Annotated in this window: 49 protein-coding genes, 2 tRNA genes and 1 pseudogene (1 of these 52 cut by a window edge); 30 read left to right on the plus strand and 22 right to left on the minus strand. The window is 63.4% G+C overall.

What is annotated here, in order from left to right:
* A pseudogene (locus F6S12_RS10640) lies at nucleotides 1-140 on the minus strand (SAM-dependent methyltransferase); the annotation flags it as partial.
* Nucleotides 141-412: 272 nt separating this feature from the next.
* Between F6S12_RS10640 and F6S12_RS10645 the strand changes: the two are divergent.
* Nucleotides 413-841, plus strand: a complete 429-nt coding sequence (locus F6S12_RS10645) for an SMI1/KNR4 family protein (protein WP_015634504.1) — start codon at nucleotides 413-415, stop codon at nucleotides 839-841.
* Nucleotides 842-947: 106 nt separating this feature from the next.
* Here F6S12_RS10645 and F6S12_RS10650 read toward each other — a convergent pair.
* The 5 genes from F6S12_RS10650 to F6S12_RS10670 form a co-directional block, all read right to left on the minus strand.
* Nucleotides 948-1,021, minus strand: a tRNA-Gly gene (locus F6S12_RS10650).
* A gap of 155 nt (nucleotides 1,022-1,176) precedes the next feature.
* The gene (locus F6S12_RS10655) at nucleotides 1,177-2,061 is read right to left on the minus strand and encodes an alpha/beta fold hydrolase (protein WP_015634505.1); all 885 of its coding nucleotides are present in this window, start codon (nucleotides 2,059-2,061) and stop codon (nucleotides 1,177-1,179) included.
* 325 nt (nucleotides 2,062-2,386) lie between these two features.
* On the minus strand, nucleotides 2,387-3,079 hold the full coding sequence (locus F6S12_RS10660) for a pseudouridine synthase (protein ID WP_011059770.1): 693 nt from the start codon (nucleotides 3,077-3,079) through the stop codon (nucleotides 2,387-2,389).
* A gap of 29 nt (nucleotides 3,080-3,108) precedes the next feature.
* Nucleotides 3,109-3,327, minus strand: coding sequence for a cysteine-rich CWC family protein (locus tag F6S12_RS10665; RefSeq protein WP_011059771.1), 219 nt, complete (start codon nucleotides 3,325-3,327; stop codon nucleotides 3,109-3,111).
* Nucleotides 3,320-4,807 (minus strand): sensor domain-containing diguanylate cyclase, encoded by a 1,488-nt coding sequence (locus tag F6S12_RS10670; RefSeq protein ID WP_011059772.1) that lies wholly within the window; start codon nucleotides 4,805-4,807, stop codon nucleotides 3,320-3,322. Before F6S12_RS10670 ends, F6S12_RS10665 begins: the two co-directional genes overlap by 8 nt.
* A 312-nt stretch (nucleotides 4,808-5,119) precedes the next feature.
* On the opposite strand from F6S12_RS10670, the gene F6S12_RS10675 reads away from it, so the two are divergent.
* Together F6S12_RS10675 and F6S12_RS10680 are read left to right on the plus strand one after the other, a co-directional pair.
* The gene (locus F6S12_RS10675) at nucleotides 5,120-5,356 is read left to right on the plus strand and encodes a hypothetical protein (RefSeq protein WP_015634507.1); all 237 of its coding nucleotides are present in this window, start codon (nucleotides 5,120-5,122) and stop codon (nucleotides 5,354-5,356) included.
* Nucleotides 5,357-5,630: 274 nt separating this feature from the next.
* Nucleotides 5,631-6,026 carry a hypothetical protein gene (locus tag F6S12_RS10680; protein ID WP_065364737.1) on the plus strand — a complete coding sequence of 132 codons (396 nt, stop codon included), beginning with the start codon at nucleotides 5,631-5,633 and terminating at the stop codon, nucleotides 6,024-6,026.
* A gap of 115 nt (nucleotides 6,027-6,141) precedes the next feature.
* Here F6S12_RS10680 and F6S12_RS10685 read toward each other — a convergent pair whose 3' ends face one another.
* Complete coding sequence (locus F6S12_RS10685; RefSeq protein WP_041116463.1) at nucleotides 6,142-7,254, minus strand: enoyl-CoA hydratase/isomerase family protein; 1,113 nt, start codon at nucleotides 7,252-7,254, stop codon at nucleotides 6,142-6,144.
* A gap of 132 nt (nucleotides 7,255-7,386) precedes the next feature.
* On the opposite strand from F6S12_RS10685, the gene ung reads away from it, so the two are divergent.
* The gene (ung, locus tag F6S12_RS10690; RefSeq protein ID WP_011059775.1) at nucleotides 7,387-8,079 is read left to right on the plus strand and encodes a uracil-DNA glycosylase; all 693 of its coding nucleotides are present in this window, start codon (nucleotides 7,387-7,389) and stop codon (nucleotides 8,077-8,079) included.
* A gap of 154 nt (nucleotides 8,080-8,233) precedes the next feature.
* Here ung and F6S12_RS10695 read toward each other — a convergent pair whose 3' ends face one another.
* From F6S12_RS10695 to F6S12_RS10715, 5 genes are all read right to left on the minus strand, one after another.
* Entirely contained in the window at nucleotides 8,234-9,265 is a 1,032-nt protein-coding gene (locus tag F6S12_RS10695; RefSeq protein WP_053149547.1) for an AbrB family transcriptional regulator, read from the minus strand.
* Nucleotides 9,258-10,772: a tripartite tricarboxylate transporter permease gene (locus tag F6S12_RS10700; protein ID WP_011059777.1), complete on the minus strand. Its 1,515-nt coding sequence runs from the start codon at nucleotides 10,770-10,772 to the stop codon at nucleotides 9,258-9,260. Before F6S12_RS10700 ends, F6S12_RS10695 begins: the two co-directional genes overlap by 8 nt.
* A 1-nt stretch (nucleotide 10,773) precedes the next feature.
* Complete coding sequence (locus F6S12_RS10705) at nucleotides 10,774-11,232, minus strand: tripartite tricarboxylate transporter TctB family protein (protein ID WP_011059778.1); 459 nt, start codon at nucleotides 11,230-11,232, stop codon at nucleotides 10,774-10,776.
* 58 nt (nucleotides 11,233-11,290) lie between these two features.
* Nucleotides 11,291-12,277: a Bug family tripartite tricarboxylate transporter substrate binding protein gene (locus F6S12_RS10710; protein ID WP_011059779.1), complete on the minus strand. Its 987-nt coding sequence runs from the start codon at nucleotides 12,275-12,277 to the stop codon at nucleotides 11,291-11,293.
* Between the two features lie 79 nt (nucleotides 12,278-12,356).
* Nucleotides 12,357-13,649, minus strand: a complete 1,293-nt coding sequence (locus tag F6S12_RS10715) for an OprD family porin (protein ID WP_015634513.1) — start codon at nucleotides 13,647-13,649, stop codon at nucleotides 12,357-12,359.
* Nucleotides 13,650-13,885: 236 nt separating this feature from the next.
* On the opposite strand from F6S12_RS10715, the gene F6S12_RS10720 reads away from it, so the two are divergent.
* Entirely contained in the window at nucleotides 13,886-14,557 is a 672-nt protein-coding gene (locus F6S12_RS10720) for a response regulator (RefSeq protein WP_011059781.1), read from the plus strand.
* Nucleotides 14,550-15,935: a sensor histidine kinase gene (locus F6S12_RS10725; RefSeq protein ID WP_315868893.1), complete on the plus strand. Its 1,386-nt coding sequence runs from the start codon at nucleotides 14,550-14,552 to the stop codon at nucleotides 15,933-15,935. The genes F6S12_RS10720 and F6S12_RS10725 overlap by 8 nt, the downstream gene beginning before the upstream one ends.
* 7 nt (nucleotides 15,936-15,942) lie before the next feature.
* Here F6S12_RS10725 and F6S12_RS10730 read toward each other — a convergent pair whose 3' ends face one another.
* Together F6S12_RS10730 and F6S12_RS10735 are read right to left on the minus strand one after the other, a co-directional pair.
* Nucleotides 15,943-16,764, minus strand: coding sequence for an HDOD domain-containing protein (locus F6S12_RS10730; RefSeq protein ID WP_015634515.1), 822 nt, complete (start codon nucleotides 16,762-16,764; stop codon nucleotides 15,943-15,945).
* A gap of 37 nt (nucleotides 16,765-16,801) precedes the next feature.
* Nucleotides 16,802-17,743 carry a YgfZ/GcvT domain-containing protein gene (locus tag F6S12_RS10735; RefSeq protein ID WP_125062243.1) on the minus strand — a complete coding sequence of 314 codons (942 nt, stop codon included), beginning with the start codon at nucleotides 17,741-17,743 and terminating at the stop codon, nucleotides 16,802-16,804.
* A 149-nt stretch (nucleotides 17,744-17,892) separates the two neighbouring features.
* Between F6S12_RS10735 and F6S12_RS10740 the strand changes: the two genes are divergently transcribed.
* Together F6S12_RS10740 and F6S12_RS10745 are read left to right on the plus strand one after the other, a co-directional pair.
* Entirely contained in the window at nucleotides 17,893-18,147 is a 255-nt protein-coding gene (locus F6S12_RS10740) for a succinate dehydrogenase assembly factor 2 (protein ID WP_011059785.1), read from the plus strand.
* A complete protein-coding gene (locus F6S12_RS10745) occupies nucleotides 18,131-18,583 on the plus strand; it encodes a protein YgfX (protein ID WP_015634517.1) in 453 nt (150 codons plus the stop codon). The genes F6S12_RS10740 and F6S12_RS10745 overlap by 17 nt, the downstream gene beginning before the upstream one ends.
* Here the strand turns inward: F6S12_RS10745 and nadB are convergent.
* Nucleotides 18,552-20,168: an L-aspartate oxidase gene (gene nadB, locus F6S12_RS10750; protein ID WP_161466757.1), complete on the minus strand. Its 1,617-nt coding sequence runs from the start codon at nucleotides 20,166-20,168 to the stop codon at nucleotides 18,552-18,554. The two genes, F6S12_RS10745 and nadB, sit on opposite strands and share 32 nt — an antisense overlap.
* Nucleotides 20,169-20,726: 558 nt before the next feature.
* Between nadB and rpoE the strand changes: the two genes are divergently transcribed.
* From rpoE to F6S12_RS10770, 4 genes are all read left to right on the plus strand, one after another.
* Nucleotides 20,727-21,308: an RNA polymerase sigma factor RpoE gene (gene rpoE, locus F6S12_RS10755; protein ID WP_007930230.1), complete on the plus strand. Its 582-nt coding sequence runs from the start codon at nucleotides 20,727-20,729 to the stop codon at nucleotides 21,306-21,308.
* 31 nt (nucleotides 21,309-21,339) lie between these two features.
* Nucleotides 21,340-21,927 carry a sigma-E factor negative regulatory protein gene (locus tag F6S12_RS10760; protein WP_315868894.1) on the plus strand — a complete coding sequence of 196 codons (588 nt, stop codon included), beginning with the start codon at nucleotides 21,340-21,342 and terminating at the stop codon, nucleotides 21,925-21,927.
* Between the two features lie 8 nt (nucleotides 21,928-21,935).
* The gene (locus F6S12_RS10765; RefSeq protein ID WP_041116484.1) at nucleotides 21,936-22,892 is read left to right on the plus strand and encodes a MucB/RseB C-terminal domain-containing protein; all 957 of its coding nucleotides are present in this window, start codon (nucleotides 21,936-21,938) and stop codon (nucleotides 22,890-22,892) included.
* A 224-nt stretch (nucleotides 22,893-23,116) separates the two neighbouring features.
* Complete coding sequence (locus F6S12_RS10770) at nucleotides 23,117-24,547, plus strand: DegQ family serine endoprotease (protein WP_011059790.1); 1,431 nt, start codon at nucleotides 23,117-23,119, stop codon at nucleotides 24,545-24,547.
* Between the two features lie 75 nt (nucleotides 24,548-24,622).
* Here the strand turns inward: F6S12_RS10770 and F6S12_RS10775 are convergent, their stop codons facing one another.
* Entirely contained in the window at nucleotides 24,623-26,056 is a 1,434-nt protein-coding gene (locus F6S12_RS10775; RefSeq protein WP_011059791.1) for a M48 family metalloprotease, read from the minus strand.
* A 232-nt stretch (nucleotides 26,057-26,288) separates the two neighbouring features.
* Between F6S12_RS10775 and F6S12_RS10780 the strand changes: the two genes are divergently transcribed.
* Both F6S12_RS10780 and F6S12_RS10785 read left to right on the plus strand, forming a co-directional pair.
* Nucleotides 26,289-26,528 carry a sulfurtransferase TusA family protein gene (locus tag F6S12_RS10780; RefSeq protein ID WP_011059792.1) on the plus strand — a complete coding sequence of 80 codons (240 nt, stop codon included), beginning with the start codon at nucleotides 26,289-26,291 and terminating at the stop codon, nucleotides 26,526-26,528.
* A gap of 40 nt (nucleotides 26,529-26,568) precedes the next feature.
* On the plus strand, nucleotides 26,569-27,639 hold the full coding sequence (locus tag F6S12_RS10785; protein WP_011059793.1) for an AI-2E family transporter: 1,071 nt from the start codon (nucleotides 26,569-26,571) through the stop codon (nucleotides 27,637-27,639).
* Nucleotides 27,640-27,675: 36 nt separating this feature from the next.
* On the opposite strand, the gene F6S12_RS10790 is transcribed toward F6S12_RS10785, so the two are convergent.
* The gene (locus F6S12_RS10790; protein WP_011059794.1) at nucleotides 27,676-28,149 is read right to left on the minus strand and encodes a peroxiredoxin; all 474 of its coding nucleotides are present in this window, start codon (nucleotides 28,147-28,149) and stop codon (nucleotides 27,676-27,678) included.
* A gap of 9 nt (nucleotides 28,150-28,158) precedes the next feature.
* Complete coding sequence (locus F6S12_RS10795; RefSeq protein ID WP_011059795.1) at nucleotides 28,159-28,719, minus strand: glycine cleavage system protein R; 561 nt, start codon at nucleotides 28,717-28,719, stop codon at nucleotides 28,159-28,161.
* Nucleotides 28,720-29,045: 326 nt separating this feature from the next.
* Between F6S12_RS10795 and dapA the strand changes: the two genes are divergently transcribed.
* The 13 genes from dapA (at nucleotide 29,046) to F6S12_RS10860 (ending at nucleotide 47,498) form a co-directional block, all read left to right on the plus strand.
* Complete coding sequence (gene dapA / locus F6S12_RS10800) at nucleotides 29,046-29,924, plus strand: 4-hydroxy-tetrahydrodipicolinate synthase (protein ID WP_011059796.1); 879 nt, start codon at nucleotides 29,046-29,048, stop codon at nucleotides 29,922-29,924.
* Between the two features lie 17 nt (nucleotides 29,925-29,941).
* Nucleotides 29,942-31,057: an outer membrane protein assembly factor BamC gene (gene bamC / locus F6S12_RS10805; protein ID WP_011059797.1), complete on the plus strand. Its 1,116-nt coding sequence runs from the start codon at nucleotides 29,942-29,944 to the stop codon at nucleotides 31,055-31,057.
* Nucleotides 31,058-31,061: 4 nt separating this feature from the next.
* Nucleotides 31,062-31,820, plus strand: a complete 759-nt coding sequence (locus F6S12_RS10810) for an MBL fold metallo-hydrolase (RefSeq protein ID WP_011059798.1) — start codon at nucleotides 31,062-31,064, stop codon at nucleotides 31,818-31,820.
* Between the two features lie 28 nt (nucleotides 31,821-31,848).
* On the plus strand, nucleotides 31,849-32,562 hold the full coding sequence (gene purC, locus F6S12_RS10815) for a phosphoribosylaminoimidazolesuccinocarboxamide synthase (protein ID WP_058433542.1): 714 nt from the start codon (nucleotides 31,849-31,851) through the stop codon (nucleotides 32,560-32,562).
* Between the two features lie 84 nt (nucleotides 32,563-32,646).
* Nucleotides 32,647-32,736: transfer RNA gene (locus tag F6S12_RS10820), tRNA-Ser, on the plus strand.
* 568 nt (nucleotides 32,737-33,304) lie between these two features.
* On the plus strand, nucleotides 33,305-33,871 hold the full coding sequence (locus F6S12_RS10825; protein WP_011059800.1) for a fimbrial protein: 567 nt from the start codon (nucleotides 33,305-33,307) through the stop codon (nucleotides 33,869-33,871).
* A gap of 27 nt (nucleotides 33,872-33,898) precedes the next feature.
* Nucleotides 33,899-34,642 carry a molecular chaperone gene (locus F6S12_RS10830; protein ID WP_315868895.1) on the plus strand — a complete coding sequence of 248 codons (744 nt, stop codon included), beginning with the start codon at nucleotides 33,899-33,901 and terminating at the stop codon, nucleotides 34,640-34,642.
* A 175-nt stretch (nucleotides 34,643-34,817) separates the two neighbouring features.
* Nucleotides 34,818-37,400 carry a fimbria/pilus outer membrane usher protein gene (locus tag F6S12_RS10835; protein WP_315868896.1) on the plus strand — a complete coding sequence of 861 codons (2,583 nt, stop codon included), beginning with the start codon at nucleotides 34,818-34,820 and terminating at the stop codon, nucleotides 37,398-37,400.
* The gene (locus F6S12_RS10840) at nucleotides 37,400-38,158 is read left to right on the plus strand and encodes a fimbria/pilus periplasmic chaperone (protein WP_077933533.1); all 759 of its coding nucleotides are present in this window, start codon (nucleotides 37,400-37,402) and stop codon (nucleotides 38,156-38,158) included. Before F6S12_RS10835 ends, F6S12_RS10840 begins: the two co-directional genes overlap by 1 nt.
* Nucleotides 38,159-38,252: 94 nt before the next feature.
* The gene (locus F6S12_RS10845; RefSeq protein WP_202602883.1) at nucleotides 38,253-39,884 is read left to right on the plus strand and encodes a ShlB/FhaC/HecB family hemolysin secretion/activation protein; all 1,632 of its coding nucleotides are present in this window, start codon (nucleotides 38,253-38,255) and stop codon (nucleotides 39,882-39,884) included.
* A 75-nt stretch (nucleotides 39,885-39,959) separates the two neighbouring features.
* Nucleotides 39,960-42,995 (plus strand): GLUG motif-containing protein, encoded by a 3,036-nt coding sequence (locus tag F6S12_RS10850; RefSeq protein WP_315868897.1) that lies wholly within the window; start codon nucleotides 39,960-39,962, stop codon nucleotides 42,993-42,995.
* A 220-nt stretch (nucleotides 42,996-43,215) separates the two neighbouring features.
* Nucleotides 43,216-44,358, plus strand: coding sequence for a fimbrial protein (locus tag F6S12_RS10855; RefSeq protein ID WP_262214182.1), 1,143 nt, complete (start codon nucleotides 43,216-43,218; stop codon nucleotides 44,356-44,358).
* Nucleotides 44,359-44,501: 143 nt separating this feature from the next.
* Nucleotides 44,502-47,498 carry a GLUG motif-containing protein gene (locus tag F6S12_RS10860; protein WP_315868898.1) on the plus strand — a complete coding sequence of 999 codons (2,997 nt, stop codon included), beginning with the start codon at nucleotides 44,502-44,504 and terminating at the stop codon, nucleotides 47,496-47,498.
* A 197-nt stretch (nucleotides 47,499-47,695) separates the two neighbouring features.
* Here F6S12_RS10860 and F6S12_RS10865 read toward each other — a convergent pair whose 3' ends face one another.
* Complete coding sequence (locus F6S12_RS10865) at nucleotides 47,696-48,484, minus strand: IclR family transcriptional regulator (RefSeq protein ID WP_015634531.1); 789 nt, start codon at nucleotides 48,482-48,484, stop codon at nucleotides 47,696-47,698.
* Between the two features lie 158 nt (nucleotides 48,485-48,642).
* Nucleotides 48,643-49,092 carry a PaaI family thioesterase gene (locus F6S12_RS10870; RefSeq protein WP_019093300.1) on the minus strand — a complete coding sequence of 150 codons (450 nt, stop codon included), beginning with the start codon at nucleotides 49,090-49,092 and terminating at the stop codon, nucleotides 48,643-48,645.
* A 322-nt stretch (nucleotides 49,093-49,414) separates the two neighbouring features.
* Here F6S12_RS10870 and F6S12_RS10875 point away from each other — a divergent pair, with 322 nt between their 5' ends.
* Genes F6S12_RS10875 through F6S12_RS10885 form a run of 3 tightly spaced genes read left to right on the plus strand, consistent with a single transcriptional unit; the run spans nucleotide 49,415 to nucleotide 53,522 of the window.
* Nucleotides 49,415-51,118: a long-chain fatty acid--CoA ligase gene (locus F6S12_RS10875; RefSeq protein ID WP_315868899.1), complete on the plus strand. Its 1,704-nt coding sequence runs from the start codon at nucleotides 49,415-49,417 to the stop codon at nucleotides 51,116-51,118.
* Nucleotides 51,119-51,166: 48 nt separating this feature from the next.
* On the plus strand, nucleotides 51,167-52,522 hold the full coding sequence (locus tag F6S12_RS10880; RefSeq protein ID WP_236202943.1) for an MFS transporter: 1,356 nt from the start codon (nucleotides 51,167-51,169) through the stop codon (nucleotides 52,520-52,522).
* A 31-nt stretch (nucleotides 52,523-52,553) separates the two neighbouring features.
* Entirely contained in the window at nucleotides 52,554-53,522 is a 969-nt protein-coding gene (locus F6S12_RS10885; RefSeq protein ID WP_315868900.1) for a nitronate monooxygenase family protein, read from the plus strand.
* A gap of 312 nt (nucleotides 53,523-53,834) precedes the next feature.
* Here the strand turns inward: F6S12_RS10885 and F6S12_RS10890 are convergent, their stop codons facing one another.
* The gene (locus F6S12_RS10890; RefSeq protein ID WP_315868901.1) at nucleotides 53,835-54,968 is read right to left on the minus strand and encodes an acyl-CoA dehydrogenase family protein; all 1,134 of its coding nucleotides are present in this window, start codon (nucleotides 54,966-54,968) and stop codon (nucleotides 53,835-53,837) included.
* A 10-nt stretch (nucleotides 54,969-54,978) separates the two neighbouring features.
* Nucleotides 54,979-55,642 carry the 3' portion of an acyl-CoA dehydrogenase family protein gene (locus F6S12_RS10895; RefSeq protein ID WP_041116513.1) on the minus strand. 524 nt of this gene lie beyond the right edge of the window, so the window shows 664 of its 1,188 coding nt (coding positions 525-1,188); the start codon falls outside the window, past its right edge; it ends in the stop codon at nucleotides 54,979-54,981.

Genomic DNA, 55,642 nt, shown 5'->3' on the forward strand with positions numbered 1-55,642 from the left:
AGCACCCGCAGGCCGTTCATCGGTGGCAGCAGGGCTTGCAGGGCCGGCCATTCCGGCGCGGCGTCGAGGCCGCCGAGGGAGCGGCCCATCTGGCTGTAGGCCTGGAAAAAAATCGGGTCGTCGTAGATGTTCTGAGTCATGTCGGGAGGCTCTATCAGGTTCGTGTGCAGCCCTGGTGGGCAGGGAATGTCATGCAGTTGAAACAGCTGAGGGGCTTCTCCCTCGCAGGGCGCGACGCAGGTATCGTCGATGGCCGGGCAGGCGGTGCAGCAAAACAGGTCGGATATCTTAGCCAGTTTTGCGGGCCGGGCCATCGCCGGATGCTTTGCACGCCAGGATCTTCATCGGCACAATCGCCGGCCGGGAACACCGAGTGTCCCCGGCCCCGAATTCGTACCCCAAGAGAGGCATCATGGGCAAAGCGAGAGTGACAGGCACGACGATCGAGGCGATCCGCGCGGCAGAGATGGCATTGGGGCGTACATTGCCCTGCTCGTTCGCGCGCTGGTTGCTGGAGCACAACGGCAAGGCACTGGGGGCGCTGGAGGTGTTTCCGGTCTTCGATGCCCGGGATCCGCGCAAGACCTGGGAGTCGATAGTCCGCCATTTCGAAGGCGGCTGGCGGGCCTGGCAGGACAACGTCTGCGCTGACCCGGCGGGTTTCTCCAACCTGCTGCCGTTCGCCCAGTTCGGCACGGGCGACTACTACTGCTTCGATTACGCCGTACTGGGGGAGGCCGGTGAGCCGGTGGTGGTGCTCTGGTCCCATGAGACTGGCGCCACGTCCGTGGTTGCCGATGGCTATGCAGCTTTTCTGGCCAGCACCGATCGGCCCGGGTAGGCACAAGGCTTGGGCTTGAATGGTCAGGTCTGGAGGGAGAGATCGTTGCGGTTCAACGACTGGGAAACTGCTTGGAGCTTCTGCGTGGGCACGCAGATTGGGGAAGTGGAGCGGGTGAAGGGAATCGAACCCTCGTTATCAGCTTGGGAAGCTGGAGTAATGCCATTATACGACACCCGCTCGAACGGCTGACTTTGTACCAGATGTGGCCGTGGATTTGAAGTTTTTCTTTAGCTGACTTGCGCTTGCGCGCCGCTGACCTTCATCGCAAGCCCGCCCCATACCGTGAAAACCGGGGTTGTCACGGTGTGCAGGCGGCCTGCGAGGAGGGCTTTTCAGAGGGCTCGTACATGCTGCTCCTGGACATGCGGGGCACGCGAACGGTTGTCGTACTGGCCCGGTTTGAGGAACCCCATCAGGGCCTGGCGGGTGTCGCGGCAGGCGGCCTTGTGCTCCATGTCGAGAAAGTGCCCGGTGGCCTGGATGGTACTGAAGCTCGACTGCTGCACATGGTTGGCGAACAGCCGGGCATCGTTGGCCGAGGTGTATTCGTCCCATTCGCCGTTGATGAACAGCACCGGGACCTGGATGTTGCGTGCGGCCCTGAGGTAGCACTGGCGATCACCATGGAGCACATGGCTGATGTGGAAGTGCATCTGCCCGTACTCATGTTCCGCCAGGCTGCTGACGTGGCGATAATTGAAACGCTTGAACAGCGACGGCAGGTGCTTGCCGATGGTGTTGTTGACCAGGTCGCCGACGCGATGGCCATCGCGGCTGCCGAGGTAGTCGACACCGCGTTCCAGGTAGTCGCGCATCGGCTCGTTGATCACCGGCGAGAACGAGCTGATCACCGCCTTCTCGATGCGTCGCGGGCGCTGGGAGAGCGCTTGCAGGGCGGCGGCGCCGCCCCAGGAAAACGACAGCACATGTTCGGCGGCGAAGTGCTCGATCAACTCCAGCAGGATCTGCCCCTCTACTTCCTTGGTGAGCATCCGTTCGTGCCTGTTGTGGGCCTTGGAGCGACCCGCGTAGGGCTGGTCGTAGAGCACCACATTGAACTGCGGGTGGAGGTTCTTCACGGTCTGGGCAAAGGACGCAGTGGTGGCCAGTGAGCCGTTGACCAGAATGATGGTCTTGTCTGCGGCATCTGCGCGATAGAACTCCGTGTAAACCCGATACTGACCCTGTATATCCAGCACAGCGATTTCTGGCCTCATGTCATAAGACTCCTGGCAAGCGGGTATGCGCGCAACGTGAGTGTGCACGGGCAATGTGACAGGTAGGCATACGCCTGGAATCGGAGCCCATGTCGATCCGGTAAGGCAGGTCGACGGGTGTTGTTATAGGCGGGCGATTTGCCGGGGGGAAGGCAGAGCAGGCAGGGCTCAGGCCGGCAAAGGGTTTCTTAGATGTGTGATTGTGACTCATCGGTCACAATTCGGCCGACGGACAGATTCAAGCAGGGCAACCGGGAACCTGCAAGGTCATTGGGCAAATTGTTCGACAGCTTCTGCCCGGCGGTCGTGTGGCGCGGCGCAACGCTCAGATCAGGCGTATTTCGGCGTCGCTCAGAGCACGGTATTCACCGGGGGCCAGGCGTTCGTCCAGCAGCAGCGGGCCCATGCGTTCGCGGTGCAGGCGCAGCACCTTGTTGTTGAAGTGGCCGAACATGCGCTTGACCTGGTGATAGCGCCCTTCGACGATGCTCAGCCGGGCGCTGCGGGGGCCGAGGATCTGCAGTTGAGCGGGCAGGGTGGTCAGGTCCTCGAAGGCGAAGTACAGGCCATGGGCGAAAGTCTCGACGTACTCGGGGCCGATCTCCTGCTCGGTTTCCACGTAATAGAGCTTGGGCAGTTTGGTCTGGGGCTGGGTCAGGCGCCGCGACCAGTTGCCATCGTTGGTGATCAGCATCAGCCCGGTGGTGTTGTAGTCCAGGCGCCCGGCGATATGCAGATCCTGCGGGTCCGGCTCATGGATCAGTTCGAGCACGGTCTTGTGCTCGGGGTCGCGGGTGGCGCTGACGCAGCCCATGGGCTTGTGCAGCATGAAGTAGCGCGCCGGCTTGCCGGCCTGCAGCACTTCGTCGTCCAGCTCCACCCGGCTGAACTCGCGGACCTCGGCCTTGGGGTCGCTGACCGGCTGCCCATCGATGCGAATGCGTCGTTGCACCAGCAGCACGCGCACTTGCTGGCGGTTGAAACGGGGCAGGTTGCTGAGAAAACGGTCAATGCGCATGGTGATCGGTGGCTATCGGCTGGAGGGGCTCAGGGACGGGGCAGGGTGGCGGCGCGCAGCTGCGCGTCGACCCCGGCACAGCGCGGGCACAGGCAGGCCTGGTTGCGCAGCTCCGGCGCCAGGGCTTCGATGATCGCCGGGTCGATGTCCACGCTGTAGCACCAGCAGGCCTGGCCGGCGCGGCGCGGGTCAGCCAGGGTGCAGTCGTTGCGGGCACCGCAGGCGGGGCAGAGTTCAGGTTCATTCATGGCTGGAGTGAGGCATTTCCACGCAGGTTCGATTGCGTCCGGTGTGCTTGGCACGGTACATCGCGTGGTCGGCACGGGACAGCAGGCTGTGCAGGGTGTCCTGGGCTTGCAGGCTGGTCAAGCCGATGCTGACGGTCAGTTGCAGCGGTTGCCCTTCATAGTGATAGCGCTGCTGTTCGGTGAGCAGGCGGATCTTCTCGGCGATGCCCAGGGCCACGCTGCTGTCGGTGTCCTTGAGCAGGACGATGAATTCTTCGCCGCCCCAGCGGCAGACGATGTCGGACTGGCGCAGGCAGCCCTGCAGGTCCCGGGCGAAGCCACTGAGCACCTGGTCCCCGGCCAGGTGGCCGTAGGTGTCGTTGAGGCGCTTGAAGTGGTCCAGGTCCAGCAGCACGGCGCACAGCGGCGTCAGGTCGCGCCAGGCCTCTTGCAGGGCCTGGGCCGCCAGCAGGTCGAACCCGCGGCGGTTGGGCAGACGGGTAAGGCTGTCGAGGGTGGCCTGGGCTTCGATCTTGCGCTGATAGCGGCGCACCACGGCGCTGAGCAGGACCAGCACGATGGCGGTGATCACCAGGCAGATCAGCAGGTTCAGGTACAGCGACTGGCGGATGCTGTTGAGGGCGCCGTCTTCGCGTTTGTCGACGAACAGGTACCAGTTCAGCTCGGGAATGAAGCGCACATTGAGAAAGTGCCCCTGGCCCTGGGAATTGTATTCATAGCTGCCGCTGTGGGGCTTGGGCAATTGGCTCAGCAGCTCCTTGAGGCTGCCCAGTTCATGCAGCGACTGGCCGCTGCGGGCGCCCTGGGGGCCACCGTCTGCACCGGTGAGGACGATGCGGCCGAAGGCGTCGACGAAGTACACGCTGCGCTGGTAACGCTGCTGGTACTTGTCGATCAGCTTGATCACCGCATCCACGGTCAGGCCGACCCCGGCGGCGCCGATGAAGCGGTCCTGGTAGTCGTAGACCTTGTAGTTGATGAAGAAGGTCAGCTTGTCCTGGTTGGCCAGGTCCGGGTCGACGTTGATCTCGTAGGGCGTGCTCATGTCGCGTACGCGAAAGTACCAGGCGTCCCGGGGCTCATCGGCCTTGACCTTCTTCAGCACGCCCTTGGCCTGGTAGTAGGTGAGGCTGGTGTTGGAGACGAAGAACGCGGTGTAGGCGTCGTAGTGGGTCATGACCTCGTTGAGGTAGCGGGTCATCTGGCTCGGGTCGCGCTCGCCGGCCACCACCCAGTCGCGCATGAAGGTATCGCGGGCCATCATCGAGGAGATCAGCACCGGCCGCACCAGGTCCTTCTGGATTTCCGAGTACACGGTATCGGAGGTCAGGGGCAGTTCGGTATTGACGATGCTGTCGCGGATCGAATCCCGCGAGGCGTAGTAGCTGAGCAGCGAGGTGGCGAGAAAACCGCTGCCCAGCAGGGCGATCAGGACCAGAACCAGCGAGCGCTGGGAATACAGGGGAGAGCGGCGCGGCATGGTGATTCCGTGATAGTGGCCCGATGACGCATTCTAGTGGCACGGCGCGCAAATAACTCGTTCATCACGCGCCTGAATTGTCTCGACTTCGATACGTTTGCCAGGCGCTGGAAGGCCCGCGGGGGGCTCGTTGCAACTGGAGCCTGCAAGGCCGCCGAGCAGGCCCCGCCACTGGTCGGTGAAGCCATCGGGGCACTGCTGCGCGGCGCACCACAAAGGCTTTTTGCGGTCCTATGCAATGCCAGTCATGCCGTTTCGATTGGCGTCGTCCAGCGTCGCTGGTACGGCTTGCACGCGGTCCGGGAGGCCGCCATGTTCCGTCGAATCTTGCTCGGTGTTGTGCTTGGTTTGAGTCTGTCCGCCTGTGTGCCCTATTACGTCGAGCCGGGCTACTACCGTACTGACGTGTATGCGGTTCCAGGCCCCTATTACTACGGTGGCTACCCCTACTATGGAGGCGGCTACAGGCCTCACTACTATTACCGGCCCTACTATCACGGGGGCTACGGGCCGCACTACTACGGCGGCTACCGACGCTGGCACCACTAGCCGGCACCAAGGCCCGTACAACAGGCCACCGCCTCGGATGACAAGAGGCCAAGGGCCGAGAGTCGTTGCCCACAGCGCTGCCTTTGCCTGAGGCAGCGCTTTTTCGTGGGCGTGGAAAACCGCGGGAAAGGACGTCAGCAGCACTTGTTTCAAAGTGTTGCGCAAATCGCACCACAAGCGCTTTTCGCGGTCAGATATTGCGTCAGTCAGCCTGTTGCTGATTGCCGCCTGCCAGCGTCGCTGGCGAGGCTTCTTCGCGGTCCAGGAGGCCGCCATGTATCGTCGACTTCTACTGATTGCCTTACTGGGTTCGAGCCTTGCTGCGTGTGCCCCTTATTACGGTGGAGGCTCCGGCTACTACAGCTCGGAGGTCTACAGCGCTCCCGCGCCGGCCTATTACTACGGTGGCGGGTCTTCCTACTATTCCACGGGGCGCAGTTACTACCCACCGCGCTACTACCAGCCGGCGCCGCGCTATTACCAACCGGCCCCGCGTTACTACCAGCCACCGCGCGCGGTATACCGGCCTTATCCGAACCAGGGTTGGGGTGGGCATGGCCGGCCGAACAACTGGAGCAACCAGGACTGGGGCGGCCACGGCGGGCGTGACAATGGCGGGCGCGGCGATCACGGGCGCGGCGACCATGGCCACGGTGGCCGCGGTCATTGAGCCGGTACTGGGCTGAACCCTGTAGCTGCTGCCGCAGGCTGCGACAAGGTCCGCAGGACCTTCGGCGAGTCCACTGTCGCCGGGTCCTTTCGGGCAGTGCGCAGCCTGTGACGATCTAGTAATCCGTCAGGTCCGCCAGGGGATGGCGACCTTCCCAGGCCTTGTGGAAATGCGCCTCCACCACGGCCTCGGGCACGCTGTTGATATCCGCCCAGTGCCAGTGCGGCTGATGATCCTTGTCGATCAGCCGCGCGCGCACGCCTTCGGCAAATTCCGGATGCCGGCAGCAGTTCAGGCTCAGGGTGTACTCCATCTGGAACACCTCGGCCAGGGACAGGTAGCGGGCGCGGCGGATCTGTTCCCACACCAGGTGTGCAGTCAGCGGGCAGCCTTCGACTAGGGTCTTGGCCGCACGGCTGTAGAGGGCATCGCTGTGGTTGTGCAACTGGCTGATCGCCCGCCAGGCACAGGCCACGTCACTGACATCCAGCCAGCTGTCGATCTGTTGCCGGCGCGGCAGCCACTGAGCGTCGGGCATCTGCTCCAGGGCTTCCTGTTGCAGGGCCTTGAGCAGGCTGTTGAGCTGCCTTGGGGTCTGTTCCTGCCAGTTCAGTTGCAGCAGGCCCTCGATCAGCGCTTCCTGTTGCTCATCGAGCAGGAAACGGTCGGCAAGGTTCAGGTCCAGAGCGTCGCGGCCGTTCATATGGGCGCCGGTAAGGCCCAGGAATAGCCCGAGCTTGCCGGGCATGCGCGACAGGAACCAACTGGCGCCCACATCCGGGTACAGGCCAATGCTGATTTCCGGCATCGCCAGGCGGCTGCTGGGGGTGACGATACGAATGCCAGCACCTTGCAGCAGCCCCATGCCGCCACCGAGGACATAACCGTGGCCCCAGCAGATCAGTGGTTTGGGGTAGGTGTGCAAGCGATAGTCGAGGCGGTATTCCGCGGCGAAGAAGTGCCCGGCCAGCGGCGGCACTTCGCCGGGATGGGCCAGGCAGGCCTGGGCCAGGCTGCGCACTTCGCCGCCGGCGCAGAAAGCCTTGGCGCCGTTGCCCCGCAACAGCACGCACACTACCTGCGGGTCCTTGGCCCAGGTGTCGAGGTGTTCGCTCAACTGCTGGATCATGGGCAGGGACAGGGCGTTCAGGGATTTTTCCGCGTCCAGGGTGGCAATGGCGATGCGTGCACCATCGGTGCCGGTGAGTTCTTCGACGTGCAGGTTCATCGTGACCTCGATGGGAAATTTAAGCGGTCAGTATGATCGCTGTAAGGGAAAGTGCCGGTTCTGTGTCAGATCAATTGACAAGCGAAGTGGGCTTTCCTAGGGTGCGGCCATTGTTTTTTCACGGGCATGGCCATGACTGCTGACGATCGTATCAAACTCGAACCGAGCTGGAAGGAGGCCCTGCGTGCCGAATTCGACCAGCCCTACATGAGCGAACTGCGGGAGTTCCTGCGCCAGGAACATGCCGCCGGCAAGGAAATCTACCCGCCGGGGCCGATGATCTTCAACGCCTTGAACTCCACGCCGCTGGACAAGGTCAAGGTGGTGATCCTCGGCCAGGACCCCTACCACGGGCCGGGTCAGGCCCATGGGTTGTGCTTCTCGGTGCAGCCCGGGGTGCCCGCGCCACCGTCGCTGGTGAATATCTATAAAGAGCTCAAGCGCGACCTGAACATCGACATCCCCAACCATGGCTACCTGCAGAGCTGGGCCGAACAGGGCGTGCTGATGCTCAACACCACCATGACCGTGGAGCGGGCGAACGCCGCTTCCCATGCGGGCAAGGGCTGGCAGTTCTTCACCGACCGGATCATCGAAGTGGTCAGCGAGCATCAGCCGCACCTGGTGTTCCTGCTGTGGGGCGCCCATGCCCAGAGCAAGCAGAAGCTGATCGACGCCACCAAGCACCTGGTGCTGACCTCGGTGCACCCTTCGCCCTTGTCGGCCTATCGCGGCTTTCTTGGTTGCGGGCACTTCAGCCGCACCAACAAATACCTCGAGCAGAACGGCGAGACGCCGATCGAGTGGCGCCTGCCGCCGTTGTAACCAGTGCTCGATGGGGAGGCTGCTTGGCGGCCACCCCGCTCGCGACTTGAACCAAGGCATATCTGTAGCCGCTGCCGCAGGCTGCGAACGGCCCGTGGGGACGCAGCGGTGGTTCGGCCACTGAAGGTCCTGCGGACCTTGTCGCAGCCTGCGGCTACAGGGGGCCTTTGTTCCAGTGGCGGAACAGGGGCTCGGCGAGAAACAGCACGAACAGCAACCTCATGACCTGCATCGCCGTTACCAATGGCACCGACAGTTGCAGGACCTCGGCCGTCAGGCTCATTTCCGCAATGCCGCCGGGCATCATGCCCAGGGTCAGCGAACGCAGGTCCAGGCGGGTCAGGGCGCTCAGGCCTAGGGCTGCGAGGCCGGCGATCAGCATGGTCAGGGCGGTGCCGATCAGGGTGCGGCCCATGAACGAAGGGGCCCGGCGAAAGAACTGGCGGTTGAAGTGGCAGCCCAGGCCGCTGCCAATCAGCCACTGGCCCATCTGGCTAGCGCCGTCGGGCAGGCCGATGTGCAGGTCCCAGGCGATGCTCAGTGTCGCGCTGAGCAGCAGGGGGCCGAACAGCCAGGGGTTGGGCTGGCGCAGGCGCTGCCAGAGCCAGGCCAGCATGGCACCGGCCGGAAACAGCAGGGCCAGCCAGCGCCAGTCCACCGTAGCGGCATGCAGGGCGGGCGTGCCTTCCCCCAGCAGGTACTTGAACGCCGCCGGCACACAGAGCACCACCGTCAGTACCCGCAGGCTCTGCCCGGCCGCTACCCGGCTGAGCACCGCGCCGTTGCGCGCGCCGAGGTTGACCATCTCCCCGGAGCCGCCGGGCATGCTGGAGAAGAACGCGGTGGCCCGGTCCTCGCCGGTGCGCCGCAAGAGCCAGACCCCGACCACGCTGGACAGGCTGGTGACCAGGGCACCGAAGAAGATCAGGCCGAAATGGCTCAGCACCTGCTCCATCACCTGCGGGGTGAAGTGCAGGCCGATGCCGATGCCTACCACCCATTGCCCGCATTTGCGCCCGCCGGGGATTTCCGCCAGTTGCCAGGGCGTCAGGCAGCGCACCAGGATGATCGCCAGCAACGAGCCGACCATCCACGGCAGCGGCCAGCCGATCTGGCTGGCGAGGTAGCCGCCAGCCAGGCCCACCAGGGGCGTGCCCCACCACTGTTTCCAAGTGGATTCAGACATCGGCCACGGCACGTTGCTGGGCCGCGCGCTTGCGCCAGATACGCAGCAGCGGCATCAGCAGCATGATCACGGTCAGCACCCAGACCCCGACGGTGATCGGGCTCGACCAGAGGATCTCCATGGCGCCGTTGGAAATCGACAGCGCCCGGCGCAGGTTCTGCTCCATCAGGCCACCGAGGATGAAGCCCAGCAGCACTGGCGACAGCGGGAAGTCCAGCTTGCGCAGGATGTAGCCGAAGATGCCGATGCCCACCATCAGGAACAGGTCGAAGGTGGTGGCGTGTACCGCATAGACGCCGATCCCGGTAATGATGGCGATCACCGGCACCAGGGCCCAGTTCGGCACCGCAAGGATGCGGGTGAAGATGCGGATCATCGGAATGTTGAGGATCACCAGCATGATGTTGGCGATGAACAGCGAGGCGATCAGGCCCCAGACGATATCCGGCTGTTGCTGGAACAGCAGCGGGCCGGGGGTGATGTTGTACAGCGACAGGGCGCCGATCATCACCGCGGTGGTGCCGGAACCGGGCACGCCGAGGGTCAGCATTGGTACCAGGGCGCCACAGGCCGAGGCGCCGATGGCGGTTTCCGGTGCTGCCAGGCCGCGCTTGTCGCCCTGGCCAAAGGTGCCGCTGGCACCGGCGATGCGTTTCTCGGTCATGTAGGCCACGGCGCTGGCCAGGGTCGCGCCGGCTCCGGGCAGCACGCCCATGATGAAGCCCAGCAGGCCGCAGCGGATGTTCACCACGAACACCGAGGCCGCTTCCTTGAAGTTGAACATCATGCGCCCGGTGGCCTTCACCGCTTCCTGGCCGCGATGGGTCTTTTCCAGCAGCAGGAGAATCTCGCTGATGGAGAACAGGCCCAGCACCAGCACCACGAACTGGATACCGTCGGTGAGGTGGATGTTGTCCCCGGTGAAGCGGTACACGCCGCTGTTGGCGTCGATGCCCACGGCCGACAGGAACAGCCCGATCAGCGCGGCAATGAAGGTCTTCAACGGTCGGTCGCCGGCCATGCCGCCCAGGCAGACGATGGCGAACACCATCAGCACGAAGTACTCCGCCGGGCCGAAGGCGATCGCCCACTTGGCCAGCAGCGGGGCGAACAGCACCATGCCGCAGGTGGCGATGAAGGCACCGATGAACGAGCTCCAGGCCGACAACGACAGGGCTACGCCCGCCAGGCCCTTGCGTGCCATGGGGTAACCGTCGAGGGTGGTCATCACGGTGGAGGCTTCGCCGGGAATGTTCAGCAGGATCGAGCTGATCCGGCCGCCGTATTCGCAGCCCAGGTACACCGCTGCCAAGAGGATCAGCGCCGATTCCGGCGGCAGGCCCAGGGCGAAGGCGATGGGGATCAGCAGCGCCACGCCGTTGATCGGGCCCAGGCCCGGCAGCAGCCCGACCACGGTGCCGATCAGGGTGCCGGACAGGGCGGTGACCAGGTTGTAGGGGGTCAGTGCAACGCCGAAGCCCTGGCCCAGATAGCTGAGGGTATCCATATCAATTCTCCAGAACGTCGAGCAGGCCGAGGGGCAGGGGGACGTCCATGACCCGGTCGAACAGCCAGTAGAGGCCGACACTGAGCAGGCAGATGATCACCAGGCTGGGCAGCCAGCGGCCGCCGTACAGGCGGGCCATGGGCACGCCGATGAGAATGCTGGCGACGATGAAGCCCAAGGGCTCGAAGGCCCCGGCGAAGACCAGCAGCAAGGCCACGCAGAGGGCGATCTTGGTCAGGGTCTGCCGGTCCAGGGGCGGTTCTTCTTCGCTGTGCTTGATCGGTGCCGGGCGAAACAGCATGTACAGCAGGGCCAGGCCCATCAGCCCGAGCATCAGCAGGGGGAAGGCCCGCGGGCCCACCGGTTCGTAGGAAAAGGCCGCCTGGTAGGGCCAGGCCATCAGTGCCAGGCCGGCACAGGCCAGCAGCAACACCGCGGCGAAGAGACGTTGAACGAGCATGGCTAACTCCCGGGCCCGGCCCCCGATGCGCGAGGGCCGGGCCGTCAGAAAGGGACGGTCACTGGATCAGGCCGAACTCTTTGGCCAGGGTCTTGTAGTCGGCTACCTGCTTCTTCACGTAGGTATCCAGTTCCGGGCCGGTCATGGCGAAGGGGAACAGCTCGCGCTGGTCGCGCAGCTTGGCGAACTCTTCGGAGGCCAGCAGCTTGTCGAAGGCCTCTTTCCACCAGGCGTACTCCGCATCGCTGACCTTAGGCCCGAGGTAGAAGCCGCGTACCACCGGCCAGACGATGTCGTAGCCCTGCTCCTTGGCGGTGGGGATGTCTTTCATTTCCGGCTCGTCCAGGCGCTGCTCGGAGAACACCGCCAGCAGGCGCATGTCGCCGGCCAGGATATGCGGCATGGAGTCGGAGATGTCGGTACTGCCGACCTGGATATGCCCGCCCAGCAGGGCAGTGGCGATCTCGCCGCCGCCTTCCAGGGCGACATAGCGCAGGTCCCGCGGGTTGATCCCGGCGGCCTTGGCGATCAGCGCGGTCTGCATCCAGTCCTGGCTGCCGACGGTGCCACCGGAGCCGATCACCACTTTGCTCGGGTCTTTCTTCAGGGCCTGGACCAGATCGTCGAGGTTCTTGTAGGGCGAATCGCTTTTCACCGCGATGGCGCCGTAGCTGGTGCCCACCGCCGCCAGCCAGCGCACCGCGCTTTCATCGAAGCGGCCGAACTTGCCCTGGGCCAGGTTCAGCAGCGAACCACTGGACCAGGCCACCAGGGTCCCAGCATCGGCCGGACGCTGGGCCACCACCGCGTTGTAGGCCACGGCCCCGACACCGCCGGGCATGTAGGTCACGCGCATCGGCTTGGAGAGGAGTTTCTCGTTGACCAGGGCGCTTTGCGCCAGTTTGCAGGTCAGGTCGAAACCGCCGCCAGGGGAGGCCGGGGCGATGCATTCCGGGCGCTTGGGCTCGGCGGAGGCTGCCAGCAACTGGCCGGCGAACAGCATGCAGCCGGCGGCGAGGGCGAGTTTGCGCAGTGAAAGGTCCATGAGCGTCTCCACAGGAGTTGTTGTAGGTATGTCCGGGTCATCCCCGACCCGTTTTTCGTAGGAGCGTGATAGGGGGGGCTTACCACAGCGCTACGCTGTAGCTCACCAGCAGGCGTACTTCATCCGCATCGCGTGCCGAATAGTTGGAACGGTAGGTGGCGTTGCGCAGGCGCACGGCGACGTCCTTGAAGGTGCCGCTTTGCACTACGTATTTGACCTCGGTGTTACGTTCCCACTCTTTGCCGGTGTCGCCGTTCTTCAGGGCAATGTTGTCGCCGCTGAGGTAGCGGGTCATGAAGCTCAGGCCGGGCACTCCCAGCTTGGCGAAGTCGAAGTCGTAACGGGCTTGCCAGGAGCGCTCCTCGGCCCCGGCGAAGTCGTTGATCTGCACGAAGTTCACCAGGTATGGGTCGCTGCCATCGACGTAGGGGAAAGCGCTGTCGCCGGACATGTGCTGGTAGCCGGCGCTGAGTTTATGCCCGTTGAGGGCGTAGCTCACCAGGCCGTTGAGGGATTTGTTGTCGATCTTGCCGCCCCGGGCCTGGCCCTGGTCGTCGCTGATGGCCAGGCGCAGGTCGGTGCCGAAGGTGCCCGGGCCCATGGGCTGGGAGGCTACCAGGCCGAGAAAGTGCTGGTTGTAGACATCGTCCAGTTGGGCGAAGTGGTAGCTGCCGGTGATCTTGTCGGTGAACTTGTAGTCCAGGCCGCCGAAATTGAAGTGCTTGCCGGCCACGGTGCCGGCGAAGCGGCTGTTCTTGTTGTTGAGGCGGATATCCTCGTAGTTGCTGTCATCGCGGTCCTTGGCCTTGTCCAGGCGACCACCGGTGAAGGTCAGGTTCTTGATCTCCCTGGAGGTCAGCAAGCCGCCCTCGAAGGTCTGCGGCAGGATGCGCCCGTCGTTGGGCTTGAGGATCGGCAGTTCCGGAATCAGGCTGCCGATTTTCAGTTCGGTGGCGGAAATCTTCACCTTGCCGGTCAGGCCGAGCTTGGAGTACTCGTTGGCCGCGCGCCCGTCATCGTGGGTCGGCAGCAGGCCGGTGCCGGTGCGGTCGGGGCTGGAGTCGAGCTTGACCCCGAGCATGCCCAGGGCGTCCAGGCCGAAGCCCACGGTACCTTCGGTGTAGCCCGACTGCAGGTTGAGCATGAACCCCTGGGCCCATTCGTCGCGCTTGGACTGCTGGGCGCTGGTGCCGTCGCGAAAGTCGCGGTTGAAATACATGTTGCGGGTTTCGAAGGTGGCGCTGCTGTCTTCGATAAAGGCGGCCTGGCTCAAGGGCGCGAAACCGGCAAGGGTGGCGGCGCTGGCAAGAGCAGTCGGGGTCAGACGGGAAAAACGCGCGGGCTGGACAGCCTGAGGGTGCGTGGATGGCATCCTGGAGTACTCCGTTATTGTTCTTATTTTGACGAAAACGCTTCGAGGCGTTTTGCGGGTCAGCGGCCTTCACGGCCAGGGCAGTCGAGACTGTCCGTGGCGGGACTCTAAAGGGCCAACCTTTCGCTAACCTTTCAGTGCACTTTCGTGGCTTTCGGGCTTCACAGCGGCGGTTGCGGCGGTACACTCCGCGCCAAAGAGCGGCGTCGATCCCCCCTGAAACGAGGTAAACAGCCATGCGAGTCCTGCTCGTGGAAGACCATCTGCAACTGGCCGAAAGTATCGCCCAGGCGCTCAAGAGCACCGGCCTGACCGTGGATGTGCTGCACGATGGGGTGGCGGCCGACCTGGCCCTGGGCAGCGAGGAATACGCCGTGGCGATCCTTGATGTCGGCCTGCCGCGCATGGATGGTTTCGAAGTGCTGGCGCGCCTGCGGGCCCGCGGCAAGAACCTGCCGGTGCTGATGCTGACCGCCCGCAGCGACGTCAAGGACCGGGTCCACGGCCTGAACCTGGGGGCCGACGATTACCTAGCCAAGCCCTTCGAGCTGACCGAGCTGGAGGCCCGGGTCAAGGCCCTGTTGCGCCGCAGCGTGCTGGGGGGCGAGCGCCAGCAGCGTTGCGGAGTGCTGGCCTATGACCTGGACACCCGGCGTTTCACCCTGGGCGAGGAGTTGCTGACCCTGACTTCCCGCGAACAGGCGGTGCTCGAAGCCTTGATCGCCCGCCCTGGCCGGGTCATGAGCAAGGAGCAACTGGCCTCCCAGGTGTTCGGCCTGGACGAAGAGGCCAGCCCCGACGCCATCGAGATCTACGTGCACCGTCTGCGCAAGAAGCTCGACGGCCATGCGGTCGCCATCGTCACCTTCCGCGGCCTGGGCTACCTGCTGGAAAGCCGCGATGCATAAGCCCAGCAGCCTGCGCTGGCGCTTGCTGTGGAACCTCGCACTGCTGCTGGTGGTGCTGATGCTGGCCAGCGGCCTGAGCGCCTACTGGAACGGCCGTGAGGCTGCCGATACCGCCTATGACCGGACCTTGCTGGCTTCGGCGCGAACCATCGCCGCCGGCTTGTCTCAGCGCGATGGCAGTCTGAGTGCCAACGTGCCCTATGTGGCCCTGGACACCTTTGCCTACGACAGCGCCGGGCGCATCTACTACCAGGTCAACGACATCCATCAGACACTGATTTCCGGTTATGAGAACCTGCCCGGGCCGCCGCCCGGCACGCCGCGAACCGATGATTACCCGGCCCTGGCGCGCTTCTACGACGCCCGCTACCAGGGCCAGAACGTACGGGTGGTGAGCCTGCTCAAGGCGGTCAGCGAGCCGAACATGAACGGCATGGCGGAAATCCGCGTGGCGGAGACCGAAGAGGCGCGGGTGGCCATGGCCCGCAGCCTGATGGCTGATACCCTGCTGCGCCTGGGCATGCTGGCCATCGGCGCCCTGGTGCTGGTGTGGTTTGCGGTGAGTGCGGCCTTGCGCCCCCTGGAACGCCTGCGCGGGGCGGTGGAAGAGCGCCAGCCGGACGACCTGCGGCCGCTGCCCCTGGTCTCGGTGCAGCGCGAACTGTGGCCGCTGGTACGCGCCTTGAACCATTTCACCGAGCGCCTGCGCGGGCAGTTCGAGCGCCAGGCGCAGTTCATCGCCGAGGCCGCCCATGAGTTGCGCACCCCGCTGGCTGCGCTCAAGGCCCGCCTGGAACTGGGCTTGCGCGCGAGTGAGCCGGATACCTGGCGCGCCACTCTGGAAAGTGCGGCCCAGGGCACCGACCGCCTGACCCACCTGGCCAATCAGTTGCTGTCCCTGGCCCGGGTGGAAAACGGCGCCCGGGCGATCGCCGAGGGCGGGGCGCAGTTGCTCGATCTCAGCCAGCTGGCCCGGGAACTGGGCATGGCCATGGCGCCTCTGGCCCACGCCCGGGGCGTGGCCCTGGCCCTGGAGGCCGACGAACCGGTGTGGCTCAGGGGCGAACCGACCCTGCTCAATGAACTGCTCAGCAACCTGGTGGACAACGCCCTGGCCCATACTCCGCCGGGTGGCAATGTGGTGCTGCGGGTGTCACCGCCCGGGGTGCTGGAGGTGGAGGACGATGGGCCGGGCATTCCCCTGGAAGACCGTGACCGGGTCTTCGAGCGCTTCTACCGGCGCAATCAGCAGGGTGCGGGTTCGGGCCTGGGGCTGGCGATCGTCGGTGAGATCTGTCGCGCGCACCTGGCACAGATCAGCCTGCACGATGGCGAGCCGTCGGGGTTGAAGGTGCGGGTGAGCTTTACAGCCGGCTAGGGGATGCTCAATAGAGCATGGAGCGGGATTCTTCCAGGTCCAGGCACATGGCCTTGTTGTCCGGGTCTATCCCCAGCTTCTTGAAGGCCGGCACGCTGAAGGCGTCGATCCGCGACAGCGGGTGCTCGGTGTCCTTGTGGCAGTACAGGGTCGCCACCTGGACCAGGTCGACGTAGTCGATCCGGCTCGACTGGCGGCTGAAGTCCAGGTATTGCCCGGGGATCTGCACCAGTTGCTCGGGGAACTCCCAGACCCGCAGCAGCTTGTCTCCCAGCAACGGGTGGATGCGCTCGATCACGTGATTGAGGCTGACCGGGTCGGAGAGCAGTTCGTAGTGGTCTTCGGCGTAGGTAAGAATCGGCAGCACGCCAATCTGGTGCACCAGGCCGCCCAGGGCCGCCTGGTCCGGCTTGAGCTGGCTGTAGCTGCGGCACAGCGCATAACTGACCCCGGCCACCTCCAGGCTGCGGCGCCAGACATCGCGCATTTTCTGTTCCACCACTTCGGAGCGGGCGTTGAAGATCTGCTCCATCACCAGGCCGATGGCCAGGTTGCTGCTGTAGTTGACCCCCAGGCGGGTGATTGCCGTGTGCAGGTCGGTGACTTCCTGTGCCGCCCTTAGCAAGGGGCTGTTGACCACCTTGATCAGCCGCGCCGACAGCGCGGTATCGCGGCCTATCACCTTGCTCAGGGTACTGACGCTGATTTCCGGGTCTTCGGCGGCCTGGCGAATCTGCAGGGCCACCTCCGGCAGGGTTGGCAGAACCAGGTCATCGTTGCCGATGGCCTCCAGCAAATCCTGTTGGACCTTTTGCGCCAGCTCAGTCATGTAAGTTCTCTAGGGTGTTGCAAGAAAAGGCAGGCAATCAGCGCTGGATCTCGCGGTCGCGATCCAGCTGGTACGGCAGGTCCAGCAGTTGCAGGGTTGGCCCTTCGAGTGTTTCCAGGTGCAGTTCGCCCCCTTCCACCGCTTCGGCCTGCAACACGGCCAGCAGTTCCACGCCCTGCTGCGCCCGGGCGGCCAGGACCACTTCGCCAATGGCGCTGTTGTGGCTGGGAGCGAACAGCGCAGTGCCTGGAACGGGGAGGGCGTCTCCAGGCAGGGCAAGGCGGTACAGGCGACGCTTGAGCTTGCCCAGGTACTGCATGCGGGCGACGATTTCCTGGCCGGTGTAGCAGCCTTTCTTGAAGCTGACGCCGCCAACGGCCTGCAGGTTGAGCATCTGTGGAATGAACAGTTCACGGGTCTCGGGCATGACTTGGCCGAGGCCCGCGCGGACTTGCCCCAGCAGCCACTGGTTCAGCTCGCCCTCGGGCAGTTGCGCGGCCAGTTGCTGGCGCAGGCTGGCGGCGCGCTCGGCCGGCACCCAGAGTTCGGCGCGCTGGCTGGATACGCGCAAGGCGATCAGGCCATCGGCGCGGGCCACGGAGCCGTCTTCCTCGGGCAGCTCAAGGCCCAGACCGCTCAGGGCGACCTGGGCATCGGCCAGGCCGAAACGCGCCCAACTGGCGCTTTCGTCGGCAAGCTTGGCCTTGGAGAACACCGCGTACTTCTTCAGGTCCGCCAGTTGCGGCTCGATCAGCTCGCGGGCCATGGCCAGTAGGCAGCCGTCGCCTTCCAGAAGGATGCGGAAGCTCGATTGCATGCGGCCTTTCTGATTGCAGCGGGCGCCGAGGCTGGACTGGCTGTCACTGAGGTAATTGAGGTTGCAGGTCAACTGACCCTGAAGGAATTTGCTGGCGTCAGGCCCGCGGACAGCAAGCACGCCTTCGTGGGAGAGGGAGCAGAAAAAAGCGGAGTCAGCCATGGTTCATCGCAGGGTAAAAAGTCTGGAGCACATCATAAGGGGGCGCCCCTGAAATGGATAGTTCACAAAGGATGGGTGGCCACCGACCAAAGCCGACTGTTCTCGTCTCCCCCGGGCTGTATACTTGCGCTCTATTTGAGGAGCGCTCCATGGTTGAAGATGTTGAACTGAATCGCCTCTACTGGCACAGCCGCCGCGGCATGCTTGAGCTGGACGTATTGCTGGTGCCGTTCGTCAGGGAGGTGTACCCGCATCTCAATGAGACCGACCGCGAGTGCTATCGCAAGCTGCTGGAGTGCGAGGATCAGGACATGTTTGGCTGGTTCATGGAGCGCAGCGAGTCCGAGGACCCCGAGCTGCAGCGCATGGTCCGCATGATTCTGGACCGTGTCCAACCCAAGTAGGTTGTTCGAATGCCGCTGGCGTGCCTCACGGCAACTGCTGGCGGCCTACCTGCTGGCCCAGGCGTTCGCCCTGGGCGCGTTTTTCCTGCTGGATCTTCCGTCTGTCGCCAGGCTCGTGGGGCTAGGGTTGTGCCTGCTGCACGCCGGCTGGGTGTTGCCGCGGCAGATTCTCTTGAGCCATCCACGGGCCTTCACCGGGTTGCGTCATTCGCCCGAAGGCTGGCAGCTGTGGAGTCGATCCGAGGGGTGGCAGGCCGTGCAGTTGCGCCCCGACAGCCTGGCGCTGCCATTGATCGTGGTGCTGCGTTTTCGGCTGCGTGGGGAGCGCTGGGTGCGCTCACTCTGTGTACCGCGGGACGCGCAGGCCGCCGACCAGCATCGGCGCCTGCGGCTGCGGCTCAAGTTCAGCCGGCGTAGGTGGGCGGCACCAGAATAGTGTCCCGGGCCTCGGGCAGCATCTGCGGGTAGTCCAGGGTGTAGTGCAGGCCGCGGCTCTCCTTGCGCTCCATGGCCGAGAGAATCATCAGCTCGGCCACCTGGGCCAGGTTGCGCAGCTCGATCAGGTCACGGCTGACCTTGTAGTTGCTGTAAAACTCGTCGATCTCGTCCAGCAGCAGGCGCACCCGGTGCTGGGCCCGCTGCAGGCGCTTGTTGGTGCGCACTATGCCTACGTAGTCCCACATGAACCGCCGCAACTCGTCCCAGTTGTGCGCAATGATCACGTCTTCATCGGAATCGGTGACCTGGCTGGCATCCCAGGCGGGCAGGGCGATGGGGATCGACACCTGGGGCAGTTGCCGAAGGATGTCGGCCGCCGCCGAACGGGCGTAGACGAAGCACTCCAGCAACGAGTTGCTGGCCATCCGGTTGGCGCCGTGCAGGCCGGTGAAGCTGGTTTCGCCAATGGCGTACAGGCCCGGCACGTCGGTGCGGCCCTGTTGGTCCACCATCACCCCGCCGCAGGTGTAGTGCGCGGCCGGCACCACCGGGATCGGCTGCCGGGTGATATCGATGGAAAACTCCAGGCAACGCTCGTAAACGGTGGGGAAGTGGCTCTTGATGAAGGCTTCCGGCTTGTGGCTGATGTCCAGGTAGACGCAGTCGATGCCCAGGCGCTTCATTTCATGGTCGATGGCCCGGGCCACGATGTCCCGTGGTGCCAGCTCGGCCCGAGGGTCGAAGCGCGGCATGAAGCGTTCGCCGTTGGGCAGCTTGAGGTGGGCGCCTTCGCCACGCAGGGCTTCGGTAATCAGGAAGCTCTTGGCCAATGGGTGATACAGGCAGGTGGGGTGGAACTGGTTGAATTCCAGGTTGGCCACCCGGCAGCCCGAGCGCCAGGCCATGGCGATACCGTCGCCGCAGGCACTGTCGGGGTTGCTGGTATAGAGGTAGACCTTGGCTGCGCCGCCGGAGGCGAGGATCACGAAGCGTGCGCCGAAGGTGTCGACCTGGCCGGTGCTGCGGTTGAGCACGTAGGCTCCCAGGCAGCGGTCGCCTTCCAGCCCCAGGCGTTTTTCGGTGATCAGGTCGACGGCGACCCGTTGTTCCAGCAATTCGATATTGGGGTGTTGCCGAGCCTGGGCCAGCAGGGTCTTGAAGATGGCCGCACCGGTGGCGTCCGCCGCGTGGATGATCCGCCGGTGGCTGTGGCCGCCCTCGCGGGTCAGGTGGAATTCGAAGCCGCTGTCGTCGCTGCCGGAGTCTTCGTCGCGGGTAAAGGGCACGCCCTGGTCGATCAGCCACTGGATGGCCTCGCGGCTGTGTTCAACGGTAAAGCGCACCGCATCCTCGTGGCACAGGCCGCCGCCGGCATTGAGGGTGTCATCGACGTGGGATTCTACGGTGTCGGTATCATCCAGCACGGCCGCGACGCCGCCCTGGGCCCTGAATGTCGAGCCGTTGGCGAGGTCGCCTTTGCTCAAGACGGCAATACGCAGGTGGCTGGGCAGGGTCAGGGCCAGGCTCAAGCCGGCGGCACCGCTGCCAATCACCAGAACATCGTGTTGAAACTGTTGGCTCATTTGAAGGATTCCGCTCAAAGCGACCCGGGAAGGGGTTGGCGCAAGACGCCTGAATCGGCAAGTCAAAGCAGCCACACAGCCCACTAGTATATAGAGGGGGGGATCGGCACAATAGTCGCGCCTTCATGGCATTGTGCGACTTCACCGAGCAAAAGCGTTGCTCTCGGTCAGTCCGATATTCGGAGCATTCCAGCCTCTGGAGCGGCTGATCGAAGACATAGGGCGGTTTTTCTTGCCACCGTTACACAATCTTCGTCTGGCGCAGCTATAAAGATTGGGAACTTTTGCCAAGGCCCCAAACTCAATAGAAGGTTGCCTGAAAGAAGGGACAGCGTCGGTTATATCCAAGGTTTACAGTGTGTCCCTTGTGACAGAATTCGACGACAGGATTATTCGCGCAGCCGGCCTCGCCCGTGCTGCGTTTTTCGTGCGTGCCGGATCAGAGCCCGCAGGAAACTTGCTTGGAGGGGGAGAACTTTTGCGAAAAGCCCGAGTCTATGTTTGCAAGCCTGATCGTTTAGTGATGCAAGCCTCCTCCGAGCTTATCGAGGAGTGTTCATGCTAACCCAGGAAGAGGATCAGCAGCTGGTCGAACGCGTTCAGCGTGGCGACAAGCGAGCGTTCGATCTGCTCGTGCTGAAGTACCAGCACAAAATTCTCGGGTTGATCGTGCGTTTCGTGCACGACACCCATGAAGCCCAGGATGTTGCACAAGAAGCTTTTATCAAGGCTTACCGTGCGCTAGGTAATTTTCGGGGTGACAGCGCGTTTTACACGTGGCTGTACCGTATCGCCATCAACACGGCGAAAAACTATCTGGTTTCACGCGGCCGCAGGCCGCCGGATAGCGATGTAAGTTCTGAGGATGCGGAGTTCTATGACGGCGATCATGGCCTGAAGGATCTCGAATCGCCGGAGCGTGCGTTGCTGCGGGATGAGATCGAGGGCACCGTCCATCGAACCATCCAGCAACTGCCTGAAGATTTGCGTACGGCCTTAACTTTACGTGAATTCGATGGTCTGAGTTACGAGGACATTGCCAGCGTCATGCAGTGTCCGGTGGGTACCGTGCGCTCCCGGATTTTCCGCGCTCGGGAAGCCATCGATAAAGCCCTGCAGCCGTTGTTGCAGGAAACCTGAGACAGCGGCGACAGCCAAGAGAGGAACCGCCATGAGTCGTGAAGCCCTGCAGGAATCGCTGTCCGCGGTGATGGATAACGAAGCGGACGAACTGGAATTGCGTCGGGTATTGAATGCCGTCGACGAAGTGGAAACCCGTGAGACCTGGGCCCGTTATCAAATCGCCCGGGCAGCCATGCACAAGGAGTTGCTGCTTCCGCGTCTGGACATCGCCGCTGCCGTTTCTGCAGCTCTGGCTGATGAGGCCGTGCCGGCCAAAGCCTCCCGCGGACCTTGGCGCAGCCTGGGCCGTCTGGCAGTAGCTGCCTCGGTGACCATGGCCGTGCTGGCGGGTGTTCGCCTGTACAACCAGGACGAGATCGCAGGTGTCGAGTTGGCACAGCAAACCGGCCAGCCCACCGTGGCGACTCCACAAGTCAAAGGGCCGGCAGTACTGGCCGGCTACAATGAAAGCTCGGAAGCTACTGGCCCCATGGCCAATGGCGTACTGCAAGGGCAGCCAGGCTGGCACGATCAGCGTCTGCCAAGCTACTTGCGCCAGCATGCCCAGCAAGCTGCACTCAAAGGCACTGAAAGCGCTCTGCCTTACGCCCGTGCGGCGAGCCTGGAAAACCGCTAAGGAGGATCATGCGCGCCATACCTCTACTAACGCTTCTGCTCAGTGGCTGGTTTGTGGTTCCAGCCCATGCCGACGAAGCCCAGGACTGGTTGCAGCGTCTTGGGCAAGCGGAACAGCAGCAAAGCTTTCAGGGCACTTTCGTTTACGAGCGCAACGGTAGTTTTTCTACCCATAACATCTGGCATCGTGTCCAGGATGGAAAGGTCCGTGAGCGGTTGATCCAGCTCGATGGGTCCGCTCAAGAGGTGGTGCGTGTCGATGGTCGTACCCAGTGCGTCAGTGGCGAGTTGGTGGCAGGGCTCGGGGATTCCCCGGACGGTGCTGCCCGAGCCCTGGACCCGCAAAAACTCAAGAATTGGTACAACCTTGCTGTCATCGGCAAGTCGCGCGTGGCCGGTCGCCAGGCGGTGATCGTCTCGGTCACGCCCAAGGACCAGCATCGCTATGGTTTCGAGCTGCACCTGGATCGTGAGACCGGGCTGCCGCTCAAGTCCCTGTTGCTCAACGACAAGGGGCAGTTGCTGGAGCGCTTCCAGTTCACTCGCCTGGATACTGCGGATGTGCCTGACGACGTCGAGTTGCGTCCCAGCGCTGGCTGCAAGCCGGTGTCTCTGGACAGCGACAAGGCCTCGGCGGTCAAGACTGTGCAAACCTGGCATTCCGACTGGCTGCCTCCGGGCTTCGAATTGACCAGCAGCAGTGCCCGCAAGGATCCGGAAACCAAATCCATGGTCAACAGCCTGCTGTATGACGATGGTCTTGCGCGCTTTTCGGTGTTTCTCGAGCCGCTCAACGGCGCGACGGTCACCGATACCCGCACTCAGCTCGGACCTACGGTGGCTGTATCACGCCGCCTGACTACCCCCGATGGCGAGATGATGGTCACGGTGGTCGGGGAGATCCCCATTGGTACTGCTGAACGTATTGCGCTGTCGATGCGTTCCGATGCCACTGCCAAGCAATGAGCCTTTGTTGGTTGTGTAAGAGGTCAGTGATGCCCGCTCCACAATTGAGAAGATGAAATGTTTGGTCAGCAATTTCATTTGCAAAATTCCCAGAGTTTTTCTATAGGTCAGAACCCCCTCGGTTCTGACCTTATTTGTCGTTCCTGGAACAAAGATGCCGCCCCTGCAGTTTCGGTATTTGCTGTTCCATATCGCTTAACCACGCTCGTCGTAACGGGAGCCGTATGTCGATACCACGCTTGAAGTCCTACTTCACCATTCTTGCCACCGTGCTGGTGCTTGGGCAGGCCGTTTCTGCTCAGGCGGCCGAGCTGCCTGATTTCACCCAACTGGTCGAGCAGGCCTCGCCTGCGGTGGTGAACATCAGTACCACGCAGAAACTGCCGGACCGCCGGGTTTCCAATTCGGCTCAGATGCCCGATCTCGAAGGCCTGCCGCCAATGCTGCGCGAGTTCTTCGAACGGGGCATGCCCCAGCCACGCTCTCCGCGCGGGGATCGTCAGCGCGAAGCGCAGTCGCTGGGTTCCGGGTTCATCATCTCCGCGGACGGTTACATCCTCACCAACAACCACGTGATCGCCGATGCGGACGAAATTCTTGTGCGTCTGGCCGATCGCAGTGAGCTGAAAGCCAAGCTGATCGGTACCGACCCACGCTCCGATGTAGCACTGCTGAAAATCGATGGCAAAGACCTGCCGGTGCTGAAACTGGGTAAATCCCAGGACCTCAAGGCCGGCCAGTGGGTGGTGGCCATCGGCTCGCCGTTCGGCTTCGACCATACCGTGACTCAGGGTATTGTCAGTGCCATCGGTCGCAGCCTGCCGAACGAAAACTACGTGCCGTTCATCCAGACCGACGTGCCGATCAACCCGGGCAACTCCGGTGGCCCGCTGTTCAACCTGGCCGGTGAAGTGGTGGGGATCAACTCGCAGATCTATACCCGCTCCGGTGGTTTCATGGGCGTGTCTTTCGCCATCCCGATCGATGTGGCGATGGACGTTTCCAACCAGCTGAAAACCGGTGGCAAAGTCAGCCGTGGCTGGCTTGGCGTGGTAATCCAGGAGGTCAACAAGGACCTGGCTGAATCCTTCGGCCTGGAGAAACCGGCCGGCGCGCTGGTTGCACAGATCCAGGATGATGGCCCGGCGGCCAAGGGCGGCCTGCAAGTGGGTGACGTGATCCTCAGCCTCAATGGCCAGCCCATCGTCATGTCGGCCGACCTGCCGCACCTGGTAGGCGCGCTGAAGGCCGGGGCCAAGGCCAACCTGGAAGTGATCCGCGACGGCAAGCGCAAGAATGTCGAACTGACCGTCGGCGCTATTCCTGAAGAAGACAAAGACCTGAGCATGCTGCCCAAGTCGGGTGTCGAGCGCAGCAGCAACCGTCTGGGTGTAGCGGTGGTCGAGCTCAACGATGAGCAGAAGAAAGCCTTCGACCTCAAGGGCGGGGTAGTCATCAAGGAAGTCCAGGACGGTCCTGCGGCGCTGATCGGCTTGCAGCCGGGCGACGTGATCACTCACCTGAACAATCAGGCGATCACTTCGGCGAAGGAGTTCACTGAAATCGCCAAGGCATTGCCGAAGAACCGCTCGGTGTCCATGCGGGTACTGCGTCAGGGGCGAGCCAGCTTCATCACCTTCAAGCTGGCCGAGTAATTCGCCAGCCCCTGAGGTTGCCCAATAAAAAGCCCGCCTCGTAAGAGGCGGGCTTTTTTGTGGCTTGCGTCAATGTCAGCGCATCATGTCCTTGACCATCTGTTCCTGGTCCATCATCTCGCGCTGGCGAGCGTCGATCCTCGACGACAGGGGGAAGTTGCTGCCGGCCCGGCGTTTGGCGAAGTCCAGCTGCTGGATGGCCTGGCGATAGTCGCCCACCAGGGCGAAGTACTCGGCCCGGGCCTGGTGCAGGCCGATGATATTGCCCGACAGGCCGCGGGTTTCCGCCACCAGGTACCAGACATCCGGGTCGTCCGGGCGGCTTTTCAGCAGGCCTTCCAGGGCCTTTTCGGCATCGGCCGGGCGGTTCTGCTTGAGCAGCAGGTCCACGCGGATCTGGTTCAAGGGGTAATTGCCCGGGTACAGGTTGAGCATCCTTTCGACCCGAGTCTGCGCGTCCGGCAGGCGGCTGTTGGCCATGTCCAGTTCGATCTGAGCCAGGTTGTAGGTCACGTCGTTGGGCGACTTGGCCAGCAGGGGCTTGAGGTTTTCCCGTGCTTCGTTCCACTGGCTGCCCTTGATCTGGGCGATGGCCAGGCCGTAGCGAGCGATGTCGTTCTTCGGGTTCTCATCGAGCTGCGCGCGAAAGCGCTTGGCGGCCAGCCCTGGCGATTCCTCATAGGTCAGTTGCACCCGGGCGCGGATCAACTGGTAGCGCAGGCTGTCTTCGGTGCCGCCTTGCCGGGCCTGTTCAGCGCGGTTGCGGGTGTCGGCGATCCGCGATTCGGTCACCGGGTGAGTCAGGAGAAATTCCGGCGGCTTGGCATCGAAGCGGTACTGGCGCATCAGGCGTTCGAACATGGTGGGCATCGAGCGCGGGTCGTAGCCGGCTTTTTCCAGGTTGAGGATGCCGATGCGGTCGGCTTCCTGCTCGTTCTGCCGGGAGAAGCGCCGCTGTTCCTGGATGGCTGCGGCCTGGGTGCCGGCGATGGTGGCGATCCCCGCGTCCCCGGCGCCAGCGGCGGCAATCACGATCCCGGCCAGCAGGGCGGCCATCATCGGCACCTGCATGCGCTGCTGGGCTTCGACCCCCCGGGCGAAGTGGCGCTGGGAAAGGTGCGCCAGTTCGTGTGCCAGCACCGAGGCGTACTCGCCTTCGGTCTGGGCATTGAGGAACAGCCCGCCATTGACCCCGATGATTCCCCCGGGAGCGGCGAAGGCGTTGAGCTGCGGGCTGTTGATCAGGATGAATTCCAGGCGCCGGTCGTTGACCTGGCTGGTTTCCACCAGTTTGTAGACGCTGGTTTCAACATAGTCCTTGAGTTGCGGGTCGTTGAGCTGCGAAACCTGGCTGCGCAGCAACGCCAGCCAGGCACGGCCCAGTTGGTATTCCTGTTGCGGAGAGACAATGGCTGAACTGGCATCACCAAGTGACGGCAGGTCGTCGGCGAAGCCCGGTGAGGCGAGCAGGCAAGCGAGCGTCAGCAGGGTAGGGCGCAATACATTCATGCACAAAGCCTTAATCGACAAAGGCTCTACTGTAGCTGGACACCTGGCCGGGGACCAGACAAAGCCAGTGAAAACTCTGAGGATAAAAAGTGCTTTTGGGTAAATTCCGGCGTCTATCTGATCGTGGCTTCGGCAGCGCGCGGCAGTGCTCTGGTGTCGGGCTTCTTTATTGCCGGCGGGCCTGGCTTGCAGGGTATTCTAGACGCCTTGAATTGATGATCGGAGTAACCCAATGACCGATGTTGTCGCCCATGATGCCGAGCTGGACGCCAGCGGCCTGAACTGCCCGCTGCCGCTGCTCAAGGCCAAGATGGAACTCAATCGCCTGGCCAGTGGCGCGGTACTCAAGGTCATTGCCACCGATGCCGGCTCCCAGCGTGACTTCCGCACTTTCGCCCGCCTGGCCGGTCATACCCTGCTGCGTGAAGAGGATGAAGCCGGGGTGTATCGCTACTGGTTGAAAAAGGCCTGAGCGCAGTCTGCCCTTGAGGGCCTTCATCTAAGGAACATCGATGTTCAAAGTGCTACGTGACTGGATTCAGCGCTACTTCTCGGATGAAGAGGCGGTGGTGCTGGCCGTTCTGCTGTTTCTGGCCTTCACTGCCGTCCTGACCCTGGGCGGCATGCTCGCGCCGGTGCTGGCGGGGATGGTCCTGGCCTACCTGATGCAGGGGCTGGTGGTGAGCCTGGAGCGGCTGCGCCTGCCTGGCGGGGCGGCCGTGGGGCTGGTGTTCGCGCTTTTCATGGGGCTGCTGCTGGTGTTCATCCTGGTGGTGGTGCCGTTGCTCTGGCATCAGTTGATCACCCTGTTCAACGAGCTGCCGGGCATGCTCGCCAAGTGGCAGTCGCTGTTGCTGCTGTTGCCCGAGCGCTACCCGCATCTTGTGTCCGACGAGCAGGTGCTGCAGGCCATCGAAGTGGCCAGGGGCGAGATCGGCAAGTTCGGCCAGTGGGCGCTGACCTTCTCCCTGTCCAGCCTGCCCTTGCTGGTGAACATCATGATCTACCTGGTGCTGGTGCCGATCCTGGTGTTCTTCTTCCTCAAGGATCGGGCGATGATCAGCCGCTGGGTGATCAGCTATCTGCCCCGCGAACGTACGCTGATTACTCGCGTGGCCCATGAAATGAACCGGCAGATCGCCAACTACATTCGCGGCAAGGTCATCGAGATCGTCATCTGTGGCGGGGTGACCTACATCGCCTTCGTCGCCCTGGGCCTGAACTATGCGGCCCTGCTGGCTCTGCTGGTGGGGGTCTCGGTGGTGGTGCCCTATGTCGGCGCCGTGGTGGTAACGGTACCGGTGGCGCTGATTGCGCTGTTCCAGTGGGGCTGGAGCGATCAGTTCATCTACCTGATGGCGGTCTACGGGATCATCCAGACCCTGGATGGCAACGTGCTGGTGCCGCTGCTGTTCTCCGGCGCGGTGAACCTGCACCCGGTGGCGATCATCTGTGCGGTGCTGCTGTTTGGCGGGCTGTGGGGGTTCTGGGGGATATTCTTTGCGATTCCCCTGGCGACCCTGTTCAAGGCAGTGCTGGATGCCTGGCCCAGGAAGGACCCGGTGGTGGCACCTCTACTCTAGATAAACGGGGCGGCTGATACAGCCGCCCCGGTCATTTCAGGCCTTGTTCAGGGCCTGGGCCGCGGCCAGTACGGCGTCGACGTGCCCGGGTACCTTCACCCCGCGCCATTCCTGGCGCAACACACCGTCCTTGTCGATCAGGAAGGTGCTGCGGTCCACGCCCAGGTATTCCTTGCCGTAGAGCTTCTTCAGCTTGATCACGTCAAACAGCTGGCAGACGGCTTCGTCCTTGTCGCTGATCAGCTCGAAGGGGAATTCCTGCTTGCACTTGAAGTTCTCGTGGGACTTCAGGCTGTCGCGGGAAACGCCGAAGACTTCGGTGTTGGCAGCCTGGAAGGCGGCGTATTGATCGCGAAAGCCCTGGCCTTCGGTGGTGCAGCCCGGGGTGCTGTCCTTGGGATAGAAGTAGATCACCACTTGCTTGCCCTTGAGGTCGGACAGGCTGACGGTCTGCCCGCTGGTGGCGGGGGCCTGGAAATCGGCAATAGGTTGATCGATAGCAACGGCCATGGGGCTTCCTTACATAGGGTTCTGTGGGCGCCAGGGTTCGATCAGCGCGTCGAGGTTCATGGCGTCGGCAAAGTCCAGGAACTGGTCGCGCAGCCAACTGATCTGGGTGCCGGCGGGCAGGGTCACGGTAAAGGTGGCATTGAGCATGGTGCCGCCGGTCTGTGGAGCCTGGTAGGTATCGCAGGTGAGGTTTTCCAGCTCGACCTGATGGTCGATGAAGAACTGGCACAGCTCATTGACGATGTCCGAGCGGTACGCGGCGCTGACGTAGGCCACATAAGGCAGGGCCTGGGGGCGGCTTTCCAGGGCGGCGCTGCGCACCACGTTGACCGTGAAGGCATGCTTCTTGGCCAGGAACGGCAGGCTGCTTTCCAGGCGCGCCAGGGCGTCCCAGCTGCCGGAAATCTCCAGAACCAGCGCGCTGCACTCGCCATGCCGGGTCAGGCGCGACGTCACCACGGCGCAGCGGTTTTCATGGCTGGCGCGGCACAGGACGTTGGTCAGCTCCATGGGGTTGGCGCCGAGGGCACTGATGACAAGGAATTGTTCGCGAACTGTGGGGGTGGACATGCAGCATTCCTAAAGCGATGAGCGGTCGGTACTTTTTGACAAGCCAGTACCGGGCAAGCGTCGCCGGCGGAACTTCAAGGCCTCGGACCACAAGCCGGCGACTGGCCCCGAAACGCTCGGAACACAGGCTGGCAACGCGGGAGTGGGGCTTTGCAGATCCAACAGGCAGGCGATAACCCGGTCTACACGCTTATCAGTAGCGATCAAAGCCTGAAGGGTAGCGAAAACCATCGCTCAGGGGAATGCTCATGGCGCGGGACTTCGCTTGTGCAAGGAACTTGGCGCCAGTACCATTACCGCTCTCTTTTTCCGGCAGGAGCGGTTGCATGATTGCGGGCAGTATGGTGGCACTGGTCACACCCATGGATGCACAGGGAAATCTCGACTGGGACAGCCTGAGCAAACTGGTGGACTTCCACCTGCAAGAGGGCACCAACGCCATCGTGGCGGTCGGCACCACAGGTGAGTCGGCCACCCTGGATGTGAACGAGCACATCGAAGTGATTCGTCGGGTGGTCACCCAGGTTGCAGGGCGCATTCCGGTGATCGCCGGTACCGGCGCCAACTCGACGCGCGAAGCGATCGAGCTGACCACCAATGCGAAGATCGCCGGCGCCGATGCGTGCCTGCTGGTGACCCCGTACTACAACAAGCCGACCCAGGAAGGCCTGTACCAGCATTTCCGCGCCATTGCCGAGGCCGTGGACATCCCGCAGATCCTCTACAACGTTCCGGGCCGCACCGCATGCGACATGCAGGCCGAGACCGTGATCCGCCTGTCCAGCGTGAAGAACATCATCGGGATCAAGGAAGCCACCGGCGACCTGCAGCGCGCCAAGGCCATCCTGGCCGGCGTGCCCGGCGATTTCCTGGTGTACTCCGGCGATGACGCCACCGCAGTCGAGCTGATCCTGCTGGGCGGCAAGGGCAATATCTCGGTGACCGCCAACGTCGCGCCACGGGCCATGAGCCAGATGTGCGCCGCGGCCATGGCCGGCGATGCCGCCAAGGCCCGGGAGATCCACGAGACCCTGATGCCGCTGAACAAGACTCTGTTCATCGAATCCAACCCTATTCCCGTGAAATGGGCCCTGCACGAAATGGGCTTGATGCCGGACGGTATCCGTCTGCCGCTCACCTGGCTCAGTGCCGCCTGTCACGAACCGCTGCGGCAGGCCATGCGCCAGTCCGGCGTCTTGGTTTAATTGAGGAAGTACAACGCATGAAGCGAATGGCCGGACTTTCCGCACTTGCCTTGATTATCTCCAGCACCAGTGGCTGCGGTTGGATCTGGGGCCCGGAAGGCTACTTCCGTGACCGGGGTAGCGATTACCTGCAAGCGCAACAAACAGCACCGATGCAATTGCCGCCGGATGTACAGACCGCCAAGCGTCTGGACCCTCTGCTGCCGATTCCGCGCAACGTGGCCGACGACAACGTCAAGGGCGAGTACGAAGTGCCTCGTCCCCAGCCGCTGTCGGCCATTGCCGATGCCAGCGACTACACCCTGCAAAAGAGCGGCGATTCGCGTTGGGTCATGGCCCAGCATCCACCGGCCGAAGTCTGGCCAGTGGCGGTGCAGTTCTTCCAGGACAACGGTTTCCGCCTGGATCAGCAGCGCCCGCAAACCGGTGAGTTCACCACCGGCTGGCAGCGTTCCGACGAGCTTTCCGCGGCCGTGGCCAAGCGCCTGAGCAGTGCCGGCGTCGCCGCCGACAGCGAAACCCGCGTACGGGTACGCATCGAGCCAGGCGTGCAGCGCAACACCAGTGAAGTCTACGTGGTCAGTGCCGAGCGTCCCGCCGGCAGCACTGCCGACGTGGAATTCACCAACCGTTCGGTCAACACCGGCCTGGACGCAGCGCTGGTGGACGACATGCTGGCAAGCATGAGCCGCACCTCCGAGAAGGGCGGTTCGGTGTCTCTGCTGGCGGCCCGCGATTTCGATACCCCGAGCCGGGTCAGCCTCAGCGAGGATGGCAGCGGCAACCCGGTGCTGAACCTGGGCGCCGACCTCGATCGCGCCTGGTCCAGCGTTGGCCGTGCCCTGGAACAGGGCGAATGGCGGGTTGAGGACATCAACCGCAGCCTGGGCCTGTACTACATCAACCTGGCGGAAAAAGCCGAGAAGAAAGACGACGAGCCGGGCTTCTTCGGCAAGTTGTTCGGCAGCAAGCCGGCCAAGGAAGAGATCGAAGCCCGTGCCGAGCGCTATCAGGTTCGCCTGAGCAAGGTAGGCGAGAACGTCCAGGTCACCGTCGAGAAGAACATCAACACCGTGGCGCCGGCCGATGTGGCACGCAAAGTGTTGGGCGTGATTCAGGACAACCTGGGCTGATCCGATGCGTTTTGCCGTTCTCGGCAGTGGTAGCCAAGGGAATGGCACGCTGATCGTCAGTGCCGACACCTGCGTTCTGGTGGATTGTGGTTTCTCCCTGCGGGAAACCGAGCGGCGCCTGCTGCGTCTGGGAGTCGATCCCGCGCAGTTGAGCGCCATCCTGGTAACCCACGAACATGCCGACCACGTGCATGGCGTGGGTTTGCTGTCTCGGCGCTACAATCTACCGGTCTACCTCAGCCAGGGCACCTTGCGCGGGATGCGCAAACCGGTGGAGGTCGCGGGTTTTGTCCGCGGTGGCGAGTCGCTGCAGATCGGCGCCTTGCGCATCGACGTGATTGCCGTGGCCCACGACGCCCAGGAACCTACGCAATTTGTCTTCAGTGATGGCCAGCGGCGCTTCGGCCTGCTGACCGACCTCGGCTCCTACTGCGCCGGGGTGCTGGACGGCTACCGTGGCCTGGATGCCTTGATGATCGAGGCCAACCATTGCCGGGATCGGCTGGCACGGGGTTATTACCCGTACTTTCTCAAGCAGCGGGTTGGCGGCGACCTGGGACATTTGAACAACCATCAGGCCGCAAGCCTGGTGGCCGAATTGGGATGGCAGGACCTGCAGCACCTGGTCCTGGCTCATCTGAGCAGCAAGAACAACCTGCCGCAGCTGGCCCGGCAATGTTTTGTCGACACCCTCGGGTGCGACCCGGACTGGCTGCAACTGGCCGATCAAGATTCAGGGCTCGACTGGCGCCACATCGCCTAGCCCACCTACTTAGCAAGCGGAGCCCATCATGGAAAAACGTGAAGAACTCTACCGCGGCAAAGCCAAATCGGTTTACAAGACCGACGACGCCGACCGCTTGATCCTGCTGTTTCGTAACGACACCTCGGCGTTCGACGGCAAGCGCATCGAGCAGCTGGACCGCAAGGGGATGGTGAACAACAAGTTCAACGCCTTCATCATGCAGAAACTCGAAGCCGCCGGCGTGCCGACCCAGTTCGACAAGCTGCTGGGCGACAACGAATGCCTGGTGAAGAAGCTCGACATGATTCCGGTGGAGTGCGTGGTGCGCAACTACGCCGCCGGCAGCCTGGTCAAGCGCCTGGGCGTGGAAGAGGGCATGAAGCTCAACCCTTACACCTTCGAGCTGTTCCTCAAGGACGACGCCAAGGGCGACCCGTTCATCAACGAATCCCACGTGGTGGCATTCGGCTGGGGCACCGTCGAGCAACTGGCACGCATGAAAGAGCTGTCGCTCAAGGTCAACGAAGTCCTGAGCAAGCTGTTCGATGACGCTGGTCTGCTGCTGGTGGACTTCAAGCTGGAGTTCGGCGTGTTCAGCGACGGCTCCATCGTCCTGGGCGACGAGTTCAGCCCGGACGGTTGCCGTCTGTGGGACAAGGACACCAAGAAGAAGATGGACAAGGACCGCTTCCGCCAGGGCCTGGGCGATGTGATCGAAGCCTACGAAGAAGTGGCCCAGCGCCTCGGCGTACCGCTGTAATCGACGCAAGCATCTGATAGCACGGAAAAAATTTGCTCGGGGGGCTTCGCTTCGAGCAAAGGTGCTGTTATGATGCGCGCCGTTGGAGAGATGCCAGAGTGGCCGAATGGGACGGATTCGAAATCCGTTGTACCTTCACCGGTACCTAGGGTTCGAATCCCTATCTCTCCGCCATACAAATGAAAGCCCCGGAAATCATCGATTTCCGGGGCTTTTTTGTTGCTCGCAATCGGCCGCCCCGGGCCGTGCGCCCCCCTCGTTTTCCAGCAACGCCTTCTGCCGAACTGTTAGCGCCGGCGGAATCAGTGCGTCCTGCGCCCGGTCGATTCGGCGGTGCGTGGCCAAATATCAATAGTCCACAATACTTGATGCTGTTATCGGCTATTGGATTGATATTCTAGGAAGTTGTTATTAGCGAGTAACTTTAGTTTGTCTGTTGTTTAAGTCGGTTTTCCCTTCCGAGAAATTTCCTGTTTCTCTGCGCGAGCATTCCCGGAAATCATGCTGTAGTGATCTTGATCCAAATAAATCGACTCTTCTATATGCTTGGTCGCTGCTGGCAGACCCGATCCGAACTTGTAGTTCAAGCCGGTCGGGGTGCCGGGAACAAGCAGCATTAATTAACTTTTATAAGGTCAGGCAAATCCGTTCTTCCAGGCTGGCGGCAGTATTATTGTCGGTTGCTTTCGGAGGGAAGTGTTTTGTTGTTGCTTCCTTATAATCATTTGGAAAAGGAAATCAGATGAAACGCAAGACTCTCTTGTCCATGGCAACTTCCGGGTTGATGCTGGCAGCATTGATTCCATCCTTTGCCCAGGCTACCGATGGCGTGGTGAAGTTCAGTGGCAGCATCTCTGACACCACCTGCGATATCAACGGCAAGGCACCGGGCGAAGGTAACGAGACTAACGTTGAACTCGGTACTATCAACCCGTCTGTATTTAGCGAGATCGGCAAGACCTCTACGCTGAAACCGTTCGTACTACAGCTTTCGGGTGCCAGCTGTACTGCTGGTAAGAGCGTTTCCATCGAGTTCGATCAACTCGGCAACGTCGACCCTGCCTCCGGCAACCTCAAGCTGATCGGTAGCAAGCCTGCAAGGGGCGTGCAGATCCAGATCTACAACGACCACGGCAGTACTCCGGCGAAGATCGTCCTGGGTCAGGCGGAAGCCGCACCCCAGGTCGCTACGATCTCCACTGAAAAGACTGCAACCCTGAAGTACCAGGCCGCTTACGTATCTACTGAAGCCTCCGTCGGTGCGGGTTCGGGCGTGTCCTACATCCGCTACACCCTTGCATACCAATAACAGCAGTTAGTTATTAAGGGGCAGGTCATGACGCCGACTGCGCGTTTTGTTCATTCTCTCGTTATCGGTGTCATGTTCCTGGGGATACTGTCGGGGGTCGCGCATGCCGGGATAGTACTGGAAGGTACGCGCCTGGTTTATCCAGCAGAGGCTCGTGAAGTTACATTGAAGTTGAGTAACACCGGCTCTGTGGCCTTGTTGGCGCAAAGTTGGATCGACGAAGGCGATGCCAACAAGTCTCCTGAGGAAATCAAGGTTCCCTTTCTTCTGGCCCCAGCAGTCAGCCGGGTGGAAGCGGGAGGCTCGGCAATATTGCGTTTGTCTTATTCAAAAGAACCCTTGGCAAAAGATCGCGAGTCATTGTTTTGGCTGAATGTACTGGAAACGCCACCACGGCGAAAACAGGACGAGAACGTGTTGCAGTTTGCATTCAGGACTCGGATCAAGATTTTCTTCCGTCCTGACAACTTGATTGGCAATGCGGGCATGGCTGGCGAAAAGCTCAAGTGGGAATTAAGTCGAGCAGGCGCTTCGCAAGTTCCGGTTATCAAAGTGTTCAATCCAACACCTTATTACGTGTCCTTCGGACGCATGGAAGTTGCTGTGTCAGGCCGTCGAATCGATTTGAAGCCAGGCATGGTCGCACCCTTCGGATATGAGTCTTTCCCCTGGCCAGCGAGCGCTCCGTCACAGCCGACCAAGGCATCAATCGAATATGAGGTGATCGATGATTTCGGCGGCCGAGGCCTGCTGAAAAAGTCGCTTCTTTGACGGGGTTCCTCATCACTTCTGCGGGCTTTTCAGTGGCTTGGTTTTCTTGAGGGGCAGGGATCTCGTTATGTCGCGTATTCCGTGCCATCGGCATTTGCGTGCGAGCTGTTCTGGGCCTTCATCCGGCCGCAGACGGGTTCCGGCGACGCAGTCACTGTGTCTGGCGGCGGTGCTGATGAGCAATTCCATGGTGCTGGTGGCCGACCAGGACGGCATCGCGCCGGCGACGGCAGAGGCTGCGGATACGGGCTCCAGCCAGGATGTGTTGTTCGACAGCCAGATGCTATTTCAAGGTAAGGGCACTCCCATCGATACCTCGCGCTTTCAACAATTGGGCTATGTCGCGCCCGGCACATACTTGCTTGATGTGCTGGTGAGCAGTCAGTGGCGGGCGTTGCAGGAAATCCAGTTCCGCGCCAGCGATGACCCCCAGGGCAGCCAGCCGTGCTACGACCGTTCGTTGTTGCAGCAGTTGGGTATCGACTTGAAAAAGACCGATGCGAGTCTGGGCACCCATTCCTCTCACCCTCTCATGGGTGATGGGCTGTTTTGCGGCGACCTGGGCAGCTACATCCCTGGCGCGACCACCCGCGTCAAAATTGCGGAACAGAAGATCGAGTTGTCGGTGCCGCAGCTTTTCCTGCAGCAGAACCTGTCGAAAACCTATGTCGATCCGGCGAGCTGGGATTACGGCGTGTCCGCGGCCACGCTCAACTACAACACCAGCCTGTTCAGTTCCCAGAGCAATGGGCGAAGCCAGACCGATGGCTATGCCGGGCTCAACCTGGGGCTCAACCTGGGTGACTGGCGTCTGCGTCACAGCGGCACCGCCACCTGGTCGCCGGAGGTGGGCGGCCATTATCAGCGCGGTTACATCTATGCCCAGACCGACCTGCCGGCCTGGCACTCGCAGTTGCTGGTGGGAGAGAGCGTGACCGAAGCCGATCTGTTCGACTCGGTATCGTTTCGCGGTGTCCGGCTGGCCAGCGACCCGCGCATGCTGCCCGAGAGCCAGCGCTACTACGCACCGCAGATCCGCGGCACGGCCAGCACCAATGCCAAGGTCTCGGTCTATCAGCGCGGCTACATGATCTATGAAACCTCCGTTGCACCGGGGCCGTTCGAGATTTCCGATCTGCAAGCGGCAAGCTTTGGTGGGGATCTGGACGTGACGGTCACCGAGGCCAACGGCCAGACCAGCCGCTTTACCGTACCTTTTGCCACCACCGTGCAAACCCTGCGCCCCGGCACCTCACGCTACAGCCTGACGGCGGGCAAGGTGGCGAACCCCGGGCTCGGTGGCAGCGAGCAATATGTGGCCCAGGGCACCCTGCACTACGGCCTGGATAACCAATTGACCGGTTATGCCGGCACGGCACTCACCGGCAGCTACATGTCGGCGCTGATCGGCAGCGCACTGAATACTTCCCTCGGGGCTTTTGGCCTGGACCTGACCCAGGCCAGAACCGAGCTGCCCCGGGGCGGCAGCATGCAGGGCCAAAGCGTGCGCCTGTCCTACAGCAAGAACCTGCCCAACAGCGGGACCAACTTCTCATTGCTGGCCTACCGCTATTCCACCAGCGGTTACCTGGGCCTGCAGGACGCCATCACCCTGCAGGACCACGTCAACCAGGGCGAAAGTGTCGACTCGTTCGCCCGGGTCCGTGACCGCCTGGATATCAACATCAACCAGCAACTGGGCGACGGCGCAGGGCAGCTCTATGCCACGGGCTCCAGCCTCCAGTACTGGAATCGCCAGGGCCAGACCCTGAACTTCGCCATGGGTTACAGCAACCAGTGGCGCGGTAACAGCTACTCCTTCATGGCTCAGCGCATGCGTGCTTCCAGCAGTGGTTCACGGGCAGGCGCGGGGGCGGACAACACGTTTTTCAGCTTCAGCCTGTCGATTCCCCTGGGGCGGGAAGGGCGCCGGGGTACCACGATCAACAGCTACGCCAGCCATGACAAGCGTTCTGGCGCGCACTACACCAGCGGCATTTCCGGCGTACTGGACAAGGATGGCGACGCCACCTATGCGTTGTCCGCCGCCCATGACCAGCGCCAGGGCGAAACCTCGACCAACGCCAGCCTCAACTATTTCCTGCCCGAGGTTTCCCTGAGTTCGAGCTTTTCCCAGGGGCGCGACTATCGTCAGCAGTCTCTGGGGGCTTCCGGGGGGATGGTGCTGCATTCGGGTGGCTTGACCTTCGCCCAGACCCTGAGTGAAACCACGGGCCTGGTGCATGCTCCCGATGCCAAGGGCGCCCGGGTCGGCTATGCCGATACGCGGGTGGATGGAAGCGGCTATGCCGTGGTCTCCAGCCTGAGCCCCTATCAATTGAACACCGTGGACATCGACCCCACTGGCGTTGCCGACGACGTCGAGCTGCTGCTCAGCTCACGCCATGTGGCGCCGGTGGCGGGGGCGGTGGTGATGCTTTCGTACCCGACCCGCAGGGCGCGTGCGGTGCTGATCGACAGCCAGCAGCCCGATGGCCAGCAGTTGCCGTTTGCTGCCGTGGCTGTCGATGCCCAGGACGGTGCCGAGCTGGGGGCGGTGGGCCAGGGCAGCCGCCTGGTGCTGCGTACCGAGCAGGACCAGGGCACGATTCGCGTGGAATGGGGCCAGGAGCCGAATCAGCAGTGCCTGATCGACTACCAGTTGCCGCCCCGCGATACGGCCTCCGCCACGGGCTATGTGGTGCTTCAGCGCCCCTGCCGGGCGATGCCGGCAGGTTCCGTAGAGGAGCGGCCTTGATGGACCATCAAGGCGGATATGGCCGTCTTTGCTCCCTGCGTGGTTGCCGGTGGCTGCTGGGGCTGCTGGCCTTGTCCAGCGGCTGGGCCCAGGCCGACCTGTCGATTGTCGGCACACGGTTCATCTATCCCGCCGGCAAGCCGGCCATCAGCATCCGGGTCGGTAATAGCGGCCGTGCGCCGATCCTGTTGCAGGCCTGGCTGGACAAGGGCGACGCCGAGGTCGACCCCAGCGCCCTGGTGGTGCCGTTCGTGCTGTCGCCACCCATCTCCCGGCTCGAGCCAAGGCAGAACGCAGCCCTGGTCCTGCGCTACAGCGGCGAGCCATTACCCGGCGATCGGGAGTCGGTGTTCTGGATCAACTTTCTCGAAGTACCGCCCCTGGCGGCCGCGAAGGACGACTTGCTGCGGCTGGCATCGCGCATGCGCATGAAGCTGCTGTACCGCCCCCAGGGCTTGTCCGGCAAGGCTGACGAAGCGGTCCGCCAGTTGCGCTGGAGCCTTGTGGCGGCGGGGGCGGGCGGCGCGGCGCTGCTGGCCGGCAACCCGACCCCGTACTACGTGTCCTTCGCTGAGGTGGCGCTGGGCAGCGGCAATCGATCAATCACATTGCAGGGGATCACCGTGGAGCCCTTCGGCTCGGCGCGGATCGCCCTGCCCGATATGCAGGGAATTACCCCGGATCAGGCGGTGGTTCATTACCAAGTGGCAACTGACAGCGGGGAGACGCTGAGTGGAAGTGCGCGGATACAAGACTGAAGTTGCCTTGGGCAAGTCATCGAACAGCCTGCTTGCGGGGGGCCTTGAACGGCGCTGGCAGCGATTGTCCGGGGGCTGCCTGGGCTTGCTGCTGATGTTGCCCGCAGTGGCGGCTGCCGCGGTGTATGTGCCCAACGCCGGGCAGGCGATGCGCGACATCCAGGCCACGCAACCGGCCTTGCCGGAGCAGCCGGCACCGGAGCTGGACCTGCCGGCGAAGCCGCCGAGCGCCCCTGCCCAGGCTCCGGACACCTCCGGCATCCGCTTGCAGGTCAACGACTTCGTGATCGTCGGCAACCAGGTGTTCAGCAACGAGACGCTGCAAGCCCTGCTGGCGGACCTCAAGGGCCAGGAGCTGGACCTGAACCAGCTGCGCGCGGCCGCCGAGCGCCTGACGACCTATTACCAGGACCAGGGCTACATGCTGGCCCGGGCCTTCCTGCCGGCCCAGGACATCGAGGACGGCGTGGTGCGTATCGAGGTCATGGAAGGTCGCTATGGTCGTATTCAAGTGAACAACCAGTCCCGGGCCCTGAACTCGGTGATCACAGGCCCGCTGTCGTCACTGCACAGCGATACCGCGGTCCGCAGTGAAGATCTTGAACGCAGCCTGCTGCTGTTGAGCGACCTTCCCGGGGTCCGGGTCAAGGGCACTCTCAGTGCCGGCGAGCAGCGCGGCACCACCGACCTGCTGGTCAATGCGCAGCCCGGGCCCTGGGCCAGCGGCACCCTGGAAGCCGACAACTTCGGCGGCTACTACACCGGCGAATACCGCCTCGGGGGCAGCCTCAACCTCAACAACCCCTTGCGCCTGGGCGATCAGTTCAACCTGCGCCTGCTCGGCAGCGACGAGGACCAGCGTTACTACCGCGCCGCCTACAAGCTTCCCCTGGGCCCCTGGTCCACCAGTGTGGGCGTGGCCTATTCGCGGATGAACTACGAGTTGAGCCGGGACTTCGAGGTGCTGGAGGCCCACGGCCAGGCGAGCATCGGCAGTGTCTTCATCACTCAGCCGCTGATCCGCAGCCGCACCTTCGATCTCAGCGCCCAGTTGCAGTACGAGGACAAGCGCCTGCGCGACGACATCGACCTGTTCGAAGTCAGCAGCCAGAAGCATGTGGAACTGTGGAGCCTGAGCCTCAACGGCAACTCCCAGGACAGCCTGCTCGGCGGCGGGCAGAACTTCTTCTACCTCACCTACGGCAGTGGCCGGTTGAGCATCGACGACCCGATGGACCAGTGGCGCGACCATTTCACGGCCGGCACCAACGGTGGCTTTCAGAAGCTCAACCTCAATGCCGCGCGCCTGCAGTACCTGAGCCCGCGCTTTCAGCTCTATGGCCAGTTCAACGGCCAATGGTCCTCGACCAACCTGGACAGCTCGGAAAAATTCGGCATCGGCGGCCCCTTCGATGTGCGCGCCTATCCCCAGGGCAGCGGCAGTGGCGACCAGGGCTGGCAGGCCAGCCTGGAACTGCGCTTTCTCCTGGCCCCGCGCTGGCAGCTCAAGGCGTTTGTCGATCACGGCGCGGTGCAGGTCAACAAGAGCCCCTGGATCCACGACGAGAACCGCCGCCAGTTGTCGGGCGCCGGTGTGGGTGCCAGTTGGAGCGGTCCTTCGCAACAGATCAGCGTGACCAGTGCCTGGGCCCTGGACAACAACCAGGAAGGCAGCGGGCCCGAGCGCACGCCGCGGATCTGGGCCAGCGCGACACAGTATTTCTGAAGGCCGGCGTGTGCTTCGGAGGTGGTGCCGTCCTGCATAGGTTGCAGGGCGTTAATAAGTAGATAAGGAGTCAACGTGAATAAGGTTTATGCATTGGTGTGGAATCAGGCCCAGGGCTGCTGGAGTGTGACCGACGAGGGCGCACGCCGTCGTCGCCGCTCCGGAACACGCAAGGGCCTGGTGGTGATGGTGGCCGGGCTGCTGGGCATTGGTGTTCTGCCTGTGGCCTTCGCGTTGCCGACGGGAGGCACGGTGGTCTCCGGCACGGCGGACATCCTGACGTTCGACAATGGCAAGCAGATGTCGATCAACCAGCACTCCGACAAGCTGATCACCAACTGGAACGACTTCAGCGTGAACCGTGGCCAGACGGTGACCTTCAGCCAGCCGACCAAGACCTCGGTGGCCCTGAACCGGGTGATTGGCGTCAATGGCAGTAACATCCAGGGGCAGATCAATGCCAACGGCCAGGTGTTCCTGATCAACCCCAACGGGGTGGTATTCGGCAACAACGCCCAGGTCAACGTCGGTGGCCTGGTGGCCTCGACCCAGAACATCACCGATGCCAACTTCACCGCCGGCAACTACAAGTTCGCCGGGACCTCGCAGGCTGAAGTCGTCAACAACGGCATGATTACCGCCACCGATGGCGGCAGCGTGGCGCTGATCGGCAAGACCGTGCGCAACGAAGGTGACATCAAGGCGCAGAAGGGCAGCGTGGCCCTGGGTGGCGGCAACGAGTTCACCGTCAGCTTCGACAGCAACAACCTGCTGGACCTGAAAGTCGATGCCGCGGCGATCGATGCGCTGGTCAGCAACGGCGGGCTGCTCAAGGCCGACGGCGGGCAGGTATTGATGACCGCCAAGAGCGCAGGCTCGATGCTGCAGACCGTGGTCAACAACCAGGGCGCCATCGAAGCCAACACCCTGTCGCGCAAGGCCGGCAAGATCACCCTGGACGGCGGTGACGTCGGCGTGGTCAACGTCGGCGGCTCGCTGAGCGCCAACGCACTGACTGCCATCGGCGATGGCGGCGTGGTGGAAACCAAGGGCGCCACCACCAAGGTGCAACTGGCCGCCCGGGTCAACACCCTGGCCAACAATGGCCGGGCCGGGACCTGGAAGATCAGCTCTTCGGACGTCACGGTCAATCCGACCTCCACGCCCGGTGAAACCACCGTGTATGCCGATACCCTGTCGCACAACCTGGCTACCACCAACATCGAGTTGAACAGCAAGGCCGGCAACGTGTCGATCGATGGTGATATCGCCTGGGCCAGCGGCAATCAATTGAGCGTGGCCTCGGCCCAGGACATCAGCCTCAACAAGAACCTCAAGAGCAGCGGTGCGGGCGCCCGTATCGAACTCAATGCCAATCGGGACATCAAGATCAATGGTGCAGTAGCGCTGACCGGGGTCAACAGCAGCCTGGGCCTGGACTACGGCAACAGCTACGCGCTGGGGCCGAAGGGCCAGGTCACCCTGTCCGGCAGTGGCGCCTGGTTCGACGCCAATGGCGACCTGTACAAGGTGATCCAGAACGCCGCGCAATTGCAGGCGATCGGTACCAGCCTCGACGGCCTGTATGTGCTGGGCAACGACATCAAGGGCACCGGCAGCATCAAGTCCATTGGTGGCAGTCGAGAGTTCAACGGGATCTTCGACGGCCTGGGCAATACCATCAGTGGTTTCACGGTCAATACCGACGGCCCTTACGGCGGTCTGTTCGGCCGCTCGTCCGGTACCATCAGCAACCTCAAGCTGGCGTCGATGAACATCTACGGTGCCACCTCCAACGCAGGCTTCGGCAAAATCGGTGGTCTGGTCGGCGTAAACACCGGCCGCATCGAAAACGTCAGTGGCACCAACCTCAACGTCTTCGCCAACAGCAACCAGAACAACATTGTCGGCGGCCTGGTCGGTGTCAACGCCGGCGGCACCATCGATCGTGGCTCGATGGCCGGTACGGTGACCGGTAATGCCAACACCTCCGCCGTCGGTGGGCTGGCGGGGGAAAACAACGTCGCTTCGACTGGCCTCGGCACCATTACCAACAGCACCACCGACGTGCGGGTGCTGGGCACCATGCAGGTCACCACCAATGGCGGCATGGGCGGCCTGGTAGGCGTCAACAAGGGCGGCCTGATTAGCGACTCTTCGAGTGCTGGCACCGTCGGTACCGGGTTCAACCGTTACGTCCAGGACCCGAACCTGGGTGGCCTGGTGGGTTACAACCAGGGTGGCAGGATCGAACGCGCCAGCTCCTCGGTCGGCGTCTGGGGGTACACCGCCAGCCGTATCGGCGGCCTGGTGGGCTTCAACAACAACGGCGCTATCGTCTACTCCAGCGCCAGTGGCGCGGTGGTCGGGGCGGGCTCCGTGGCTGCCGGTGGCCTGGTGGGCTGGAACCAGAACAGCGAGCTCAATAACGTCGAGGCCACAGGCAAGGTCAGCGATTCGACCGGTGCCAACGTCGGCGGGCTGGTGGGCAAGAACGACAACAGTCGGATCCACAGGGCTGAAGTGACAGGTGATGTGGTCGGCGGAGCCAGCGGCAACATCGGTGGCCTGATCGGGCACAACTTTGGTGGCAACACCGAATATGTCGTGGCCCGTGGCAAGGTCAGCGGCGGCAACCTCAGCTACGTCGGCGGCCTGGTGGGCTACAACGACGGTGACCTGAGTTCGGCCGAGGCCAGCGGTGACGTCAGCGGCGGCGCCAACAGCTTTGTCGGCGGGCTGGTGGGGACCAACGGCGACTTTGTCGATCACCGGATCAACAGTGCCTCGGCCAAAGGCAATGTGGTGGGCGGTAGCCAGAGTTCGGTGGGTGGCCTGGTCGGCCAGAACAATTCGTTCATCACCAACTCCCTGGCCAATGGTCAGGTGAGCGGCGGCACCTATGCCCGCCTGGGTGGCCTGGTCGGCTTGAACATGGGCGATCTGCGCAACTCCGTGGCCTACGGCAACGTCAAGTTCGTGTCGAACTACGCCCAGACCTACGGCGGCCTGGTCGGGGTCAACTACGGCGACATGCGCAACAACACGGCGCTGGGCCTGGCGACTCAGGTACCCGCGGTCGGCCTGAACCAGGGCGACATTCGCAACTGATGATCCACAACCACTGATCCGAGGAATGGCAGTTGCCCCCGGTGCGCCTGGCGCACCGGGTTCCGGCTGCTGGCGGGTACCTGCTTGTCTCGTTCCTTGATGATCTTTTTTAGGGGTGGCCGCGAGCAGCCGGCCACTGTTGGGCAATCCATCTCGTTTGTGCAGAACGCTGCCCTTGTCATGGGCGGTATCACCAAGGCGCAGACAGGGAGAAAGACAGATGATTCGCCAATGGCTGAGGCTTGTAGCCGATTGCAGACCGCTGCCCCTGTGGGTTCATGGCGTCATGCTCGCAGGGGTGCTTTGCGGCTGGGGCGGCGCAGAGGCGCAAGCGGCCTCGTTGAACGGTTATGCCAGGGATTGCAACCTCAGCAGCAAGGCCGGTTCCCCCTGGAGGCTGGTCAACCCGTTGAACACCAATACCCCGGTGGGAACCGTGTTGTGGGAGCGTACGGTGACCTTGCATACCAGTTTCAACCTGGCGATCTCCGGGAAACCGCGGGAGCTGGTGACCGCCGGACATTGGAGCCCCGGTACGCCGCAGACCGATGACGCCGCGCCTACCGATGTCGCCGGCATTGGCCTGCGACTGGACGTAGCTCCGCAAGGGCGGGAGAGAATACGAGTGACCCAGGTCACTTCTCCCATTGTCCTGGAAAAAAATGATGACCTGATCTACGAGAGCGGTTTACCCGCTCAGACCATGGTCACCCAGATTATTCAATCGCTGATCCTGACCGTACCGCCGGATCAGTTGCCCACGGGCACTCTCAAAGTGACCCAGGTAACAGGCTCGTCCTACCTGCAGTTGTATGCGTACGACCTGGAAAAAAACGAATCAACCCTGGGATCCCAATTGGGCAAGCTCAGCCCGCCGCTGACCTACAGCTGCCGCAAGAGCCTGGTCATGGGCGGCCTGGACTTCAACATGGACATCGAGCTGCCCAAGACCTGTGTGGTGGAAGCCTACAAGGAGATCGGCGTGCGCCTGGGGCGCTTCTCCCTGGCGGACTTTCCCCAGGTCAATGCCACCTCGCCCGAGGTTCCCTTCAGCATCGGGTTGAGCCGCTGTTCGATGCAGGCCCGGCCTCGCGTCAGCTTTATCGACAAGTCAGGGGGCTCTGCGGTCAAGGGCGTGCTGGGCCTGATCGATTCCACCACCCGCGGGTTCGGCATTGTCATGACCAATGGGCTGACCTCGGAGCGCATCGAGTACAGCGGCCAGAGCTACGAGATGCAGCGCATCGGCGATGGCGCAAGCATTCCCCTGCGAGCCAGCTACATCCGCATCGGCAATGACCAGGAGGTTCACGCCGGAGGGGCTGCCAACGGGGCTGCAGAGTTCACTTTTACCTTCCCATGATCGCGACCGCTCATTGAGCCGGGCCGTCCGTGGGCAAGTTCTACCCAACACCGTCGTCCAGTTTGAAGGCCTAGCGCGCACTTCAGCGGCAGTGCCGTGCTGCAAAGGTTTGCAGTACGTAGATAAATCGATATGGAGTTTTCATGAACAAGATCTATGCATTGGTATGGAACCAGGCCCAGGGCTGCTGGAACGTCACTCACGAAGGCGCCCGGCGTCGGCGTGCCGGCTCCGGCAAGGGCCTGGTGGTGGCAGTTGCCAGTCTGTTGGCATTGACCGGGTTGCCTTCGGCGTTTGCCTTGCCCACGGGAGGGGAGGTGGTGTCCGGCAGTGCCGATTTCCATACCCAGGGCCAGCACATGTCCATCAATCAGCAGACGGACAAGCTGGTCACTCAGTGGAAGGATTTCAACGTGCAGAACGGTCAGTCGGTGACCTTCAACCAGCCCACCAGCACTTCGATCGCCCTGAACCGGGTCGTGGGTGTCAATGGCAGCCAGATTCACGGGCAGATCAACGCCAATGGTCGGGTGTTCCTGATCAACCCCAACGGCGTGGTGTTCGGCCAGGGCGCTCAGGTGAATGTCGGTGGCCTGGTGGCTTCGACCCGGGATATCAGCGATGCCGATTTCAAGGCCGGCAACTACAAGTTCGCCGGCACCTCGGCAGCCGAGGTGGTCAACCAGGGCTCCATCACTGCCGCTGACGGCGGTGGCGTGGCGCTGCTCGGGGCCAGGGTGACCAACCAGGGCACCATCAAGGCGCAGAACGGCCGTGTGGCGTTGGCCGCAGGCGATGGCTTCACCGTCAGCTTCGATGACAACCAACTGCTGGACCTGCATGTCGACAGCGCAGCGCTTAACGCGCTGGTGCACAACACCGGCACCGGCCTGCTCAAGGCCGATGGCGGGCAGGTGCTGATGACCGCCAAGAGCGCGAGCTCCATGCTGCAGACGGTGGTCAACAACCAGGGCACCGTCGAAGCCAACACCCTGTCGCAGAAGGCCGGGCGCATTACCCTGGATGGCGGCGACGTGGGCGTGGTCAGCGTCGATGGCTCGCTGCGCGCCAGTGCGCTGGACGGCAAGGGCGATGGCGGGGTGATCGAAACCCGGGGCGCCAACACTCGGGTGCAACTGACGACCAAGGTCGACACCCAGGCCAGGGATGGCCAGACGGGCACCTGGAAGATCGCCAGCAACGAAGTCAAGGTGGGCTCCTTCCTCACCGCCAAGAGCAACACTGCCCATGCCGACACCTTGTCGCGCAACCTGGCAACCACTCATATCGAACTGGCCAGTGGCAAGGGCGACGTGGCGGTGGAAAACGGGCTCTTCTGGTTCAGTGGCAACCAGTTGACCCTCTCTTCGGCCAAGGACATCCGCCTGGATGACAGCCTGTTTGCCGGTGGCGCCAATGCCCGGGTGGAACTCAACGCCCAGGGGGACATCAAGCTCAATCGTCAGCTGACGCTGAGCGGCAGCAACAGCAGCCTCGGGCTGAACCATGGCGGCAACTTTGCGCTGGGCCAGAATGGCGGCGTCACCCTGTCCGGCAACGGCGCCCGCTTCGATGCCAACGGCGAAGCCTACAGCGTCATTCAAAACGCCACGCAGTTGCAGGCGATCGACCAGGATCTGGCGGGCCGCTACGTGCTGGGCAACTCCATCGACAGCAGTGCACGCCTGACCTCCATCGGTGGGCAGCAAACCTTCAGCGGCGTCTTCGAGGGCCTGGGTAACACCCTCAGCGGTTTGACGGTCAACAGCAACGGCACCGACGGCGGGCTGTTCGCCAGTTCGTCCGGCAGCATCGGCAACCTCAAGCTGGCCTCGATGACCATCAACGGCGCCACGTCCACCACCGGTAGCAGTGCCGTCGGTGGCCTGGTGGGGCGCAACAGCGGGAAAATCGCCAACGTCAGTGCCAGCAAACTGCGGGTGAATGCCAAGGGCCGGCAGGACAACCTGGTCGGCGGCCTGGTGGGCAGCAACGCCGGTGGCTCCATCGACGCGTCGTCGGTGGCCGGTGTGGTATTGGGCAATAGCTTTACCTCGGCGGCCGGTGGCCTGGTGGGCGAAAACCGTCAGGTGGCGGGCAGTGGCGGCACCGTGACCAACAGCAGCGCCGATGTCCGGCTCACCGCCAGCATCGCCAGCAACGCCGAGGGCGGTGTGGGCGGTGTGGGCGGGTTGGTGGGCGTCAATCATCAAGGGCTGATTGCCGGTTCCTCCAGTTCTGGAACGGTTTCCAGTGGTGACAGCTACAGCTACAAGGGCACCAACCTGGGTGGCCTGGTGGGTTACAACCAGGGCGGCCGCATCGAGGGTTCCCAGTCTTCGACGGCGGTCTCGGGCAATGGCGCGAGCCATGCCGGCGGCCTGGTGGGGCGCAACGAGTCGGGCCGCATCAGTGACTCTGTCGCCAGCGGCGGGCTGCTGGGCAAGAACTTTGCCACGGCCGGTGGCCTGGTGGGCCTGAACCAGGACAGCACGTTGCACAACGTCACGGCCAGTGGTTCGGTCAATGGCGGCAGCAGCCTGCACATCGGTGGTCTGGTGGGGCAGAACATCGACGGCCACATCAGCCTTGCCGAGGCCTTCGGCCTGGTCCAGGGCGCGAGCAACAGCAACGTGGGCGGGCTGGTCGGCTACAACGTGGGCGGGCTGGTTGCCAACTCAACGGCCTGGGGCAACGTCGTGGGCAAGGACCAAAGCCATGTCGGCGGGCTCATCGGCTACAACGCCGGGGACCTGAAGTCGGTGGAAGCCCGTGGTGATGCCAGTGCTGGCGCCAAGAGCGCGGTGGGCGGCCTGGTGGGTACGCATGGCGTTCTCAAGGGTGACAGCCTTATCGACACCGCTTCGGCCAAGGGCAATGTCTCCGGGGGCAGTTACAGCGTGGTCGGTGGCCTGGTGGGGCAGAACAACGCGCGGATCGTCAACGCGCTTGCCAGTGGTGAGGTTTCAGGCAGCCGGGATGCACGGCTTGGCGGCTTGGCGGGGGTGGACCTGGGTGACATTCGCCAGTCCGCATCCTTCGGCAATATCCAGGTGATTGCGCCCAACTACGCAAGCCTGGGTTACGACCGCCCATTCAGTCAGGCGGCCGACTTCAACCAGGGGGTGATGGGCAACTGAATCGCCCCCGGCCGTCGATAGAGGCACTTGCCCACTTCGGATATGCCCTGGCAACCCAGGGCGTGTCCGGAATCGGCTGCCTGCTTCAGCATCGATGGAGTGTCCTGCCCTTGGGCACTTTCGATTGGCTGGCGTTTGGGCAACCTTGAAACCAACCCCTGCATCCATCGCGGATCAGGGGTTTTTTATGGCCTGCCTCAGACGCCCAGGCTTTCCAGGTCCCGTGCCAGCATCACCAGTTGGTGGGCCAGGGAGCTTTCGAGTTTTTCGCTGGACAGCTGGAAGCTCGGGGCGCCGCAGGTCAGGGCCATGATGCTGCCGTCGGCCAGGCGCAGTGGCACGCCGGCACCGTTGACGTTGCGGTCCCACTCGCCCAGCGACAGGCAGAAGCCGAACTCTTCGTATTCACGGAAGGAGTCTTCCAGGGATTTTTCCAGGGCAGGCCATTCATCACCGAGCTTTTTCGCCACTTCCCCCAACAGATGGTCACGCTCGATTTTCGGCGTGGCGGCCAGGTAGGCGCGCCCGGCGGCGCTGGTGGCCAGGGGCAGGCGCAGCCCGGGCTCCATGCGCAGGCTGGCAACTTCCGGCGGGCGGCTGCTGTCGACGTGGATCATCGACAGGCGATCGCGGCAAGTCAGGCTGACGGTGGTGTTGGTACGGCGCGAGAACTCGTCCATGAACGGCTTGCCCAGCTGGCGCACCCGCAGGCTGGCGGAGTAGGCGTAGCCCAGGGCCAGTACCGCTGAATCCAGCTGGTACTTCTCCAGGTCCTGGTTGTACTTGAGGTAGCCCAGCTGCGTCAGGGTGTAGGTCAGGCGCGACACCGTGGGCTTGGGCAGGCCGGTGATGCGCGCGATGTCCTGGTTGCCGCGTACCGCGTGACCGTGGGTAAAGGCCCGCAGGACTTCCAGGCCTCGGGCCAGGGCTTCGACGAACTTACGGTCTTTGGGCGCTTGTTCCGGGGAGTCGTTCGGGTCTTGCATGGGGTCTTCCGGTAGGGGCTGGTGCCGGGCGCAATGCCGGTTGACCACGCAGCGGATTCGTGGAAACAAAGGAAAAATGTTATCCCGGAACCGCCGCAATTGAAATCTGCGATTCCCTGACGAAACCCGATTCCGTTCCTGACGCCATCACCGGCCAATCAAGGGCACGCCATAACCTCAGTGGCTGCCGCGCGCAGGCGGCCGCGCTTGAACACCCCTTCGGCGCTGGCCAGCAGGCGGTCCTGGGCATCCAGCAGGTCGCAGCTGGCCATGAAGATCTTGGCCCCGCCGCCGCGCAGGCGGGCCACGGCCCGGACCTCGGTGGCCGGTGGGATCGCGGCCATGTAGTTGATGTTCAGGGACAGGGTCAGGGCCAGCCGCCACTGGGCGGGGTCGGCATGCCAGGTGCCGCTCATGCCCATGGCGGTGTCGGCCAGGGAGGCGATGACACCGCCGTGCAGATTGCCGGCCTGGTTGAGGTGATGAGGTTGGACGGTGACCGCGATAACGGTTTGCGCCTGCTGGTATTCCCGCAGGTTCAACCCGAGATGGGCCGCGAATCCGCTGAACAGGCCTTGCAGCATCGAAACTTCGGGTACGGCACTCATGGGCGATGGCTCTTGGGTCAGTCCCGGTCGGGTGTCCTGGAGGGCAGGTGTTTCCCGTGGCCAGGCAGCAGTGATTGTTCTGATTGTGTTTCGCAGGGCAAATGGCTCGTTGAAATGCAGGATGTCAGCGAATATTCTAACGGTCAATATGGAATGTTATTTCGCACAGCGGAATATAAGTGGTTGAAAATCACGCCCCGCATGGGGCAGGATCGACCCGGGGCGGTGGCCCACCAACGTGCGGCCTGGCTGGCCAGCCGGCACCGGATGACGCTGTCCATGGCTGTTCCCTCGATCATTCCCGGGCTTGAAGGAGTCTTCCATGTCCACCGCTCGTACCCAGCGCCCCCATCACCGTGTCTGGCCCAAGCGCCTGCCCCTGGCCTTGTCGGTGCCGGCCACCTCGCTCTGGTTCAACCTGGAGGTGGCGGCCCGGCGTTACCCGGACAAGGTCGCCTACCGGTTTTTCGGCCACACGCTGAGCTTTGCCCAGTTGCAGGCCGAGGCCCTGGCGCTGGCCGGCTGGTTGCAGGGCGAAGGGGTCGAGCCCGGTGACCGGGTGGCGCTGTACCTGCAGAACTGCCCGCAATTCATCATCGCCTGCTACGCCATCCTGCGGGCCAATGCGGTGCTGGTGCCGATCAACCCGATGAACAAGGTGCAAGAGCTGAGCTACCAGCTCGGCGATGCCCAGGCGCGGGTACTGATCTGCGCCGCGGACCTGGCGCCCATCGCCCAGGCGGCGAATGCCAGCCTCGAACCCGAGCAGCGACTGCACCGGGTCCTGGTGACCCGCTACAGCGATGCCATGCCGGCGCCGGCGGACATGCACCCGGCGGAGGTCGCCAGCGCCGAGATCGATGCCTGGCTGCGCAGCGAGCCACCGCTGCCCGAGGGCTACCAGCGCTGGAACCAGGCCCTGGCCCAGGCACGTTGCCCCGGCCCGCACACTGCCCAGGCTGATGACCTGGCGCTGCTGCAATACACCTCGGGCACCACCGGCCATCCCAAGGGCTGCATGCACACCCATCGCAGCCTGATGAGCAACGCGGTCAGCGGCAGCTGGACCCAATCCACCGTGGAGTCGGTGGGCCTTGGGGTCGTGCCGTTCTTCCACATCACCGGCCTGGTGTGCTTTGTCCTGCGGGCGGTGTTCGACGCCACCAGTACGGTGATCATGCCGCGCTGGGATCGGGAACTGGCCGGGCGGCTGATCTCGCGGTACCGGGTGACCCACTGGACCTGCATCCCGACCATGGTCATCGACCTGTTCGCCAGCCCCCATTACCAGGACTTCGAACTGTCGAGCCTGGTGCATATCAACGGTGGCGGGGCGGCGATGCCCGAGGCGGTGGCGCAGCGCCTGCGCCAGGAGTTCGGCCTGACTTTTCTCGAAGGCTACGGCCTCACCGAAACCGCCGCCGCCAGCCATGGCAACCCCCCTGAGCGGGCCAAGCTGCAATGCCTGGGCATGCCGTTCTTTGGCGTCGATTCACGGGTGGTGGACCCGCGCACCCTGGAGGAACTTGCACCCGGCGAGGTGGGGGAAATCATCACCTTTGGCCCGATGCTGTTCAACGGCTACTGGCGCAACCCTGAAGCTACCGAGGCGGCGTTCGTCGAGTTCGAGGGCAAGCGTTTCCTGCGCACCGGCGATCTGGGGCACATGGATGAGGAGGGCTATTTCTTTCTCACCGACCGCCTCAAGCGAATGATCAACAGCAGCGGCTTCAAGGTCTGGCCGGCGGAAGTGGAGGCGCTGCTGTTCAAGCACCCGGCGGTGCACGAAGCCTGTGTCATCGCCACCCGGGACGCCTACCGCGGGGAAAGCGTCAAGGCCCTGGTGGTGCTGCGCAGCGAGGCCCGGGGCCGCACCGCCAGCGAAGAGATCATCGCCTGGGCGCGCGAGCACATGGCCGCCTACAAGGTGCCGCGGGTGCTGGAGTTCGTCGACAGCCTGCCCAAGTCCGGCTCCGGCAAGGTGATGTGGCGCGTGCTCCAGGATCGCGAGGCGACCCATAGCTGAAGAGTGATTTCCCAGGCGGGCCAACCCGCGACTGCGTCGGAGACGACAATGACTACAACAACAATAACGGTCCAGGATCCCCACGCCTCACCCGAGCATGCCCGGCAGCTCGACACGCTGTACGCCAGGATCCGCTGGCGCCTGCTGCCGCTGTTGATGCTGTGCTACATGGTGGCCTTTTTGGACCGGGTGAACATCGGCTACGCCCAGTTGCAGATGAAGCAGACCCTGCCGTTCGGCGATGCGGTGTATGGCCTGGGGGCGGGGATCTTCTTCATCGGCTACTTCATCTTCGAGGTGCCCAGCAACCTGATGCTCAAGCGCAGCGGCGTGCGCAAGACCCTGTTACGGATCATGTTCTGCTGGGGCCTGGTGGCCGCGGCGATGATGTTCGTCAGCACCCCGATGCAGTTCTACGTTCTGCGTTTTCTTTTGGGGGCCTTCGAGGCCGGGTTCTTCCCCGGGGTGATCCTGTATTTCACCTACTGGTTCCCGGCGCCGCGCCGGGGGCAGGTGATCGCCATCTTCATGACCGCCGCCGCGGTCGCCGGGCTGATTGCCGGGCCGGTCTCGGGCAGCATCCTCAAGTACCTGGATGGCGCGGTCGGCCTGCACGGCTGGCAATGGATGTTCATGATCCAGGGGCTGCCGGCCAGTGTCCTGGGGGTGGTGGCTTTTTTCTATCTGCAGGACAGCCCGGCCCGGGCCCGCTGGCTCAGCCCCGGGGAAAAGCGCCTGCTGGACGCCGACATGGCCCAGGATCTGGCGAACGCCCGGGACAAATCCCAGGACAGCCTGGCCCAGATGTTTCGCGACCCCAGGATCTACCTGCTGTCTACGGCCTATTTCATGTTCCTGGGCGCCACCTACATGCTGGTGTTCTGGATGCCGAGCCTGATCCAGGGCTGGGGCAGCAAGGACCTGTTGCAGGTCGGGCTGATCACCGCGATCCCCAATATCGTCGGGATCGTCGGCATGGTGCTGATCGGGCAGCACTCCGACAAGCACCGGGAGCGGCGCTGGCACTTCGTCGGCTGCATGGCCATTGCGGTGTTCGGCCTGGCGGTCACCACCTTGCTCAACGGCCACCTGCTGCTGTCGGTTACGGCCCTGGGTTTTGCCTACGTGGGGATCAAGGCCGGCACGCCGATCTTCTTCGCCCTGGTCAGCGAGTACCTGTCGGTGGCGGCCACCGCCGGGGGCATTGCCTTCATCAGCAGCCTGGGCAACCTCGGCCCGGCGGTCACACCCTGGCTCAACGGGGTGATCAACAGCCATACCGGCGGCCATGTGTCGAGCATGTACCTGGGGATTGTCATGTACCTGCTGGCGGGCGGGCTGGTACTGGTGACCGCGCGCATCGCCCGGGTGCCCAAGGTCGCTGCGGTCGTCGCCGAATCATGAACTACCCATTGGATTGCCCAGGAGCCCGAACATGAGCCTGCCGAAGATTCTCACCCAGCATTTGCGCCTGCCAGTGGTGGCCGCGCCGCTGTTCATCATTTCCACTCCCGAGCTGGTGATCGCCCAGTGCAAGGCCGGGATCGTCGGTTCCTTTCCGGCGTTGAACGCACGGCCGGCCGAGCGCCTGGGGGAGTGGATCGAGCAGATCACCCAGGCCCTGGCCGAGCACGACCGGCTGCACCCGCAGCGGCCCGCCGCGCCGTTTGCGGTGAACCAGATCGTCCACCGCTCCAATGACCGGCTGGAGCAGGACATGGCGGTCTGCGTGCAGCACAAGGTGCCGATCATCATCACCTCCCTGGGCGCGCGCCCCGAGATCAACCAGGCGGTGCACAGCTACGGCGGCATCGTGCTGCACGACGTGATCAACAACCGTTTCGCGCGCAAGGCCATCGACAAGGGTGCCGACGGCCTGATTGCCGTGGCGGCCGGCGCCGGAGGGCACGCGGGCACCCAGTCGCCGTTTGCCCTGGTGCAGGAAATCCGCCAATGGTTCGATGGCCCGCTGCTGCTTTCCGGGGCCATTGCCTCGGGGCGTTCGATCCTCGCGGCCCAGGCCCTGGGGGCGGACCTGGCCTACATCGGCTCGGCCTTTATCGCCACCCAGGAGGCCAACGCGGTGGCGGGCTACAAGCAGATGATCAGCCAGTCGGCGGCCGAGGATATCGTCTACACCAACCTGATCACCGGGGTGCACGGCAATTACCTGAAGGCCTCGCTGGTGGCCGCGGGGCTGGACCCCGATGACCTGCCCAGCAGCGATCCCTCGCAGATGAACTTCGGCGCAGACAGGCACAAGCCCAAGGCCTGGAAGGAGATCTGGGGCTGCGGCCAGGGGATTGGCGTGGTTGACGGCGTACCGAGCGCAGCAGACTTGGTGGCGCGCCTGGGCAGGGAGTATCAGCAGGCCTGCCAGGAGCTGCGCACCCGGTTGCTGTAACGCGCAAGTGGGAAGGGGAGGCTGCCGGCAATGGCCGGCAGCGTCGTTTTCGCGATCTACCAGATCTTGTGGATGAGGCTCAGGGCGTGGCCGCGGTAGGCCAGGGTCTCCATGACCTCCAGGTAGCGGTTGTCGACCTCGGACACGCCCTTGCCGGGCGCCGCGCTGATGCGGCGCCAGGCTTTGCTTGGGTTCAGCAGGGGGATTGAGCGCAGCGTCGGGCAGCGCGCTGCGCACCGGGCAAGGAAGGCGGCGACACCTGCTGCCCTTGCGACAGGCTCAGGTGGCCGCCCGGGCCGCGATTCATGGGGCCTATTGCTTGCCGAGGGCGATGTAGCGTTGCAGGTGGTGATCCTCGTCCCCCAACTGATGGTCGATCATCACCAGCCGCTTGGCGTAATGGGCCAGGGGCAGCTCCCAGGTCATGCCGATGCCGCCGTGCAGCTGGATGCATTCTTGCGCCACCAGGGTGCCGATGCGGCCGATGCTGACCTTGGCCGCTGACAGCGCGCGCTCGCGGTCCAGGCGATCGGCCTCCAGGGCCGAGGCGGCATTGATCACCGCCGAGCGCGCTTGTTCGATCTCCAGCAGCAGCACCGCCATGCGATGTTGCAGTGCCTGGAAACTGCCGATCGGGCGGCCGAACTGCTGGCGGGTGCGCAGGTAATCCAGGGTCGCCACTTTGGCCACTTCCATGGCGCCCAGGGCTTCGGCGCACAACGCCAGCACGCCGCGGCCAATGGCCCGCTCCAGGGTGGCATGGCCCTGGTGCAGGGTGCCCAGCAGGGCGGAGCCCGGCACAAGCAGCTGGTTCAGGCGCACCTGCGCCACGGGGCCGCCATCGAGGGTGGCGCTGCCGCGGATCTCCAGGCCCGGGGTATCCCTGGGCACCAGGAACAGCGAAATGCCCTGGCTGTCGTCAATGGCCCCGGCGGTGCGGGCCGACACCACCAGCAACCCGGCCTGCTCGCCGTGCAGCACCAGGCTCTTGGTGCCATCCAGGCGCCAGCCGTCGGCCTGGGGTTCGGCGCGGCAGGCGACCCGGTTGAGTTCGTAGTGGCTGTCGGGTTCGTCATGGGCCAGGGCGGCGATCAGGCTGCCGTCGATGATCTGCGCCAGCTCGATCTTCTGCGTTTCGCTACCGGCGCTGGCGATGGCGTCCCCGGCCAGCACCGCGCTGCCCAGCAGCGGTTCCACCAGCAGCCCGCGGCCCACGGCCTCGAAGACCAGGGCCAGGTCGAAACCACCGCCGCCGTAGCCACCGTCAGCTTCGCTGAACAGGGCGCCGATCACCCCCATCTCTGCCAGCTGCTGCCAGATCCCGGAGTTGAAACCCTGGCTTGACTGCAGGCTCTGCTGGCGTTTTTCCAGGTTGTAGTGCTGGGCGATAAAGCGGTTCAAGCTGTCGCCGAGCATGCGCCGTTCTGCGCTGTGTTCGAAGTTCATGTGCGCACCCTCAGAGCCCGAGAATCATTTTCGAAATGATGTTTTTCTGGATTTCATTGGAGCCGCCGAAGATCGACAGCTTGCGATTGTTGAAGTACTGCGCCGCCGCGCTGCTGGCGAAGGCCGGGCCCAGGTCCATCGCCCCGGTGTCGCCTTCGTCCTGCATGACCCGGGCGGCGGGGCCCATGGCCCGGCGCAGCAGAGCGGTGAGCTCCTGGCGGATTTCCGTGCCGCAGATCTTCAGCATCGAGCTTTCCGCGCCGGGCGCGCCGCCACCGGCCACCGCTGCGATCACCCGCAGGTTGGTGGTCTTCATGTTCTCAAGGTCGATCTCGACCCGGGCCAGGCGTGCAGCGAACTGCGGGTCTTCCAGCAGCGGCCGGCCATTGCGGGTGCGCTGTGCTGCCACGCGCTTGAGGCGTTGCAGCGCGGCCATGGACAAGCCGACCCCGGCAATGTTGGTGCGCTCGTAGGTCAACAGGTACTTGGCACAGGTCCAGCCCTTGTTTTCCTCGCCCACCAGGTTGGCCACCGGCACCCGCACGTCGGTGAAAAACACCTCGTTGATCTCGTGGTCGCCTTCCAGGGTGATGATCGGACGCACCTCGACCCCGGGGCTGGCCATGTCGATCAGCAGGAAGCTGATGCCTTCCTGGGGCTTGGCCTCGCGGTCG

Origin of the sequence: Pseudomonas sp. JV245A, from assembly GCF_032424515.1 — a bacterium.
GTDB lineage: Bacteria > Pseudomonadota > Gammaproteobacteria > Pseudomonadales > Pseudomonadaceae > Aquipseudomonas > Aquipseudomonas protegens.

What these genes read in the sequence shown, in the direction of transcription:
- F6S12_RS10645 (WP_015634504.1), top strand. Translation starts at nt 413, where the DNA reads ATGGGCAAAGCGAGAGTGACAGGCACGACGATCGAGGCGATCCGCGCG.
- F6S12_RS10655 (WP_015634505.1), bottom strand. Translation starts at nt 2,061, where the DNA reads ATGAGGCCAGAAATCGCTGTGCTGGATATACAGGGTCAGTATCGGGTT.
- F6S12_RS10660 (WP_011059770.1), bottom strand. Translation starts at nt 3,079, where the DNA reads ATGCGCATTGACCGTTTTCTCAGCAACCTGCCCCGTTTCAACCGCCAG.
- F6S12_RS10665 (WP_011059771.1), bottom strand. Translation starts at nt 3,327, where the DNA reads ATGAATGAACCTGAACTCTGCCCCGCCTGCGGTGCCCGCAACGACTGC.
- F6S12_RS10670 (WP_011059772.1), bottom strand. Translation starts at nt 4,807, where the DNA reads ATGCCGCGCCGCTCTCCCCTGTATTCCCAGCGCTCGCTGGTTCTGGTC.
- F6S12_RS10675 (WP_015634507.1), top strand. Translation starts at nt 5,120, where the DNA reads ATGTTCCGTCGAATCTTGCTCGGTGTTGTGCTTGGTTTGAGTCTGTCC.
- F6S12_RS10680 (WP_065364737.1), top strand. Translation starts at nt 5,631, where the DNA reads ATGTATCGTCGACTTCTACTGATTGCCTTACTGGGTTCGAGCCTTGCT.
- F6S12_RS10685 (WP_041116463.1), bottom strand. Translation starts at nt 7,254, where the DNA reads ATGAACCTGCACGTCGAAGAACTCACCGGCACCGATGGTGCACGCATC.
- ung (WP_011059775.1), top strand. Translation starts at nt 7,387, where the DNA reads ATGACTGCTGACGATCGTATCAAACTCGAACCGAGCTGGAAGGAGGCC.
- F6S12_RS10695 (WP_053149547.1), bottom strand. Translation starts at nt 9,265, where the DNA reads ATGTCTGAATCCACTTGGAAACAGTGGTGGGGCACGCCCCTGGTGGGC.
- F6S12_RS10700 (WP_011059777.1), bottom strand. Translation starts at nt 10,772, where the DNA reads ATGGATACCCTCAGCTATCTGGGCCAGGGCTTCGGCGTTGCACTGACC.
- F6S12_RS10705 (WP_011059778.1), bottom strand. Translation starts at nt 11,232, where the DNA reads ATGCTCGTTCAACGTCTCTTCGCCGCGGTGTTGCTGCTGGCCTGTGCC.
- F6S12_RS10710 (WP_011059779.1), bottom strand. Translation starts at nt 12,277, where the DNA reads ATGGACCTTTCACTGCGCAAACTCGCCCTCGCCGCCGGCTGCATGCTG.
- F6S12_RS10715 (WP_015634513.1), bottom strand. Translation starts at nt 13,649, where the DNA reads ATGCCATCCACGCACCCTCAGGCTGTCCAGCCCGCGCGTTTTTCCCGT.
- F6S12_RS10720 (WP_011059781.1), top strand. Translation starts at nt 13,886, where the DNA reads ATGCGAGTCCTGCTCGTGGAAGACCATCTGCAACTGGCCGAAAGTATC.
- F6S12_RS10725 (WP_315868893.1), top strand. Translation starts at nt 14,550, where the DNA reads ATGCATAAGCCCAGCAGCCTGCGCTGGCGCTTGCTGTGGAACCTCGCA.
- F6S12_RS10730 (WP_015634515.1), bottom strand. Translation starts at nt 16,764, where the DNA reads ATGACTGAGCTGGCGCAAAAGGTCCAACAGGATTTGCTGGAGGCCATC.
- F6S12_RS10735 (WP_125062243.1), bottom strand. Translation starts at nt 17,743, where the DNA reads ATGGCTGACTCCGCTTTTTTCTGCTCCCTCTCCCACGAAGGCGTGCTT.
- F6S12_RS10740 (WP_011059785.1), top strand. Translation starts at nt 17,893, where the DNA reads ATGGTTGAAGATGTTGAACTGAATCGCCTCTACTGGCACAGCCGCCGC.
- nadB (WP_161466757.1), bottom strand. Translation starts at nt 20,168, where the DNA reads ATGAGCCAACAGTTTCAACACGATGTTCTGGTGATTGGCAGCGGTGCC.
- rpoE (WP_007930230.1), top strand. Translation starts at nt 20,727, where the DNA reads ATGCTAACCCAGGAAGAGGATCAGCAGCTGGTCGAACGCGTTCAGCGT.
- F6S12_RS10760 (WP_315868894.1), top strand. Translation starts at nt 21,340, where the DNA reads ATGAGTCGTGAAGCCCTGCAGGAATCGCTGTCCGCGGTGATGGATAAC.
- F6S12_RS10765 (WP_041116484.1), top strand. Translation starts at nt 21,936, where the DNA reads ATGCGCGCCATACCTCTACTAACGCTTCTGCTCAGTGGCTGGTTTGTG.
- F6S12_RS10770 (WP_011059790.1), top strand. Translation starts at nt 23,117, where the DNA reads ATGTCGATACCACGCTTGAAGTCCTACTTCACCATTCTTGCCACCGTG.
- F6S12_RS10775 (WP_011059791.1), bottom strand. Translation starts at nt 26,056, where the DNA reads ATGAATGTATTGCGCCCTACCCTGCTGACGCTCGCTTGCCTGCTCGCC.
- F6S12_RS10780 (WP_011059792.1), top strand. Translation starts at nt 26,289, where the DNA reads ATGACCGATGTTGTCGCCCATGATGCCGAGCTGGACGCCAGCGGCCTG.
- F6S12_RS10785 (WP_011059793.1), top strand. Translation starts at nt 26,569, where the DNA reads ATGTTCAAAGTGCTACGTGACTGGATTCAGCGCTACTTCTCGGATGAA.
- F6S12_RS10790 (WP_011059794.1), bottom strand. Translation starts at nt 28,149, where the DNA reads ATGGCCGTTGCTATCGATCAACCTATTGCCGATTTCCAGGCCCCCGCC.
- F6S12_RS10795 (WP_011059795.1), bottom strand. Translation starts at nt 28,719, where the DNA reads ATGTCCACCCCCACAGTTCGCGAACAATTCCTTGTCATCAGTGCCCTC.
- dapA (WP_011059796.1), top strand. Translation starts at nt 29,046, where the DNA reads ATGATTGCGGGCAGTATGGTGGCACTGGTCACACCCATGGATGCACAG.
- bamC (WP_011059797.1), top strand. Translation starts at nt 29,942, where the DNA reads ATGAAGCGAATGGCCGGACTTTCCGCACTTGCCTTGATTATCTCCAGC.
- F6S12_RS10810 (WP_011059798.1), top strand. Translation starts at nt 31,062, where the DNA reads ATGCGTTTTGCCGTTCTCGGCAGTGGTAGCCAAGGGAATGGCACGCTG.
- purC (WP_058433542.1), top strand. Translation starts at nt 31,849, where the DNA reads ATGGAAAAACGTGAAGAACTCTACCGCGGCAAAGCCAAATCGGTTTAC.
- F6S12_RS10825 (WP_011059800.1), top strand. Translation starts at nt 33,305, where the DNA reads ATGAAACGCAAGACTCTCTTGTCCATGGCAACTTCCGGGTTGATGCTG.
- F6S12_RS10830 (WP_315868895.1), top strand. Translation starts at nt 33,899, where the DNA reads ATGACGCCGACTGCGCGTTTTGTTCATTCTCTCGTTATCGGTGTCATG.
- F6S12_RS10835 (WP_315868896.1), top strand. Translation starts at nt 34,818, where the DNA reads ATGAGCAATTCCATGGTGCTGGTGGCCGACCAGGACGGCATCGCGCCG.
- F6S12_RS10840 (WP_077933533.1), top strand. Translation starts at nt 37,400, where the DNA reads ATGGACCATCAAGGCGGATATGGCCGTCTTTGCTCCCTGCGTGGTTGC.
- F6S12_RS10845 (WP_202602883.1), top strand. Translation starts at nt 38,253, where the DNA reads ATGTTGCCCGCAGTGGCGGCTGCCGCGGTGTATGTGCCCAACGCCGGG.
- F6S12_RS10855 (WP_262214182.1), top strand. Translation starts at nt 43,216, where the DNA reads ATGATTCGCCAATGGCTGAGGCTTGTAGCCGATTGCAGACCGCTGCCC.
- F6S12_RS10860 (WP_315868898.1), top strand. Translation starts at nt 44,502, where the DNA reads ATGAACAAGATCTATGCATTGGTATGGAACCAGGCCCAGGGCTGCTGG.
- F6S12_RS10865 (WP_015634531.1), bottom strand. Translation starts at nt 48,484, where the DNA reads ATGCAAGACCCGAACGACTCCCCGGAACAAGCGCCCAAAGACCGTAAG.
- F6S12_RS10870 (WP_019093300.1), bottom strand. Translation starts at nt 49,092, where the DNA reads ATGAGTGCCGTACCCGAAGTTTCGATGCTGCAAGGCCTGTTCAGCGGA.
- F6S12_RS10875 (WP_315868899.1), top strand. Translation starts at nt 49,415, where the DNA reads ATGTCCACCGCTCGTACCCAGCGCCCCCATCACCGTGTCTGGCCCAAG.
- F6S12_RS10880 (WP_236202943.1), top strand. Translation starts at nt 51,167, where the DNA reads ATGACTACAACAACAATAACGGTCCAGGATCCCCACGCCTCACCCGAG.
- F6S12_RS10885 (WP_315868900.1), top strand. Translation starts at nt 52,554, where the DNA reads ATGAGCCTGCCGAAGATTCTCACCCAGCATTTGCGCCTGCCAGTGGTG.
- F6S12_RS10890 (WP_315868901.1), bottom strand. Translation starts at nt 54,968, where the DNA reads ATGAACTTCGAACACAGCGCAGAACGGCGCATGCTCGGCGACAGCTTG.